Consider the following 54,883-nt stretch of genomic DNA (forward strand, 5'->3'; position numbering starts at 1 on the left):
AAATACCAAATTATATCGCCAGAGAGGAATCAAGGAAAGAAGAACGATACCTAGTATAAAAATGAGAAAGATTTGCTTTTTTATTATCCTATTTTCATTGGTTGCTGTGCAGCCATCACTCTCCAAAGTTAGCCACCCCAAGAAAAACACTTTAAGTGGATATTTGAGAGATAATTCTACGCACGCTCCGATAGCAAATGCACGGGTTCGATTATCCAATTCTAATGCTTATAGCAAGACCGGTGCGGATGGAAAGTTTGAAATTTCGGTAAATGTTGAGTCTTCTTCGGATTTTTTAGATACACTGGTGATTGATCATGCGTTATATTGGGAAAAGAGGATTGTACTCCGCTCTTTTGCCTTAGCCAATCAAAACATTTTATTGAGTGCTAAAAAGCAACGGCTCATCGTCACTTCAGATATTGGCGGCACCGATCCGGATGATGAACAATCTATGGTGCATCTTCTGGTATCGTCAAATCAAATTGACATTGAAGGAATCATCTGTGGATTGGCTTGGTTAGAAGGTAAACTGGGCATTGACGTACTTAACTCAATTATCGATGCTTATGGAAGAGTGCTTCCAAACCTAAAAGCTCATGCAGATGGTTACCCAAGTGGCGCGTACTTTAAATCTATCGCCAAAACAGGGCAGGCAAAGGCACTGATGGCGGGTGTTGGTGAGGGTAAGGACAGTCCGGGCTCCGAATTGATCATCGCTGCTGCGGATAAAGATGATCCCCGACCTATTTGGTTAAACGCCTGGGGAGGTGCTAATACCATCGCTCAAGCCCTTTGGAAGGTGAAAAACACCCGTACGCCAGATGAGGTCAACAAATTTGTACACAAAATAAGAATATATGATGTTTTAGGACAGGATGACGCAGGAGCTTGGATAACTAAAACTTTCCCCAATCTTATTTATATCCGAAACAAAGCTATTTATGGTTGGGGTCCATCTGATGAATGGGTTAAAAATAGTGTACGGTCGAAAGGTGTGCTTGGGGCTAAATATCCAAATCGGATTTGGGCTACGGAAGGAGATTCTCCAGCGTTTATGCACCTCATTTCAAACGGACTTCATGATGCTAATCAAATAGACCAAGGCGGTTGGGGAGGAAGATTTGATCTGGCCAAAGTGAGCAACATTAGAGGGATGGACTTTGTTGCTAAAAGCGGTGCTGATGAGCCAAAATATGATCCTTATTTTATGTTTACCAATGCAAGCGAAGGGGCAGAAGCCATTAATAGATGGAAACAACAAATATGGAATGACTTTTCTGCCAGAATGCTGTGGAGTGTCACAGATTCTTACAACAAAGCAAATCACCACCCTCTGGCCTGTGTAAATGGCGACTGTACCATGCAAGTTATTCAACTTTATGCAAAAGCAAATTCAACAATTAGGTTAAATGCTAGTAAATCTAGTGATCCCGATGGCAACAGTTTAAAATATAACTGGTTTTTTTATCAGGAACCGAGTTCTTACAAGGACGCAATTTATGTTGCTAATAGCCAATCCGAAATTGCGGAAGTTGTTGTACCTCCAAACGCAAAAGGAAAAACCATTCATATCATTTTAGGACTTTCTGATGATGGAGAGCCAAGTTTAACCAGGTACAGGCGTATCGTTATCAATGTGGAATAATATGCTTTTATCTGTAGAAATAAAAAAACAATGAAATATCTATTTATCCCCGTTATTGTTGCTGGTTTCTTTTTAAGTGGACAAACTACGGCGCAAGAAAAGCTTTATCCAAACATGTTTCCTTTAGAAGATGTGCAGTTACTAAACGGACCCTTTAAACATGCGCGGGATTTAAACCTAAAAACACTTTTGCAATATGATACGGACCGTTTGTTGGCGCCTTATCTAAAAGAAGCAGGCTTAAAGCCTAAAGCGGAGAGCTACAAAAACTGGGAAGGCTTAGACGGGCATATAGCTGGGCATTATTTATCTGCTTTGGCCATGAATTACGCCGCCACCAAAGATGAGGAATGCAAACGGCGGATAGGCTATATGATTGCCGAGCTAAAAGAAGCGCAGGAAGCAAATACCAGTGTATACCCTGCATGGGGGAAAGGATACGTAGGCGGTGTGCCTAATAGCGCTCAAATATGGTCCGCCCTAAAAAAAGGCGATTTTGGGCCTTACCGTGGCGCGTGGGTGCCTTGGTACAATGTGCATAAAATGTACGCCGGTTTGCGCGATGCATGGTTATACGCCGGTAACGCGGATGCTAAAGATATTTTCTTGAAATTTTGCGATTGGGGTATTGATTTAACCTCCGCTTTTTCAGAAGAGCAAATGCAACGCATGCTTGATACCGAGTACGGCGGGATGAACGAGGTTTACGCAGATGCCTACCAAATAACCGGCAACCAAAAATACATGCTCGCGGCTAAAAGGTTCTCGCACCAGATGTTGTTAAATCCACTTTCAAAAGGTGTAGATAATTTAGATAACAAGCACGCCAACACGCAAGTGCCAAAAGCCGTAGGCTTTGAGCGCATCGGAGAATTAAGTGGCGACCAGCAATATAAAAACGCAGGCAGCTTCTTTTGGGAAACGGTAACCAAAAACAGAACCTTAGCCTTTGGGGGCAATAGCCGTAGAGAGTTTTTCCCGAGCGTTACCTCAAGTATTGATTTTGTTAATGATGTGGAGGGGCCAGAAACCTGTAATACCTACAACATGCTCAAACTTACGCAAGATTTGTTTCGCGTAAACCCTGATGCAAAATATATCGACTTTTATGAAAAGGCGATGTACAATCATATCCTATCAACGCAACATCCGCAACACGGCGGATACGTGTACTTTACGCCAGCCCGCCCCCGTCATTACAGAGTGTACTCTGCGCCTAATGAAGCCATGTGGTGCTGCGTAGGAAGCGGTATGGAAAACCACGGAAAATACGAGGACTTAATTTATACCCACCGTCATGATTCGCTATACGTTAACCTGTTTGTTGCCTCGGAACTAAACTGGAAACAAAAAGCAATCACATTAAAGCAACAAACTGTTTTTCCAGAAGAAGAACAAACAAGGCTAACGGTAACCGGGGGCAAATCCAACTTCACCATGATGATTAGGTACCCAAATTGGGTAAAAAGCGGGGCTATGCAGGTTTTAGTTAACGGCAAGCAGGTCCTTATTCAGCAACAGCCATCATCTTACATCGCAATTAACAGAACCTGGAAAAAAGGAGATGTGGTTGATGTAAAACTACCAATGCGTACTACTATTGAGCGTATGCCAAACGTTGCCGAGTATGCGGCAATTATGCACGGTCCTATTTTGCTGGGAGCTAAAACAGGGGATGAGCCACTTAGAGGTTTGATTGCCGATGATAGCCGTTGGGGACACATAGCAGGCGGAAAAAAACTACCGGTAGATCAAGCGCCGATTATAATTGACGATGAAATTGCAAGCATTTCGAACCGTATAATTCCGGTAGAAGGCAAGCCGATGACCTTTAAATTCGTGAACGAAAAAATCATCAATCCCGAAAAAAGCTTAGTGCTTGAACCTTTCTATAAAATACACGACTCCAGGTATATGATGTATTGGATGACTTTGAACAGCCAACAATATGTTTCTTACTTGGATTCGGTGGCATCATTAGAAAAAGAGAAACTGGCCTTACAAAACCGCACTATTGATTTTGTAGCACCCGGAGAGCAACAGCCAGAGGTGGACCACGCCATGCAACAACAAAATTCGCGAGGCGCAAGTGCGCACGATGCCTTTTTTAGGGAAGCAAATAACGGGGGCTATTTCAGCTACCAAATGGCAACAAACTCGCAAACCGGACTTGCTTTATTTGTAAAATATTGGGGCGCAGAGTGGGGAAACAGAGACTTTGACATTTATATAGACGACCAAAAGCTTGCTTCAGTAAAAAATACCGGAAGGTGGAATCTATCTGCATTCCAGACCGAAGAATATAAAATTCCGGATGATATGGTTAAAGGGAAGAAGAATATCCGCGTAAAGTTTCAGGCTTTGCCTGGCAATACCGCCGGCGCTATTTATTATATCAGGCTACTTAAAAATTGAATTTAATGATGCGTTTTCTTTTGGATACACCAACAAATCGAACCTATTGTTCCTAAGCATTTTTGCAATAAACCGCTGGTATTTGCGCCAGTTTAAAACTTAAAAACGATGAATAAAATAAATATAGTTAAGAATTATCTGTTTGCATTTCTTCTGTTAATGAACTGCGCTCTGCAAGCGCAGGTTGCGAAGGTAGCAAGCCCGGATAAAAATTTGGATGTGGCTATCTGGCTAAACAATGGAGCCATTACTTATACAGTAAATTATAAAGGGAAAGCAATCCTCGAAAACTCTCCCTTAGGATTAACTACAAACGAGGCAGATTTTACCGAAGGCATGAACTTTATCAGCAGCAATAGCTCTCAACTAAGTAAAACCTACAGCCAGCAAAAAATTAAAAAATCGGAAGTAAAATATGAGGCAAACAAGCTTACCTGTGTGTTTGAAAACCCTAAAAAATATAAAATAAGCGTGGTTTTCCAGCTTAGCAACAACGATATCGCGTTTAGGTACGAGATTCCTGCAATGGGCGAACGCATGTCTTGCGTAATACAAAAAGAGGCCACAGGTTACAAGTTTCCGAATAAAACAACAACTTTTCTTTCCGGGATGATGTCGCCAATGACAGGTTTCGCCAGAACCGCACCAAGCTATGAAAGCGACTATCAGGCGGATAGGCCGCTAAAAAGCGCAACCAGATCTGGCGGAGGTTATGTTTTTCCGGCTCTTTTTAAAATTGGTGAAGATGGCTGGGCATTGCTATCAGAAACTGGCGTAAACAGCCAGTTTTGCGCATCCCACCTTAGTGAATATTCAGATAAAGGCATTTATACCATCGAATATCCGGATATAAGGCAAAACAATGGTTTTGGAAGCAGCGGCGCCGCCATTTCTTTACCGGGCTTAACGCCTTGGAGAACAATTACGGTAGGAGATAAACTTGATCCTATTGTAGAAACAACCGTCCCTTTTGATGTTGTTGAGCCACTTTATGAGCCATCTAAAGATTATCAGTTTGGCCGTTCTACCTGGAGCTGGATTGTATGGCAGGATAACAGCATGAACTACGAAGATCAGGTAAAATATATTGATTTGGCAGCTTCGTTAAAGTACGAATACATTTTAATTGATGCGCTTTGGGATAAAAACATAGGGAAAGAGCGCATGGCTACCTTAATCAACTATGCAAAATCAAAAGGTGTAGGCGTGTTTCTATGGTACAACTCTAACGGTGCCTTTAACGATGCACCCCAAGGGCCAAGAAATAAAATGAGTACCGCTATTGAGCGAAAAAAAGAAATGAGCTGGTTGAAAGATGTGGGTGTAAAAGGTTTAAAGGTCGATTTTTTTGGAGGCGACAAACAGGAAACCATGCGCTTGTACGAAGACATCCTTTCCGATGCAAACGATTACGGTTTGATGGTTGTTTTTCACGGAGCTACTTTGCCGCGGGGATGGGAGCGCATGTATCCTAACTTTGTGGGCAGCGAAGCAGTAGTAGCATCGGAAATGCTGATTTTTTCGCAGCATGTTAGAGAGATAGAAGCTTACAATGCAACCATGCATCCTTTTATCCGAAACACGGTGGCAAGCATGGAGTTTGGAGGGGTACTGTTAAACAAGTACTTAACCAAAAGCAATACCGATAGAAATAAGCGCTTAACCACAGACGTTTTTCAGCTGGCAACCGCCATACTTTACCAAAGTCCGGTTCAAATGTTCGGGCTTACCCCAAACAACCTAACAGATGTGCCAGCGTTTGAAATTGATTTTATGAAACAAGTGCCAACCACCTGGGACGAGACTGTATTGATAGACGGATACCCGGGCAAGTACGTGGTTTTAGCCCGCAGGCATGGCAAGCAATGGTATGTAGCCGGGGCTAATGCTACCAAAGAGGCAATCAAACTCAAACTTCAACTTCCAATGCTAGGCGGAAAAACAACCGCTTTATATAATGATGATACCCACAAAGCGCCCTTTACAGAATCTGTTAAAATTAGCAAAGCCGGTAAAATTAATATAGAGATACAGCCAAGCGGCGGATTTGTTCTGGTTCAAAAAGATTAAATAAATAGGTCTCTAGGACGGTATAAACTTATACATCATCATGAGCAAGTTTTTCTTTAAACCCACATTCATCTTTTTCATGCTGATAACAGCAGTTAGCGCTAATGCACAAAACCCGATTGTGCAAACCTTGTACACCGCGGACCCCGCGCCTATGGTGTTTAACGATACGCTTTTTATTTATACCAGCCATGATGAAGATGATGCGCCTTCAAACGGCTACCTCATGCGCGACTACCGCTTATTCACCACTACAGACATGGTAAATTTTACGGATCATGGTTCCCCCTTGCGAACCGGAGATATTACCTGGTCCGTTATGGATGCAAGTGCAGCCCAATGCATAGAAAAGGACGGAAAATTCTACTGGTATTTTTCCAGCATGAACAAAGATGTTCCAGGTGTTTCTGTGGGAGTGGCAGTGGCAAACACACCTTACGGTCCGTTTAAAGATGCACTGGGTAAAGCATTAGTTACCAATAACATGACTAATTACGCCAAACATTCTTGGGATGATTTGGATCCGTCGGTTTTCATAGATGATGATGGGCAAGCGTACCTGTTTTGGGGAAATGGCGCCTGCTATTGGGCTAAGCTTAACCAAGATATGATTTCCCTGGATGGAGAAATTCAGCATCTGGATATCAAAGACCTAAAAGCCTTTGCCGGACGGTTTACAGAGGCTCCGTGGATTTATAAACGCAATAAGTTGTATTATTTGGTATATGCGGCTCAGTTTCCAGAAAATATCAGCTATTCAACAGCGAAAAAAATAACAGGTCCTTGGAAGGCGGGCGGCGTTGTAATGCCTACCCAAAAAGGAAGCAATACAAACCACGCAGGGATTATTGATTATAAGGGGAATTCCTACTTTTTTTATCATAACGATGCTTTGCCTGGCGGGCATAGCTACAACCGTTCAATAGCTGTAGAACAATTTGAATACAAGAAAGACGGCAGTTTGCCCACTTTGAATATGACAGACGGAATTGTGAAAGCTGTCGGAACACTAGATCCTTATAAACGGGTAGAAGCAGAAACAATAGCTTTTTCAAAAGGTGTGAAGGCAGAAGAAAACAAAGCCAGAGGTGTTTTTATTACCGCTATACACAACGGAGATTATATAAAACTGCGCGACGTAAATTTTGGTAACCAAAGCCCTCAACAGTTCTCGGCAACGGTTTCTAGCAGGTATAACGGAGGCACCATTGAAATTTATGCGGATGAGCTGAAAGGAAAACCTATAGGCACTTTAAAAGTGCCATACACCGGAGAATGGGAGAACTGGAAAGAAATAACTACGCCGGTAGAAGCAATTACAGGTGTGCATGATATTTATTTTGTGTTTAGGGGGAAAGAGCCACAGCTACTATTCAACTTTGATTACTGGCGCTTTTTAAAATAAGATAATCTATAAATGCTATGAATTTTAAAATAAGAGGTTTAGCAACCCTATTGTGCTTAGCAAGCAGCAACTTTTTGTTTGCCCAAAATCCAATCGTGCAAACCAATTACACCGCAGACCCCGCGCCTATGGTGCACAACGGCAAACTATTTTTATATACCAGCCATGACGAAGATAATTCCACCTGGTTTGTGATGAATGATTGGAAGCTTTATACCACCGAGGACATGGTGAACTGGACAAGCCATGGCGCAATAGCATCCTATAAAATTTTTGACTGGGCCAAAGGCGATGCTTGGGCAATACAAGTGGTAGAGCGGAACGGGAAATTTTTCCTTTACGCCCCGGTTACTTCAAAAGAAAACAACCGTCCCGCAATCGGCGTTGCGGTTGCTGATAGTCCTTATGGTCCTTTCATTGATCCGCTCGGAAAACCGCTGGTGCAGATGAGTTTTGGCGATATCGATCCAACAGCTTTTATAGATGATGACGGGCAGGCCTATTTATATTGGGGCAATCCATTGCTCAAATACGCAAAACTGAATGAAGACATGATTTCCATCTCCGGAGAGCCACAGCTGGTTCCCATGACCGAAGCCTCTTTCGGAAAAAGAGATGGCAACCCAGAAAGGCCAACGCTTTACGAAGAGGGACCTTGGCTTTACAAACGCAATAATTTGTACTATTTGCTTTGGCCCGGAGGCCCATTGCCCGAGCACATTGGCTACTCAACCAGTAAAAGCCCGCTAGGTCCTTGGAAATACGAGGGAACTTTAATGCCTCAAGAAGGAGGAAGCTTTACCAACCATCCCGGTTTAGTGGATTATAAAGGGAAAACCTACTTTTTTTACCATAACGGCGCATTGCCGGGCGGGGGCGGGTTTAACCGGTCTGTTGCAGTAGAAGAGGCCCAATTTAACAAAGACGGCACCTTAAAACCAATGAAAATGACAGAGGGGATTAAAAAGGGCTTAGGTACCGTTAATCCATACATCATTAACCAAGCGGAAACCATCGCATGGTCAAAAGATGTGAAAGAATATCAAAACAAAGAAGTTGGCGTATTTATAACCGCAAAGAAAAACGGCGCCTTTACAAAAGTCAAAAATGTTGATTTTGGACAAAGCGGGCCTTCTCAATTTTTCGCACGTGTAGGAACCACCCATAACACGCCAATCACTATGGAAATTTATTTAGACAACCCGGATGGGCAACCGATAGCTACGGTAAAAATACCCCGAACAGGCGGAAACGACAGATGGAGCCTGGTATCGGCGAGCTTGCCAAAACTCAATGGAGTTCATGATCTGTACTTTGTATATAAAGGAAAAGTAGAGACCGATTTAATGTATTTTGATTACTGGAGATTTAGCAAGTGAAACTAAAAAAAATTAAGAAGTAGATGATGAAAAAGACTTATAAATGGCAAATGGCCTTATTAGCTACGGTATTAGCAAATGTGTGTTTCGCACAAAATCCAATTATCCAAACCAAATATACGGCGGACCCTGCACCAATGGTTTATCACGACACCGTGTTTTTATACACCACCCATGATGAGGACGATGCCAAAGGTTTTAAAATGCTCGATTGGTTGCTTTATACCTCTACAGATATGGTAAACTGGACAGACCGCGGTGTTGTGGCTTCTTTGAAAGATTTTAGCTGGGCAAAGCAAGATAACGGAGCATGGGCTATTCAAACCATTGAGCGCGACGGAAAATTTTATATGTACTGCCCCATGCACGGGGGCGGTATAGGTGTTTTAGTGGCCGATAATCCCTACGGGCCGTTTAAGGACCCATTAAATAAAAGACTGATAGACTCTGACCATATATGGAATGATATTGACCCATCTCCTTTTATAGATGATGACGGCCAAGCTTATTTGTACTGGGGAAATCCTGATTTATACTGTGTAAAACTAAACAAGGACATGATTTCTTACTCAGGGGAAATCATAAAAATGGAGAGCAAGCCTAAAAATTATCAAGAAGGTCCATGGGTTTGGAAACGCAATGGGCATTATTACTTGGCCTACGCATCTACCTGTTGCCCAGAAGGGATTGGTTATGCCATGAGCAATTCTCCCCTTGGCCCATGGGAGTATAAAGGGATGATTATGGACGCTACACCAAAATCAAGAGGCAACCATCCGGGTATTATTGATTATAAAGGAAAATCTTATGCCTTCGGATTGAACTACGATTTGTTGAAAAGAATCACCCAAGAGCATTCGGAAAGACGGTCTGTATCGGTGGGCGAGATGACTTACAACGCCGATGGTACCATTAATACACTTCCGTACTGGGATCCAAAAGGAGTGGCGCAAATTTCTTCGCTCAACCCTTACCAACGTGTAGAAGCTGAAACCATTTCTTGGTCCGAAGGGCTAAAAACCAATAAGGATAAAGCTACCGGGATGTATGTTACCAATATCAATAACAATGATTATTTAAAAGTGAGCGGTGTTGATTTTGGCAAAGGAGCTAAGAAATTTGAAGCGAGTGTGGCAAACGTTAAAGACGGTGCAAAAATAGAAATACGCATTGATTCTTTAAACGGGCCAATTATCACCACTTGCCAACTAAAGCCAGTCGGCAATTTAGGGCAGTGGAACATTAGCTCATCTAAACTTACAAAGGTTAAAAAGGTGCATGATGTGTACCTCATTTTTAAAGGCGGCGAAGCTAACCTGTTTGATTTTGACTGGTGGAAACTGGATAAATAAGATTTTTAAGATTAGATGGGAGCAACAAGGGATAAACTTTATAATATTTCTGGAGAAATGTATTTCAAATCCGTGTACAAAAACTATGTTTTGATTGGGCTTTTATTAATCCTAAGTCAAACCGGTCTCATGGCGCAAAAGTTAAACATCCAATCGCCAAACAAAAAAATAAAAGTGGCTCTTCTTAAAGAGCAAACAGGCGCCGATAAATGGTTTTTGCGGGTGTATTATGGAGATACAGAAAAAAAAGAAGAAGTAATTCCGCGTATAGACTTAGGCTTATCACGCAGTGACCAGGATTTTGCCGACCAATTAAAATTTATAAAAGCCGGAAATCCGGTATTGGTTACCGAAAATTATAGCGCTATACATGGGAAAAAATCCATCAATACAAATGCCGCTAATGAGGTGGTGGTGTCTTTCCAAAATCCATCAAAAAGCAAGTTAAATATCATCATCAGAGCTTATAACGACGGTGTGGCCTTTAGGTACCAGTTTCCGGAAAGCGGAGGCAATTTTGTGGTTAAAGACGAGTTAACCGCCTACACAGTGCCACCGCAAAACAAGCGCTGGCTACAAAAATGGAACCCTGCTAATGAAGGGCTGTACACCGCCATGGAGGGCGCAAAAAATACAGTCCACCAAGAATGGTGCTACCCGGCACTTTTCAATTCCGAAACAGAAAAATCGTGGTTTCTGCTGCACGAAGCAGGCTTAGATGAAACTTATTGCGGAACCAAATTAAGCGACGCTCTAGACACCACAAAATACAAGCTCACTTTCCCTAACCCTCAAGACGGTGCCGGCCAAGGCGAGGTGTTGCCAAAAATAACGCTTCCTTGGAAATCTCCTTGGCGTGTTATCGTTATGGGCAGTTTGGCAGATATCGTATCATCAACACTGGTAGATGATGTTTCTCCCCCATCTGCCATAACAGACACCAGCTGGATTAAACCTGGCGCCGTATCTTGGAATTATTGGTCAAACAACCACGGTACAAAAGATTTTAAGGTGGTTACAGATTTTGCCGATTTGGCCGCGCGCATGGATTGGCCTTACACCCTGCTGGATTGGGAGTGGGATGCAATGGGCAACGGCGGAAACCTGGAAGATGCTGCAAAGTATATCTTGGCAAAGGGAGTAAAGCCTTTACTGTGGTATAACTCCGGCGGTAAGCACACGTATGTTCCCGCTACACCAAAAGACCGGATGCTTACACATGAAAACCGGGTACAAGAATTTACAAAACTGAAGAAAATGGGTTTTGTAGGCGTTAAAATTGATTTTTTTGAAAGCGAAAAGCAGGATATGATCAAGTACTATCTGGATATCTTGAAAGACGCGGCAGACTTTGAGATGATGGTATATTTTCACGGCTGTATAGTACCAAGAGGTTGGACCAAAACTTATCCAAACCTGATGACCTACGAGGCGGTACGCGGTGCCGAGTGGTACAACAACGGACCCGAGCTTACGGCCACAGCTCCGTCTCATAACGCTACATTACCCTTTACCCGTAATGTGGTAGGCGCAATGGATTATACACCCGTAACTTTTACCAACTCGCAATACCCCCATACCACATCATACGGGCACGAGCTGGCGCTAAGCGTCTTGTTCGAATCGGGTTTGCAGCATTTTGCAGATCGGCCCAGCGGATACGATGAGTTGCCAGATGCTCCAAAATCATTTTTAAAAACGGTCCCTGTTTCTTGGGATGATACGAAGCTATTAGACGGATATCCCGGAAAAGAGGTGATCATCGCAAGGCGAAAGGGCAGCGCCTGGTACATTGGCGGCATAAATGGAGAAAGCCGCACAGAAAAAACCAAGAAAATATCGCTTAGCTTTTTACCACAGGGCACAAAATATAAGCTTTTGCTAATAGCAGACGGACCGCATGATAAAGCTTTTTTTACCCGAAGATTGTTGGTGGACAGCGCCAGCACGGTCGACGTAAGGCTTTTAAGACGTGGAGGCTTTGCCGCTTCACTTATACCCCTTGAAAATTAGATTTTGGTAAACATGATGAAGAAATTATACCACCTAATCCTGGCACTTGTCATCTTGCCCACGCTGGTAAGCGCTCAAGTTTACAAATCATCAGTATTAGAAAAAAACAAGCTAAAAATACAGCTGGATGAAGGCATCCTATACATCATCCCCTTAACCGAGCAAGCGATCAGAATCCGCTGGGAGAAAAATGATATGAGGGAAGATAAGGAATTTGTTTTAGTGAATAATGCCCCAATTCCGGCGTTTAAAACAACCGAAAGTGCTTCGGCAGTTACCTTAGAAACCAATAAAATCATCCTTAACTTTAATAAGCAAACCAGCGCAATTGATTTTACAGACCGCAGCGGAAATATTATTTTAAGTGAGAAACCGGGTAGCAGGAAACTCACAAGCAATACCGTGCAGGGCCAACCTTGTTTTGTGGCAGAGCAGGGCTTTAATTCGCCCGCAGATGAACATTTGTTTGGTCTGGGACAATTTCAAGACGGTATTTTCGATATCCGTAATTTAAGCAGAAAACTCATCCAAGTAAACACTCAAATAGCTGTTCCGTTTTTGTACTCTAGCAAAGGTTACGGCATTCTGTGGCACCAATATGGGCTTACCTACTTCAACCCCACCACTCAGCCAGTTAATTTAGAAAAAGTAAATACCGCCTCGGAAGAAAGCTTGGTGGAAGTAACCACCACATCGGGCACCCAAAAAATTTCGCAACAACAGGCGCTTTATACCGGTAAATTTAGTGTTGCCGCAGACGGCGAATACAGTTTCTTGCTCGATTTAGGGAATATGGACAGCCGTCATTTGCTTACTATTGATGGCGTTCCGTTTATAGATCAAAGCAATTTATGGCTGCCGCCGGCAGTAGGGAAGCTCATCAAATTAAAAGCTGGCGAACATACCGTCCAGATTGTTTGCGCAACAAGAAATATCCCCAAACTATCCTATAAAAAAACGGCCAACGAAACGGTATTTCAGTCGCCAAATGCTAAATCTTTAGACTATGTAGTTTTCTTTGGGGATAATGCGGATGAGGTTATCGCTAATTATCGGAACCTTTCGGGCAAAGTTCCTATGTTGCCTTTATGGGCATACGGATTTTGGCAATGCCGAGAAAGATACACCTCTGGTGATCATCTGGTAAATACCGTGGCAGAGTTTAGGCGAAGGAAGTTGCCGGTAGATGTGATTGTTCAAGACTGGCAATACTGGGGCAAGTACGGCTGGGGCGTTCCAAAGTTTGATGAAACCCATTATCCCGAGCCAGAGAAGTTCATCAAAAAAATACATGATTTAAACGCGCACTTCTCTATATCCGTATGGGAGAATTTGGATAAAAAGTCCGAGATCGCAAAAGCTTATCTAAACAAAAATCTTTTTATAAAAGATAGCCCTTGGATTGATATTTATAATCCCGAAACGCAAAAAGTGCATTGGGAAGCTTTAAACAAAAACCTATTTAGTTACGGTGTTGATTCGTGGTGGATGGACGCAACCGAGCCCGAAAACGATGCGCTGGCCGGTAAAGAAACCTATTTTGGTTTAGGCGAATTTTACCGTTTAACCTATCCTTTATTTGTAAGCAAAGCGGTTTATGATGGGCAAAGGACCACAAATCCGCAAAAGCGTGTAACTATACTTACGCGGTCGGCATTTTTGGGCCAGCAACGTTACGGCACCATAAATTGGTCCGGAGATATCGGTTGGGATTGGGACGCTTTCCAAAGGCAAATTGTTACTGGGCTCAACTACGCTTTAACTGGTATGCCCTACTGGACCACAGATATAGGTGGCTTCTTCCGTCCTGGAAATAGCCAATACACCGATGAGAAATATCACGAAATTCTGACCCGTTGGTTTCAGTGGGGGACGTTTAACACCATTTTCCGTATGCACGGCTATCAAACAGAAACCGAACCTTGGAAATACGGTACAAACGTAGAAAGCAATATGCGTAAAATGCTGAATTTGCGCTACCGCTTAATGCCCTACATTTACGCAGAAGCATGGCAGATCCATAAAAATAACGCCACCATGATGCGTCCTTTAGTTATGGACTTCCAAAATGATGAAGTAGCGGTTAGCCAGCCCTTTGAGTATATGTTTGGCAAATCATTTTTGGTAGCACCCGTAGCTAAACCGGGCCTTGCAGCACTGCCGGTTTATTTGCCAAAAAGCGAAGGCTGGTTTAACTTTTGGACCGGGGCGTATTTTAACGGCGGGCAAACGCTAAATACCGCAGCTCCGCTAGATGAAATACCCTTATTTGTAAAAGCAGGGTCCATCATCCCCATGGGGAAAGTGGCGCAATCTACCGCTCAATTAGCTCGAGATACTATAGAAATACGCGTTTATGCCGGCGCTGATGCCTCTTTTGATTTGTACGAAGACGAGGGAGACAGTTATAACTACGAGAAAGGAGAATATAGCCTGATAAACTTTAAATGGGACCAGAAAAAGCAGTCCTTAACTATCGGAGCTGTACAAGGTGGCTATCCAAATGCGCTAAAAAACCGGGTATTTAATATCGTAAAATTCGCCGGAAAAGCAACAGCAACCACCAAAATAACAGACATAAAGGCGATAGCGTACAGTGGCAAGCGCACAACGGTAAAACTTTAACAAAATAAATAACTAAAGATGAAAATTTTTAAAATCATGATCTTAGGCTTCCTCGCGGGGTCATTTTCAGCAAAGGCCCAAAATTATACCAATGTGCCTAACGGATTACAGCTAAGCACAAAAGATATGCTGGTAAAAATCCAGTTTTACGGCCCCGAGGTGGTGCGCATTGTGAAATATCCTTTAGGGAAAACCTTTAACAAAGAAAGTCTTTCGGTAATACAAACGCCAGTAAAAACAAGCTTCAGCACCGCGCAAAACGGCAACCAGCTCACGCTAAAAACTAAACAACTTACCGTAGCTGTTTCTTTAACATCGGGCAAGGTAAGTTTCTCGGCTCCAAACAATACCCAGCTATTGGCAGAGAAAGAACAAGGAGCATCTTTTACTCCGTTTGATGATGCAGGCAATAAAACGTTTACCGTGCGGCAAACATTTGTGCTAGATAAAGACGAAGCCATTTACGGATTAGGCCAGCAGCAACACGGTAAAATGGTGCAGCGCAACCTCAGCTTAAACATGGTGCAAGGAAATACAGACGATTATGTGCCATTTTTTCAATCTATTAAAGGCTACGGGCTGTTTTGGGACAACTACTCGCCAACACAGTTTAAAGATAACCAAGAAGGTACTTTCTTTAGTTCTGATGTAGGCGACGGCATAGACTACTATTTTATGTACGGCAAAAATGCCGATGGCGTAATTGCAAAAATGCGGGAACTCACAGGCCAAGTACCCATGTTTCCTTTGTGGACCTACGGTTTTTTCCAAAGTAAAGAACGCTATAAAAGTCAGGATGAGTTGGTGGGCGTAGTAGAAAAGTACCGCGATTTAAATGTGCCTTTAGACGGGATTATACAAGACTGGCAATATTGGGGCAACAACTATCTATGGAACGCTATGGAATTTTTGAATGTCGAATTTCCAGATCCAAAGAGGATGGTAAACGAAATTCATCAGCTTAATGCGCACGCATTAATTTCTATTTGGAGTTCTTTTGGCCCAAAAACTAAGCAATACCATGATCTGGACAGTATAAATGCGCTGTTCAACTTTAACACTTGGCCTCAGTCCGGTTCAGAAAAATGGCCACCAAACCGTGATTATCCATCTGGTGTGAGGGTTTATGATGCCTATAACCCTAAAGCCAGGGATATTTATTGGAATTACCTTGATAAAGGCCTCCGTTCCGTGGGGATTGATGGTTGGTGGATGGACTCGACAGAACCCGATCACTTGGATTTTAAACCTTCTGATCTCGACAACCAAACTTTTTTAGGTTCTTTCAGAAAAGTGCGTAATGCCTACCCTTTAATGACGGTGGGCGGCGTTTACAAACACCAGCGCGAGCTTGATAATGCAAAACGCGTTTTTATCTTAACAAGGTCGGCCTTTGCGGGCCAGCAACGTTACGGCGCAAATACCTGGTCCGGCGATGTTACCGCTTCATGGGCAGCATTGAGAAACCAAATTTCAGCGGGCCTCAATTTTTCGCTTACCGGAATCCCATATTGGAACAGCGATATCGGTGGGTTCTTCTTAAACAACTTTAAACGGAAATTGGATGATCCAGAATACAGGGAATTATATGTACGATGGTTGCAATTCGGCACTTTTTGCCCAATGATGCGCTCTCATGGTGCGGATGCGCCTCGCGAAATTTACCAGTTTGGCAAAAAAGGCGACCGCGCCTATGACGCTATCGAGAAGTACATCAACCTTAGATATACCTTGCTCCCTTACATTTATTCCACCTCTTGGGATGTAACCGCCAACCAATCCAGCATGATGCGAGCGCTAATGATGGATTTTCCGGCCGATAAAAATGTGTTGGACATAAACGATGAGTATATGTTCGGAAAATCAATCTTGGTAAGCCCCGTTACAAGCGCTATGTACACCCAAGTATCGGGATCGGGAGCAAACACGGTAAAAAAAGAAGATTTTAGCGAGCTTAAAGCCAAAGAAACCTACCTGCCCGCTGGCACAGCTTGGTTTGATTTCTGGACCGGCGAAAAACTAGAAGGAGGCGCCAAAACCTCTAAAGAAACACCGCTAGACATGTTGCCTCTTTATGTAAAAGCAGGCTCAATTATGCCTTTAGGGCCGCGCGTGCAGTATGCCACAGAGAAAAAATGGGACAGTTTAGAAATACGTATCTACCCGGGCGCAAACGGGAACTTTGTGTTATACGAAGATGAAAACGACAATTATAATTACGAAAAAGGCGCGTACAGCACCATCTCTTTCAGTTGGGATGATCTAAAACATACCCTAACAGTGCATGATAGGAAAGGATTTTTTAAGGGGATGCTCGATAGCAGAAAGTTCAATATCGTATTAGTATCAGGCGCTGATACATCCGGCACAGGCACAAAAAAAGAAATACAGATAAACTATACAGGCAAAAAGAAATCAGTTAAGTTCTAAATATTTTATATGAAAAATACCATTGTTAGCACCCTCGCACTTTTTGCGGCAGCATTAACTGCGCAGGCACAAAATCCAATTATCAGCCACATTTTTACCGCTGATCCTTCGCCACTGGTTTATAAAGACACCTTGTTTTTATACACCGGGCACGACGTAGCCACCACCTCGGATACGAATTACAAAATGGCCGACTGGCACGTATTCTCTACCACAGATATGGCAACCTGGAAGGACCACGGTGCACCACTTTCGCCCGCTAGCTTTTCTTGGGCAACCGGCGATGCATACGCCGCGCAATGTGTGGAGCGTAACGGAAAATTTTACTGGTACGTTTCTACCTTTCATAAATCCGACAGCATAAGCAAAGGCGGCGCGGCAATAGGCGTTGCAGTTTCTGACAGTCCTACCGGTCCATTTAAAGATGCCATTGGCAAAGCGTTAATTGTTAATGAGATGACCACAGACAACAAACACGCCTGGGATGATATTGACCCCACCGTTTTTGTTGACGATGATGGCCAGGCTTACCTGTTTTGGGGCAATGGCAGTTGCAAATCTGTAAAGCTGAAAGAAAACATGGTAGAGCTGGACGGGCCTATTTCTACCTTTAAGCCAAAAGGCTTTATAGAAGGCCCTTGGGTTTATAAAAGAAACTCGCTGTACTATCTAGTTTACGCAGGCGCCGGTACAAAGCCAGAAATGATTGAATATTGTACGGCTAAAAACATCAACGGACCTTGGGAGTACCGTGGCATTATCCAAGAAAATGTGCCAAACAGTTTTACTACCCATCCCGGGATTATCGACTATAAAGGGAAATCTTATTTCTTCTACCATAATGGCAGCCTGCCCACAGGCGGAAGCTACCGCCGTTCTGTATGCGTAGATGAAATGCACTACAATGCCGATGGCACTATCCAAAAAATTGTACAAACAAAAGAGGGCGTTGCGCCAATTAAATAAATGATGAAAAAGATAAAATATACCCTAATGTTAACAGGAGGGCTGTTAGCAGGCTTTGTTTGTGAAGTAAACGCGCAAGATACACAGAAGGCGCACAACCCGATTATTTATGCCGACGTGCCAGACATGGCGATGATTAGAGTTGGCGATACGTACTACATGAGCAGCACCACCATGCACATGGCACCGGGCGTACCTATCATGAAATCCAAAGATTTAAGCAATTGGAAACTGGTGAGTTACGCTTATGATACTTTAGCCAACGTGGATGCTATGAACCTAACCGACGGAAAAGGAACCTACGGGCGGGGCTCTTGGGCAAGCAGTTTGCGTTACCACAACAACACTTTTTATGTTTCCACCTTTGCACAAACCACTGGACAAACCTATATCTATAGCACTAAAGATATCGAAAACGGGCCTTGGAAAAGGGTAACGTTTAAACCAAGCTTTCATGATCATTCGCTGTTCTTCGACGATGACGGAAAGGTTTATATGCTTTATGGCGGTGGCAAACTTACTTTGGTAGAATTAAATGCCGATTTATCGGGAGTAAAACAAGGAGGTTTAAACCGCGTAGTTATAGAGAACGCTACCGCACCAAGCCAGATAAACGGCAAGCAGGGAGGCTTACCCGCAGAAGGTTCCCAGCTATTTAAGGTAAACGGCAAATATTACCTGTTTAACATCTCGTGGCCACCTAACAGTATGCGTACGGTAATTGTACATCGCGCAGATAAAATCACGGGTCCTTGGGAAGGCAAGGTGGTTTTACAAGATTTGGGCGTAGCACAGGGCGGACTGATAGACCAGCCAGACGGAACCTGGTATGCCTATCTTTTTAGAGATAATGGAGCGGTAGGCCGTATCCCTTATTTGGTTCCGGTAAAGTGGGAGGACGGCTGGCCGGTATTGGGAGTAAATGGAAAAGTACCTCAATATTTAGATTTACCTGCCAATAAAAGCTTAATTCCGGGGATAGTAAACTCAGACGATTTTTCGCGCAAAAAAACCGATGCAGATTTACCGCTGGTATGGCAATGGAACCACAATCCAGACAATAGTTTATGGTCCGTTAAAGCCCGGAAGGGATACCTAAGGTTAAAAACCGGTGCCGTCACAAACGATTTCCTGTTGGCCCGCAACTCGCTTACGCAACGCACTATTGGGCCTGTAAGCAGCGGAACAACATCAATTGACGTATCCAATATGAAAGATGGCGATTTTGCAGGTTTGGGGCTGCTTCAAAAAAATTACGGCTTAGTAGGCGTTAAAGTAAACGGCGGCACAAAAAACATTGTGATGGTAAATGCAAGTACAGGAAACCCAGAGCAGGTGAGCGAAATTCCACTGCAACAAAAGACCATTTTTTTTAAAGCCACGTGCGACTTTAGGGACCGGAAAGATACTGCCGATTTCTACTACAGTTTAGACGGCAAAAACTGGGAAAAAATAGGAACACCGTTAAAAATGGCCTACACCATCCCACAGTTTATCGGTTACCGTTTTACCCTGTTCAATTTCGCAACAAAAGCTGCGGGAGGATTTGCAGACTTCGACTTTTTCCAAATTTCTGATAAAATAGAAAACCCAGATAAATAGATACAAAATGGAATTTCTAAAGTTTAAAAACATTAAAAGTTTAGCGGTAGCCTTGTTTATGGCAGGCATAACATCGCAAGCTTTAGCTCAAAACCCCATCATCCATAACCAGTTTACGGCAGATCCATCTGCCCGCGTTTTTGGCGATAAGGTGTACCTTTTTCCGTCTCATGATATTTTAGCCAACAAAGAAAGAGGACGTATAGACTGGTTTTGTATGGAAGATTACCATGTGTTTTCCTCTAGCAATTTAACAGATTGGGAAGACCACGGCGTAATTGTAACCCAAAACAAGGTGCCTTGGGTAAAACCCGATAGTTATAGCATGTGGGCACCCGATTGTATCGAGCGTAATGGCAAATATTATTTCTACTTTCCGTCCACACCAAAAGACAGCACATTAGGCAGAGGATTTAAGATTGGTGTAGCTGTGGCAGATAGGCCAGAAGGGCCTTATATACCCGAGGCTTTGCCTATAAAAAACGTGAACGGTATTGACCCGAATGTTTTTATTGATAATGACGGCCAAGCCTATTTATATTGGTCCGCAGGAAACATATACGGCGCAAAATTGAACGAAAACATGCTAGAGCTTGCTTCGGACCCGGTTATTTTGCAAGATTTACCCACTAAAGGTTTAAAAGAAGGACCTTATTTGTTTGAAAGAGGAGGGATTTACTACCTAACCTATCCACACGTAGAAAATAAAACAGAAAGGCTCGAATACGCTATCTCGGATAATCCGCTTGGGCCGTTTAAGTTTAAGGGTGTAATTATGGACGAAACGCCCGGATGTTGGACAAACCATCATTCTATTCTGCCATTTAAAAATCAGTGGTATTTGTTTTACCATGCCAATGATTTTTCTCCAGCTTTTGATAAAGCCCGTTCGGCGAGGATAGATAGCCTGTTTTTTAACGCTGATGGAACCATACAAAAAGTGATACCTACCTTGCGCGGAGTTGGGCTCACAAAAGCCACAGACAAAATACAGATCGACCGTTATAGCCAAATTAGCGAATCTGGCGCTTCGGTAGCTTTTTTAGATACCGCAGATAAGTTTAATGGCTGGAAAACAGTGCTTAGCAAACCAAACGCTTGGGTAAAGTACAACAGCGTTGATTTTGGGAGCGGGAACTTTAAAAACGTGGTCGCACGTGTATCCGCTTCAAAAGCCAGCGATTTACAGATACTGCTGAATAAAGGTACTAGGCCTATAGTCATTAAAATACCTGCCACATCCGGTGCTTTCCAAACCATTAAGGTGCCTGTTGCTGTTAATGCCAGCGGAATACATCATATAACAGTGAAAGCGATAGGGGCAAATGCGGTAGATGTGGATTGGATAAGGTTTGAGTAACATTCTAATTTTCCAAATTGAACATTAATGCTATTTAATTGAGAAAAAGTGACGTTTGAAATTTATAGGCTCACTTATATTTGAAGCTGATTTATCCCCCTCGGATATCGTTATATAATTGGTTGTAAAGAGAATCCCCCAATCCCACGGCGCGGGTTCTCTTTCTTTTTTTTGATAAGCACTTTAAAAACTTCCTCAAATTAGCCTAGGGATATCCGTAAAAAAACGCAAAATCAATTACTATTTTTCGCCCCCTTTTCCATAACCCTGATTCATAGCTTCTTCAAGACTTCTTCGGAAAAGCAGCTGTTTTTGGCTTCCGTTACCTAATGATGCACGGGCCAACTATGGATGAATGTAAAAGAATAATCCCTATAAGGTCGCTATAAACACGCTATAAGCTCCCTATAAGCTCGCTTAATTGCTATGAATTTTAAAGGTGATTTTTTATTTTAGGCTTAGTTTAGAGCAATTTAGCAAAATTTCTGTTGATGCCAAAAGATAAACAAACCCCTATAAGCAAAGATTCCGTTTATGTAAATAGCCGTACTTATGGCGAACACTGGCGGGCAAAAAGAGGGAGTAAAACTCCTGCAAGTTTAAACGCCAGCTTGCAAAAAAGTGCTTTGGATATGCAAGAAGCCAATAAAGTGGCCCTTTTGATAAAAAGCCGTCTAGATCCCTTTAGATATAATTTTATGGGAGGTCTTATTTGGCAAAAGCTGGTCAAAGAGTTTAAAAGACAGGCTAAAGAAGAAAAAGCCTTCCACACCGAAAACTTTGACGGAATGGATATATGGAATTTGTATCCGCTAAGCCGTTTCCGGGCTTATATCAGCTGCCAATGCCAAACAGGTCCGCTTGGGCTAGCTGTAACCATTCACCTTAACAGACATCCAGATTTTAAAAGGAGTTTTGTAGATAGCTACCGTATTAGCATGTTGGCGATATTTCCAGATTTTGAGAAAATGGAGGCGCACGACGAGGGCTGTATCTCGGATCCTGTTTTCTTAAAAGAGGCCCTGGCGCCGCTATTGTTCCATTTTCCGGTTCCCCAAGAGGCCAAACACTACCTGTTGGTGCTAAAGATAGAGGGTGCCGAAAAAGGAAAGCCGAACAACAATTACACGATCAAAGCCATGCAATTTATCCGTGGCGGAAAAATATCTTAAAGACACTCTGGTAAGCCGATAGCTTCACTCTGCTACCGCCAAAATTTTCATCAGGTCAATGAGGCATCTTTGTATTTTCTTTCAGGATAATCTACAATTTATCAGCGGTTTAGCAACGTTTTGCTTCGCGATGAAAAGAGAACCGTCTCAATAGCCGGTGCTCCTTTCTAAAACGCCGTGGTTTTCTAAAATTTAACCACTTCCCAATAAACTTTTTTTGGTTCCAAGTTGGTGTCAAATAACAATGGATAGTTTTTTCTGCCACGCATATCTAACCAAGTATAGCGGTCAGACACGTTCCAGAACGTTACGCTGGAAACTTCTTTTTTATACTTTCTCAGCACATCAAAAATCATTTTATATTTTTCAATTTGCTTTTCTTCCATCTCGGGCGTAAATGGGGAGGTTGCTGCACCACCTTGGTTGCGTCCAATTTGTCCGCCTTGCCTTCCGGCGTAAACGGAAACGTCGAGTTCTGTTATATGTACCTGCAAACCTAGTGAGGAGAACATTTGTATTGATTTTTCAAGTTCTTCTCTGCTGGGGTTGTTAATGGACCAATGGCCTTGCAGGCCCACCCCGTGGATAGGAACGCCCCGGTCTTTAAGTGATTTCACCAGTTTATAGATCTTATCCCGCTTTGCCGGAATTTCAGTGTTATAATCATTGTAAAATAAAAGTGCTTTTGGATCCGCTTCGTGAGCGTATTCAAACGCTTTAACAATAAAATCTTCACCGGTAATCTGGCTCCATTTGCTTTTGCGTAAAAACAAGCTGTCATCGGCAATTACCTCGTTAACCACGTCCCAAGCATATATTTTTCCTTTGTAGCGGCCCGCTACTGTATAAATATGGTCTTTAAGTCTTTTTAGCAACAGGTCTTTGCTCACCTCATTTCCCAATGAATCTTTAAACATCCATTGCGGTGCCTGGGTATGCCAGCACAAGGTGTGTCCCCTTACCGCTATCTTGTTTTTTTCGGCGAAATCTACAATGGCATCTGCATCGCGCCAGAAATAGCGGTTTTCTTCAGGATGTACAGATACCATCTTCATCGCATTTTCTGCCGTGATGCTATTGTAGTTTTGTTTAATCAGCTGAACGGTTTTTTCATCTTTCAAATCTCTGGGGGTTACCGCAACACCCATTTTAAAATATCCTTTATAGTAATCCTTTAAGCCTTTTTGCGCAAAAGCCGCGGAAAATGCACTTACTAAAATGGTAAGCGCCAGCACGAGGTTACGGCAAACAGGCGCCAAAAATTTAAGTCCGTTCATATTTTAAAATCTAAGTCACAAAAATAACCGAGGTGAAGCTTGTTTATATTCACTATTCGCCGCAAAATGAAACGAGTTGTTCAAAAAAGAACCAATTTCGAACAATTGTGCTATCATTCTGAACATCTCCTGCCTATGCCTTGCTATCTATAAGCTAAATTCGCTACACTTATAAACCTTAACTCTTTTTAGTAGTGATTACAAACCAAACCTGTAAAATGCGTAAGCAAAGTATCGGAACACCAACTTTGTTTAGCATATCCCTGTTGCTTCTTATTTTTTTTAGCTGCGCACCTATCTTCGCACAAAAAAAATCTGATCCTGTTTTTAGCAACTTCGTGTATCAAGGGAATGATGCCGTTTACAACGAGCATCCGCTAAAAGCCGATGAATTTTATAGTCCTATTCTGCAAGGATGTTATCCCGATCCCAGCATCGTCAGAAAAAATAACGATTACTACCTGGTGTGTTCGTCTTTTGCGATGTTTCCGGGAGTGCCCATCTTCAAATCCAATGATTTAGTGAACTGGAAACAGATTGGGCATGTTTTAGACAGGCCTTCTCAGTTAAAAGTAGAAAACTCGGGCATCAGCGCCGGGGTTTATGCGCCGGCGATTGCATATAATAAACAAAACGATATGTTTTACATGATAACCACGCAAATTGCGGGCGGCATGGGAAACATTGTGGTTAAAACAACCGATCCGGAAAAAGGATGGAGCGAGCCCTACAAACTTAACTTTGGCGGAATTGACCCCTCGCTGTTCTTTGACGATAACGGAAAGGCCTATGTAGTGCACAATGATGCGCCAGATGCCGGAAAAGAGCTGTATAACGGACACAGGGTAATTAAAATTTGGGAATATGATGTGCAGAAGGACCAGGTTATAGCAGGCAGCGATAAAATAATTGTGAACGGCGGTGTTGACATCTCAAAAAAGCCGATTTGGATTGAGGCACCACATATTTATAAGAGAAATGGCCTGTATTACCTGATGTGTGCCGAGGGCGGAACAGGCGATAACCACAGCGAAGTGATTTTTGTGAGCGAAGATGTTAAAGGACCCTACATCCCGGCAAACAATAACCCAATTTTAAGTCAGCGCCATTTGCCGGCTCAACGCAAGAATAAAGTGGATTGGGCAGGCCATGCCGATTTGGTAGAAGGGCCAGACGGTAAACACTATGGCGTATTTTTAGGAATTAGGCCTAACGAAGAAAACAGGGTAAATATAGGCAGGGAAACGTTTATTTTACCCGTTGATTGGAGCGGGAAATTCCCCGTGTTTGAAAACGGTTTAATCCCTTTAGAAGTAAAGCTGAAAACGCCTGCCGGTGTAGAGAATAAAACCGGAAAAGACGGTTTTATGCCTAACGGCAACTTTACATTTAATGATAATTTTAAAAGTGCGAAATTGGACGACCGTTGGGTGGCCTTGCGCGGTCCTAGAGAAGCCTTTGCTAGGCCTACAAAGAATGGCTTGGAGATAAAAGCTTTTGGTACCAATATTAAAGATGCTAAACCCGTTTCTGCATTACTTCATAGGCAGCAACACAATGCTTTTTCGGCAAAGGTTACGCTAAAGTTTAACCCGCTAACAAGTAAAGATTTTGCTGGAATAACTTGTTTGCAAAGTGAAAGTTTTAACTACATTTTCGGCATTACGAAAAAGGAGAACAAAACCTATTTGCTGTTGGTGCGCACCGAGAAAGGCATCTCTAAAGTTCTTGAGTCGAAAGAAATTACGGCCGGTAGCCCAATTACGTTGCAAGTTGCTGCGGATGGCGACAATTATCAATTTAGTTATGCGCAAAACGGAACCAGTTACCAAACCATGGGTGGCATTGTTTCCGGAGACATCTTATCAACAAACGTTGCGGGCGGATTTACCGGTGCGCTGGTTGGGCTATATGCCTCATCTGGTAGTGCTATTGATTTTTAATTTTTTGGTGCTTGTCGGCTTTAATAGGGCCAATGTGTTTGGATGAGGGAAATACATCACAATTGGTACTTAATGCTTATAAATCATTGTTTAAGTTTTAAAGTTCTGTTTACCTTTAGGGCAAACGCGTAAAGCTTTTTTCAGGGATGCTATTTAAAAAAACGAGGATACTTCTTATATTCTTTTTGCTGTGCACAAGCGCTTTGGGCACAAATGCGCAAGATCAGAAACTGCATTTCGTAAACCTAAGTACACGTGATGGTTTGTCTTCTAACACCGTAACCGGGATATTAAAGGACAGCTATGGTTACATGTGGTTTGCTACCGATGATGGCTTAAACCGTTACGACGGCCAAGTTTTTACTACCTATAGGCACAATAGCAAGGATGTTCAAAGTATCATGTCTAATGATGTCATTTCTATTTACGAAGATAAAAGAGGGCTTATTTGGGTGGTTACCGGGTTGGGGCTAGTTTCTTACGATAGAGCCACAAATTCTTTTATAGCTTACCCCTCTAGCGCCAAAAGCGGAATTACGTCGGTAGCAAGCGACAGCAAGGGCTTAATTTGGGTGGCCGCCTACGATGGTCTCTCCACTTTAAATCCTCAAACTAAACAACTTGTACCCTTAAAAATTTCGGATGAATTAAGCAGGCGAATTCTGACAAAGCCCCTCGGTGGCCTCTTTATCGACTCTAGGAATAGGATATGGCTGTTCTCTTCCACGGGTTTATATGAGTATAAGCCCAGCATCGGAAAAATTGTTACTGTTTTACCCTTACATCAAAAAAACGCTGGTTCAGAAGTTTTAGTTTCGGCAGTTTTCGAGGATCAAAAAGGTATCTTATGGATTGGCACCAACCAAGGTCTGTTTGCGATGGATGCAAATGGAGAAATAGTCTATCGGTTTAACGCCGGGAGTTCCAACAAAAATTTAAGCAGCAATTTAATTTACACCATAGCAGGTGATAAAAACGGCGATTTGTGGGTAGGTACAGAAGAAGGTTTAGATATTATTAATGCTGCCACAAAAGAAGTTACACAAATCAAAAGAACCAATAGAAACGCTTACGGCCTAAAGGGCAAAGCGGTTAAACAAATATTTATCGACAAGGAGGGGCTTTATTGGGTGGCTACATTCCGTAGCGGTGTAAATAAATATGATAGAAACCTAGCTTTCTTTAATTGGATCCAAAGCGATGAAAATGATCCTTTTGGATTAAGTACCCCGGTAGTAACCTCATTTGTGCAAAAAAATAAAGACCAAGTTTATATCGGGACAGATGGTGGAGGCTTAAGTTTATTTGATGTAAAAGCAGGCACTTTCCGTTCCGTAAAAATCAGGAGCGAAGCCGAAAAAAATAAGCTGTCGATATTGGCAATGGAAAGGGTAGGCGGTGAAATTTGGATTGGAACCTATCTGTATGGCATCTATATTCTGAATCCGGACAACAATACCGTAAAACAGTTAAAAAAAGGATCAAATGATGGCGATTTAAGTGATAATAATATTTTTTGCCTCAAAGCAGACAGCCGGGGTAATGTATGGATTGGCACCAACGGGCAGGGTATTGACTGTTACAATTTAAACACAAAAAAAGTAACAACCTATAACAGAAATCTCCCGGGGAAACAGTTTGTAGATATCAACGGTTTTGTACGTACCATAGCCGAAGATAGCAATGGAAATATTTGGGTGGGTACAAACGGCTCGGGGGTGGTGGTGTATAACCATGTAAAAGGAGTTTTTGAGAAGCCAGACCTATCTAGCCGAAACTTTAAGAACGACAACGTTACCAATATTTTTTGCGCGCAAAACGGCGTTATTTATATAGGCACCTTGGGCAATGGTTTGTTAGTTTTTAATCCCGAGAACAATACCCTAGCCAATTATAACGAACAGCAGGGCTTTGCAAACGGGGTGATTTATAAGATTTTACAAGATAAATTGGGCAAAATATGGTGCACCACCAATAAAGGGATCAGTAGTTTTGACCCCGAGACAAAAAAAATCAAAAACTACTACTATGACAATGGCATTCAGCGTAGCCCCTTTGTTATGGGTGCGGGATTAAAAACAGAAAAGGGAACAATTTTTTTCGGCGGAACAGACGGTATAAATTTTTTTAATCCAGAGCTATTATATGTAAACAAAAACGTGCCCTCCGTAGTTTTTACTGATTTAAAAATAGGAGGCCAAACCGTAGAACCGTCTAAAGATGGGCCTATACATCAGGATATTTCCATAGCAAAAGATATTTATCTAGATTACAAGCAAAATTTCTCTTTAAGTTTTGTAGCCTTAAATTACACGTCTCCGCAAGAAAACCGGTATTTATATAAGCTAGAAAAATTTGATAAAGAATGGGTTGCAGGTGGCAACATCGGAAACGCGGTTTACACCAATTTAGACCCCGGAGATTACGTTTTAAAAGTAAAATCAATTAGCGATTCGGGCGCCTGGGCCTCCAAAGAAATCAAGATAAACATCCACGTATCTCCACCATTTTGGCTAAGCTATTATGCCTATTTTATTTACTTGCTGTTTATCCTGGGCATTTTATACGTCATCCGTTATTTCGGCATCCAAAAACTGAAAACCAAATTCGCAATTGAACAAGAACGCCTCAATGCACAGCGGTTAATTGCCGAAGAAAGGCGGGAGGCAGAACGTAAACACGAGTTTGATCAGATAAAGATTAAATTTTTGACCAATATAAGCCATGAGTTCCGCACACCAATTTCATTAATTATTGGGCCTATAGAGCGCTTGTTGCAGATAGAGACCGTATCAGACAAGCATAATCAGCTTAAAATGGTACGCAGAAATGCGCGCCGTTTACTCAATTTGGTAAATCAGCTCCTAGATTTCCGGAATATTAAACTAAAAGAGCAGAAGCTGAATTTAACTAAGGCAGATTTTGTAGCTTTTATGAAAGACGTGGCCGATTCTTTTAGCGATTTGGCGGATAGAAGGCACGTGACTTTCCAGTTCAAATCCGAACTCAAAAATTATTTCGCCCAATTTGATCAAGAAAAACTGGAGCGCGTTTTTTTCAATATTTTATCAAATGCCTTCAAGTTTACGGCAGCAAATGGGTCGGTTCTGCTCGAGATACGCGCATCCCATAATCTTTCTGGTGTAATTGTTACCGTAGCCGATGACGGTGTGGGTATGGATGAGGCTACCATAGATAAAGTATTCGACAGGTTTTTTACCGATGATACACATGCCTCTGTACTCAACCAAGGAACCGGCATAGGCCTCTCCATCGCCAAAGAATTTGTACAGCTACACCAAGGAAATATTGAAGTATCAAGTATCCCGGGCAAGGGTACCGAGTTTAGTGTTTTACTGCCTTTTGAGCAACTGAGTACCACTACGGAAGAAATCGAAAACGCCAATTTTAGTCCCGAGTTTGCCGCGCAGGAAAACGATTTGCCGAAAACCGCAGACGAAAACAAGCCTCTAATTGTGGTTGTAGAAGATAATGCAGATTTCAGAGACTATTTATCGTTCAACCTACGCAACAATTATAATGTGGTAACCGCCGTTGACGGTGAAGACGGGTGGAAAAAAATTCTTTCATCGCATCCTGCTTTAGTCATCAGCGATATAAATATGCCTCACCTTACGGGAACACAGCTTTGCGAGAAAATCAAAACGGATAAAAGAACCCAACATATACCTACGCTTTTATTAACCGCCTTAAATGAAGAGGAAGACCACTTAGAAGGGCTTAACAAAGGTGCCGATGATTACATGTCTAAACCATTTAACCTGGAGATTTTAAATGCGAAGATCCGGAACCTGCTGCTTTTGAATCAACGGCTGAAGCTAACCTACAGTAAGCGCATAAATGTTGATGCACCTCAGATGGCATTTGAGTCGGAAAATGAAAAGCTACTGAATAAGGTTTTGCTGTATATAGAAAGCAACCTAACCAACTCTCGGCTTTCTGTAGAAGATCTTAGCAAACATGTAGGTATGAGCCGTGGCTCTTTATATTCCAAAATACTGGAGCTAACAGGCGAAAGTCCGGTAAACTACATCAGGTCCATAAAATTGGCCAAAGCAGCTGTGATGTTAGAAAAAAGCGAACTTAACGTTTCGCAAATCAGTTACGAGGTGGGTTTTGCGGCACCTAATTACTTTGCCAGGGCCTTTAAACTGAAATACAATATGCTCCCCTCAGAGTATGCTGCTGCGCACAGAAATCAGGCGCAAGCCTAACTTATCGGAGTTTTTGCAATCCATTGCGCCATTACCGATTGGGGTTTTATTGTAGTATAGGCAATCGGATGTCTTTTTTAAAAATAGCTTTGTTAAAAAAGCGTCCTGCTATAAAAAATGTTGAATTTTTTGGACTAAAATAGCTTTTCTAGCTATGTTCAGGGCACTTTTAAACAATCAGCGCACATATTTAAACATCAGTGCTATCGGCCAAAACCCTTAGCGCTTACATTTGGTTAACAATGTTCGTGATTTTCCAAGCATCACGGCATAGTTATAACCAAAACCAAATTAAATGAGATGACCAGTTAAAAAAAGCCTTGGGCAACATAGTGCCCGCAAACCAATTTATCAAACTATAAAACCCAATTAATATGAAGAAAAAAAAGTATGCTCATTTGTGTAGGCACAAACTTTTAGATAGGATTTATCACTCAGATCTAGATCCTCTTTTAAATTCCAAAAAACAAACCAAGTATATAATTGACATGAACATTTTATAGGTATTTATGATGAAAAAAAACATTACGTTATGTTTATTTGGGTTGCCACGGTCACTTCATTGGAGGAACTGTTTGGCGATCGCCATATTCTTTATAGCGCTCAGTCCAGTTTTTGTGAAGTCGGCGTATGCGCAACAAAGCAAAACGGTGAGCGGAACCGTGTATGATGAGAAACGCATCCCCTTGATGGGAGTCAACATTACTATTAAGGGACAAAGTGGGGGCACGCAAACCGGTGTTGACGGTAAGTTTAGCATACAAGTGCCTTCTAACAGCGCAACCTTAGTATTTTATTTTGTTGGTATGGTGCGGCAAGAAATAGATGTTACCGGTAAAACCAATTTATCCGTTGTGCTTAAAGACGACGTAGGCCAATTAAATGAAGTTGTAGTTGTTGGATACGGTACACAAAAAAGAGAGAGTGTGGTGGCGGCTATAGCACAAACTTCGGGCAAAGTCTTGGAACGTGCGGGTGGTGTGTCTAGTATTGGAGCAGCGTTAACGGGTAACGTTCCTGGCGTGGTAACTACCGCCAGTACAGGTATGCCAGGAGAGGAGGATCCGCAAATTTTTATTCGTGGCCGTAGTACCTGGAATAACACAGCACCATTAATATTAGTAGATGGAGTTGAACGACCGATGACCAGCGTAGATATCGGGTCTGTGGAGTCTATTTCTATTTTAAAAGACGCCTCTGCAACAGCAGTATTCGGTGTGCGAGGTGCAAACGGGGTAATCTTAATTACAACTAAACGCGGTAAAGAAGGTCAGGCTTCTATTCGAGCTACTGTTAACAATGCTTTTAAAGTGCCGTCTAGATTACCAGGCAAAATGGATTCTTACGATGCCTTGCGAGTTAAAAATCAGGTAATTGAATATGAGCTTGCGCTTAGACCAGAAAGTTGGGCTGATTACCTTCCGCAAGCTATCATCGATAAATATCGTTTTCCGGCAGACTTAGCGGAATCTGAAAGATATCCTAACGTGGATTGGGATAGTTATTTGTTTAAAGACTATGCAACCTCACAAAATGCCAATCTTAATATTTCTGGAGGTACAGAGAAAGTAAAATACTTTGCAAGTGCAGATTACTTGAACGAAGGAGATTTGTTTAGAACCTTTGAAAATGGCCGTGGATACCAACCAGGTTATGGGTTCAACCGCTTAAATATGAGAAGTAATCTTGATTTTAAGCTGTCTAAAACTACTTCACTTGCTGCAAATGTTTCTGGGTCAAGAGGTGTTAAAAAGATGCCTTGGGGCGCAAATAGTGGTGATTATAACTATTGGATTTCTGCATATTCTACTGCTCCGGATGTTTTTATTCCGAAGTATTCTGACGGAACATGGGGTTATTTTGCACCTAACGTTCAAAAAGGTTTAAATTCTGCATCAAACCTTGCGTTTAGCGGGATAGATTATACCACTACAAACCGTATCACTACGGACTTTGCTTTAGATCAGGATTTGAAAGTTTTACTTAACGGATTAAAGTTTAAGGGGACAATTGCACTTGATAATACTTTTGTAGAAGGCGGCCGTGGGATAAATGATTTGTATAACGGTTTTCAAGCTAAATGGATAGATCCAGAGACAGGAGCTACTACCTACCGGGAAGCTTATGACGGTACAAACCGTTTTGACTATCAAAATAGTATCAACTGGGCTACTGCCAGCGGTTCTGTACAGAATTGGTCAACCTATCGCCGTCTGTTTTACCAAGCGCAGTTAAATTACACCAAAACTATTGCAGAAAAACACAACTTTACAGTAATGGGCCTGTTTAACCGTAACCAATTTGCTACAGGAAGCCAAATTCCAAATAATCGTGAAGACTGGGTTTTTAGAACCACTTATAATTTCAACCATAAATATATGGTAGAGTATAACGGCTCTTATAACGGTTCCGCTAAGTTTGCTCCGGAGAATCGATTTGCTTTCTTTTCTTCTGGAGGTATCGGTTGGATGTTATCCGAAGAGAAATTTATGAAGTCTCTAACCTTCCTAGAGATGTTAAAAATAAGAGCATCTTACGGTGAAATTGGCGACGATAGTGGGGGCGGACGCTGGCTTTATTTAACACAGTGGGCTTACGGTGGCCAGTCTAAAATGGGCGTTACAGGCGTAGATTCTGAATTGAGCCCTTATACTTGGTATAAAGAGAATACTTTAGGTAACCCTGACATTAAGTGGGAAAAAGTAAAGAAGGCTAATTTAGGTGTTGATTTTAGTTTCTTCCGAGGCGTCTTGTCTGGTAAAATTGATTTCTTTAAAGATCAGCGAAGAGATATTTTATTGACAGGTGACAGGCGAGCTATCCCATCTTATTTTGGAGCGCAAGCACCAACTGCTAACATAGGTAGTGTAGAAAATAAAGGTTACGAGTTAGAATTAGCTTTTGATAAAAACGTAACTAGCAACGCCAGGCTATGGGGAAATATCAATTACACCAATTCAAAAGATAAAGTGCTTAACGCAGATGATCCAACCTTGCTTCCGGAATACCAGAAACGAGCAGGCAAGCAAATCGGTCAAACTTACTCTTATGTAAGCGCTGGTTTCTACAATACCTGGGATCAGTTGTATGCTAGTACAGTTACTGATAATGGTGATTTACAGAAGTTGCCTGGTAATTATAATCTACTTGATTATAATGCCGATGGTATCATCGATTCAAAAGATAATATCCCGTTTGCATTTCCTTCGGTGCCTCAACATACATTTAACGCTACAGTTGGGATCGATTGGAAAGGATTTACAGCGTTTGTACAAGTATATGGGGTAAATAATGTTACTAGACAAGTGGTATTCAACAGCTTGTCTGGCCAAAACCATTTGGTTTACGATCAAGGTTCTTTCTGGTCTAAAGACAACACTAACCCAGATACCCCTTTGCCTCGTTGGCTTTCTACACCTAGTAGCTATAATGATGCAAACAGATCTATGTATGACGGATCTTATATTCGTTTAAAGAACGCCGAGATAGCCTACACTTTCCGTAAAGAAAATAGTTTTGTAAAGAAGATTGGCATTGAAAGCCTACGACTTTTTGTGAACGGAAACAACCTTGCTGTTTGGACTAAAATGCCTGACGATAGAGAATCGAATTTTGCAGGAACAGGTTGGGCATCTCAAGGTGCTTATCCTACTGTTAAACGCTTTAACTTAGGTACTAACATTATTTTCTAAATAAATTTTTATGAAACAGTATATAAAAATTATCATAACATGCTTTGTTGTCTGGACAAGCATAGGCCTATCTTCTTGTGAAAAATACTTGGATAAAGAAGACAGCACAAATATCTCTGAGAAAGAAGCATTTAAAAACTTTACTAATTTTCAGGGATTTACAGAGGAGCTATACAACTGCATAGTTAACTTTACCAATAACTATTGGACCAATTCATTTAATTGGGGCGAGGATGAGATTACATCAACCGCGGGCAACTTCCATTTTATCCATAAAATAGACGATGGAAACTTCTGGGGCTGGCAAGCTGGATTTGATGGCTGGGGTTCTGGGTGGATGGATAAAAATAATTTCTCTACAGCCAACGGAAGATTTAACAAAGATCTTTGGCATGCGGCCTGGTACGGCATTCGTAAAGCAAACATAGGACTTGCGAATATGGATTTGATGACCGACGCAACCCAAGAAGAAAAGAACTTGATAAAAGGTCAGTTATTATTTTTCAGAGGGTGGTTTCATTTTAGATTAATCCAATATTTTGGAGGTTTACCTTATATAGATTTTGTAATACCTGCCGGTGGCGAGATCCGTTTGGAACGTCTTCACTATAACGAATGCGCAGATAAAGCAGCCGCAGATTTTAGAGCTGCAGCCGATTTACTACCTATAAACTGGGATAATACAGCTCCAGGGAAAAGAACATTAGGTAAAAATGGCCTGCGTATTAATAAGATTATGGCTTTGGGCTATTTGGGTAAAAATTATCTATGGGCAGGCAGTCCGTTAATGAATTATGAATCTACCGGCAGTAAAACCTATAATGTAGACTATTGCAAAAAAGCGGCAGATGCCTTTGGCGAATTATTATCTCTTACAGAAGGAGGAACAACCCAATACAGCTTAGTGAGTCTTGCTGATTATTACAAGAACTTTTATACTACTGGAGAAGGATGGGCTCTTCCGGGAGCAACAGAAGCTATTTTCAGGGGACCTTACTCGTCTGCAAATGATTCAAACTGGGGAACCAGTAAGCAATATACGCCACTAATTATATCTGAAGGAGACCTCAAGTTTGTACCAACCGCAAATTATGTGGATTACTACGGTATGGCAAACGGCCTTCCTATACCAGATATTACGAAAGCTGATCCTGAGTCGGGATACGATCCTAAATTTCCATGGAGAGGCCGCGATGCTCGTTTTTATAACGATATCATGTTTGATGGATTGAAAGTAGTTAAAGGCGCGATTCCGGATCCGGCTGAACAACCTAATCGTTTTGCCAATCTATATACTGGTGGTAGTTATAGAGACCTAAATACCGGAAGCCGCACAGGATATGTGTTACGCAAATTTGTTCCGCTTACTACAAATAAATACGATCATGGGTACGATTGGGGTTATAGCCTTAATATTTATGTTCCATATATGCGTTTGGCAGACATTTACCTAATGTATGCCGAGGCAGCTGCAGTGGGTTATGGCGGGGCAACTGGAGCAACTGGCAAATCACCTAATTTTAGCAAAACAGCAGTTGAGGCTATCAACGTAATCAGAGACAGAGCCACAGTAGAACATGTAAATGCAAAATTTACTAGCTCTATTGATTTGTTTTTGAGCGAAGTGAGAAGAGAAAGAGCGGTAGAACTTGCTTTTGAAGGACATCGATTCAATGATTTAAGAAGATGGCGTTTATTAATAGAAAAGCCTTACACTTTAAAAAAATCAGTAGAATTTGATCGTACAGGCACATTTGATGAGGAAGACGCTACAAATAACGAAGTAGCCAACCTACGTGAAGTGGTAATTCTGGAGAGAAAGTTCAGCGAGAAACACTATTGGTTACCACTAAAAAATGTGGATGTTAATATGTACGCGGAGTTTGCACAAAATCCGGGATGGTAATAGCTGGTTAAATATTTAAAAGAGACCAAAATGAAGCAAATAAAAATAGGAATAGCGTTTTGCCTTACCCTCGCAACGGGATTGTCTGGATTAAATTCGGCAAAGGCGGCTTTAAATATAAATAGTAAATTAAGTAGTCAGATAACAAGCAGAGCTACAGACTTAAAAACCAATCAAATAGACTCAATACCAACAACCGGCACAAAAGATTCGCTTGTACAGGTAGCATTTAGGAAAATTGCCCAGAAAGATTTGCTTGGAGGCGTTTCAGTGTTAGATGTGGATGGATTGATGGAAAAGAACTATGAGACCTACAGTTTAGAAAACCTGGAAGCTTTAATTCCAGGTTTTCACGGAAATATTTGGGGTAACAACAGTTACTTAGTTTTAGTAGATGGGGTGCCTAGAGATGCTAACAACGTAATGCCTAGTGAAATTGACCAAATCACAGTTTTAAAAGGCGTAGGTGCGGTAGCGCTGTATGGAAGTAACGCTGCAAAAGGCGTGGTGTACATCACTACAAAAAGAGGAGGCAATTATGCTCAAAAGGTAAATGTAAGAGGTAATGCGGGTGTTTTTGTGCCTAAATCATACCCAGAGTATTTAGGGTCTGCTGAATATATGACCTTGTACAATGAGGCTAGAGCAAATGATGGTTTGGCTCCGCTATACTCTAACGATGATATCTACAATTCGGGCTCCGGATCCAATCCATTTAGGTATCCAAATATAGATTTCTATTCCTCTGATTATCTAAAGTCCACTTATAATCGGTACGATATTACCACAGAAATATCGGGAGGAAGTAATAAAGCTCAATATTACACCAATTTGGGTTTTAACTCAAATGGCTCATTGCTAGATTTTGGTGAAGCAACCAAGAGCCGAGGAGCGGACAGATTCAATCTTCGCGGAAATATTGACATGAAATTGAACAGAATTATCAAGTTAAATGTAGATGTTTCAGCCAGTTTCTATACCGCTAAAGGTGTTAATGCCAATTATTTCGGAAGTGCAGCAACTGTTCGACCGAATAGATTTTCCCCTTTAATACCAATTAGTATGATAGAGGAAAGCGACGATCCTTCAATGGTTTACGTAAACAATAGTAATCACATTATTGATGGAAAGTACTTACTAGGAGGGACGCAATTAGATCAAACGAATGTTTTTGCTACCATCTATGGAGGTGGTTCCAATAAAAACATCAACCGCCAGTTTCAATTTAATACGGGTATTGATTTTGACTTAAACGGAATAACTCCAGGATTAGCATTTAAAACAAGCTTAGCTATAGATTATCTGACTTCGTTTACACAGTCATTTAATAACAATTATGCTGTTTATCAGGCACAATGGAATAATTATGCCGGGTTTGACCAGATTAGTGGCTTAACAAAGTTCGGAGATGATTCTAAGTCAGGAAACGAAAATATCAGTAATAGTTATTATCGCCAGGCATCAGCCCTTTCCGGACAGTTTGATTATAACAGAACTTTCAACAAACGGCATAATGTCTCAGCAATATTATTAGGGTACGGCTACCAAATTGGAGAGTCGGGCGTTTATTATAAAACAAACAACTCTAATTTAGGTTTGCAGGTTGGGTATAACTATGATCACAAATATTATGCAGATTTTAGTAGCGCCTATGCTTATTCTACAAAACTTCCAGAAGGAAACCGCGGAGGAATTTCACCTACATTGAGTTTGGGTTGGAGAATTAGCCAAGAAGATTTCATGAAGGATGTTTCAGTTATAGATAACCTTAAATTAACTGCCTCTGCCGGAATCTTGAATACAGATCTTGAAATTGAAAACCACTATTTATATCAAGGCTATTATACCTATAATGATGCCGCATGGTACAGCTGGAACGACGGACAGCTAGTGCATAGTTTCGATAGACGGAGAGGTAATAACTATAATATGTCTTTCCCACAAAGACGAGAAATAAATTTTGGCATCGAAGGTTCATTACTAAAAAGCTTAATTACGTTTAGCGGAAACGTATTCTTTAGTGAAATGAAGGGTAAAGTTGTACAACCAAATTCAATTTATCCGAACTACTTTTATACAGGATGGCCGGTATATTCCGATATTCCTTACGTAAACTACGATAGCGACAAGCGCCAAGGGTACGATTTTAATTTAAATTTTAATAAAAAATTAGGTGCTGTAGCTTGGACATTGGGCTTTAACGGAACTTATTACGAAACAGAAGCTGATATTAGAGTTGGAGATTCACAGTATGAGTTTGCGTATCAGAACAGATCTGGAAGACCTCTAGACGCTATTTTTGGATTACAAAGCGACGGATTGTTTATGGATCAGCCGGAAATTGATAACTCTCCAAGCCAATCTGCAATAGCCTCAGGGGGCGGTGTAAAACCAGGAGACATCAAATATATAGACCAGAACGAAGACGGGATTATTGATTCCAGAGACGAGGTTTACTTAGGACGTGGTGGCCGGTACGGATCTCCGTTTACATTAGGTATTAACCTTACTGCAAAATGGAAAAACTTTACATTTTACGCTTTAGGAGCCGGACGTATGGGAGCTAAAGCTATGAAAAACAGTAATTACTTCTGGGTTGATGGGGAAGACAAGTATTCTGTAGTTGTGCGTGACCGTTGGACAGAAGACACTAAAACTACGGCTACTTTTCCAAGGTTAACAGCAGCCAATAGCGATAATAATTACTATAGTTCAGATTTTTGGATGTACAGTACAGATAGGTTCGATTTAGCAAAAGTTCAAATCTCTTATCAACTTCCTAAAGCTTTATTAGGCAAAAGCTTTATCAAAGATTTAGGCGTATATGTAAACGGCTTTAACCTGTTAACCGTAGCTAAAGAAAAAGATATTTTAGAACTTAACGTCGGCTCTGCTCCGCAAAACAGATTTTATAATCTGGGCGTAAAAGCAATGTTTTAGTGACGTTCAATAAATCAAATTTTAATTTTCAAAGCATGAAAAAAATAATATTAATCTGTTTATCCGCAGTGGTTTTGTTTTGTGGCTGTGACGATATGTTTGAGCCGCCTTTACAAAACAACCTCGATTTAGAAAATGCCTACAATAATGCAAGTTATGCACAGGGTTTGTTATTAAACGGCTATACTAGGCTCCCGACAAATTCTTACTCTTTTAATGACGTAGCAACAGATGATGCTGTTACTAATGATAAGAGTAGCGGTTTTCTTAAAATGGCTACCGGCCAATGGACTTCGATGAATAATCCTGTTGATCAGTGGCGCAATAGCCGTTCTGCTATTCAATATCTAAACCAGTTTTTAACAGTATCAGACAGTGTGAAATGGGCTGTAGATCCGGTTATCAAAAGGATGTTTAATGATAGAATGAAAGGTGAAGCATACGGTTTGCGAGCTTTATTTATGTTTTATTTGTTACAAAGTCATGGAGGTATAGGAACCGATGGTACCCTGCTGGGTGTACCTATTTTATTGAAAAACGAGTTGGTAACTTCTGATTTTAATCAGCCGCGAGCTACGTTTGAGGCTTGTATTCAGCAGTTGTACGATGATTTAGCTGCAGCCGAAGAATTGTTGCCGTTGGATTACTCAGATACTTCTCCTGTACCTGCTAAGTATGCGGGAGTTAGTGGAAGCGACTATCATCGGGTTTTTGGGCTGAGCTTTGTTGGACGTATGACCGGTAGAATAGCAAAAGGTATTCGGGTAAGAGCATCTTTACTTGCTGCAAGCCCGGCCTTCAACCCATCAAAAGATGCGGCTAAATGGAAAAAAGCTGCTGACGATGCCGCTACCGTTATTGATTTGCGAGGAGGTCTAGTTAATTTAACTAGCAAAGATCTTGTTTTTTATAATAAAGATGGTGGTGTTGACGGTTTAGGTGCAGGGGTTAATCCTCCCGATATCTTATGGAGAGGTAACATAGGTCAAAGTAACGATTTAGAGAAAAATAATTTTCCACCAACGCTAAACGGTAGTGGCAGAGTAAATCCTACCCAAAACTTGGTAGATGCTTTTCCAATGGCTAACGGTTACCCTATTACCGACGGCAACAGCAACTACGATAAAAATAACCCGTACGTTGGTCGCGATCCACGGTTAAACCTTTACATTTTGATAAATGGAGCTACTGCGGGTACTGCAAATACCGCAATTAATACTTCCGCCGATGGAACTACTAACGATGGATTAAACAAAGTAGAAACTTCTACAAGAACCGGATATTATTTGAAAAAGTTGTTAAGGCAGGATGTGAATCTAAATCCGTCTTCAACAACTACTCAAAAGCATTTTACGCCACATATTAGATATACAGAGATTTACCTGACTTATGCCGAAGCTGCTAATGAGGCTTGGGGGCCATTAGGAACCGGTGGCCATACGTATTCGGCTTATGATGTAATTAAAGCCATCAGAAAAAGAGCAGGTATCGGAGGAGGTACTAGTGACCCTTACCTAGAGTCGATCAAGAACGATAAAGATGCCATGAGAACCTTAATCAGAAACGAAAGAAGATTAGAGTTATGCTTTGAAGGTTTCCGTTTTTGGGATCTGCGTAGATGGGATGCTAGCCTGACTGAAACTGCAAAAGGCGTAAGCATTTCTGCGGGAAATTATACTATTATCAATGTGGAGAATAGAAGCTATCAGGATTATATGATTTACGGCCCTATCCCTTATAGCGAAACCTTAAAATATAATAGTCTTATCCAAAATCAAGGATGGCAATAAATGGGAGAATTAAATACAATAGACTAAAACAAAAAGAAATGAAAAAAATATTATTGATGCTCCTAGCAGCCTCCATTTGCTTAAGTTCTTGCAAGAACGGGAAATGGGAATTTGATGATTTTGAGTTTCAGGCGGTTTATTTCGCCTACCAAACTCCGGTACGAACCATCACACTTGGTGAGGATGTTTTTGACACCTCGCTTGATAATGCACATAAATGCCAGATAATGGCTACAATGGGCGGGGTGTATACAAATAAGAAAGATGTTACAATAGGTATCCAAGTGGATAATTCCCTCGTGGCAAATAAAGCTTTTAATACTGGCGGAGATATAGTTGCTATGCCAGCAAATTATTACACGTTAGCGTCTGACAAGATTGTAATCCCTAAAGGTGCAATTGTAGGTGGCGTTGAGGTACAGTTAACAGACGCTTTTTTTGCCGATCCATTGGCTCTCAAGAGAAATTATGTTATTCCGTTAAAAATGATTAACGTAAACAATGCCGACTCTTTATTGGCTGGTAAGGATTATACACTTTATGCCTTAAAATATATCAACACCTGGGCCGGAAATTATTTGCGTAGAGGTAAAGATGTAATTGTTGGTAAAGCAGGGCATACTGCTTTAAGCAAAACAATTGTTAGGCATAAACAATATGTAGAAAGTGACGAAGTAGTGTCGGTAGTAACCAATGCCTTAACTAAATCTGAATTTACAGCAGTATTTAAGGATGAAAATAACCAGAACATCAACTGCAAGTTGCTTTTAAGTTTTGATGATGCTGGTAACTGTACAATTACAAGTACGGATAACAGTTTTACAGCAAGCGGAACGGGAAAATTTGTTAAAAAGGGAGAAAAGAAAAGCTGGGGCGACAAAGACAGGGATGCTTTGTATCTGGACTACAAGATAGATTTGGCAAATATGAACGTAAGTTCAACTGATACTTTGGTTATGCGTGACCGCGGTGTAACCATGGACACTTTTACCGCGGTGAGCAAATAATTTTTAAGCTTAAAAATTAAAGGATATGAAAAATTTTTATAAGCTAACCTTAGGCGTTAGCATCACGATGCTGATGGCTTCCTGTGTTAAACATGAGGTTTTAGATTTTCATGTAGATAAGCCAGTAAGCTTTGAAAATCAGGAACAGATAGATGCCTACCAGCCTCTGAAAACATATTTGAGTAAACAAGCAAATCCAGATTTTAAATTTGGGGCTGCCGTTTCTTTGTCGGATTATGTGAATAAAGGCGTCATGTACCGTTTGGTAAACAGCAATTTCGAAGAAATTGTACTCGGTTACGAGATGAAGCACGGCGCCGTAGTTAAAGACGACGGTAAAATAGATTTGGACAATGTAAAAGAGTTGCTAAAAACAGCCTCAGACGCAGGTATATCGGTTTATGGCCACACGCTTTGCTGGCATGCTAACCAAAATGCCAAGTATCTGAACGGTTTGATTGCACCTATAATAATTCCGGGGACGGCCCAACCTACTTGGGATGTGGTGACCAAAGCAGATTTTGAGACAGATAACAACTCCAATTATGAATCAAATAGTAATGCCCAGCTTTCATTTACCGCAGTGGGCGGGGGGGCTAACGGACAAGGCCGGGCTTTAAAAATAACCAATGACGCTGTTAGGACAAATGATTGGGATGCACAATTTTTTATAAAATTTAGCCCGGTAGTGAAAGTAGGAGAGCAATACGAATTTAGTATGGATGTAAAAGCAGATGCTCCTGCTAATTTTGGTACCCAAGCCCATACCGTTCCTTACAGTTATAAGTTTTATGATTTCTTTGGAAGTATCTCGGCCACTACCTCATGGACAAAGTATACCAAAGTCATCACGGTTACTAGTGACATGGCCGAGTGCGGCGCTATAGCTTTTAACTTAGGTAAAAATGCCACTACTTATTATTTTGACAACGTTACCTTGAAAAAGTATAACGAAAAAGGTAGCGGAAACGGTGGCTACGCTTATTTCTTTACCAACCCAACTGCTACCGACTTTTACAAAGCCCAAGTCGCTTATGGGTTAACGCCAGTACTGGAAAACAATAAAGAATACACACTTAAGTTTGTTGCCAAAGGAAGTGTTGAAGGAAACATTAGAGCAGAGATTCAATCTACCTCAGATTATTCTTCTAATGGCTTTGGAACCATTGCGCTTACCAAAGGCTGGAAAGAATATGAGTTTAAAACAACGGCCTCCAAGGCCGACCGTAATGCTTTGGTGATAAGTTTTGGTGATTATGTTGGTACCGTAACTATTGACAATGTAAAGCTAATGGCTTCCGACGGCAATGTCAACCTAATTGCTAACAGTGACTTTGAAAATAATGCAGACGGTTGGGGCGGATGGGGAAATAACTCAACCCGTGGACGTACAGCGCAAGGAGAAGGATATGGAGGTGCACAAGACCAAATTATCGAAAAAACCCCGGCAGAAAAGAAAACCATTATTACCGAGGCGCTTACCAAATTTATTTCTAGTATGGTAGATACCTGCAAAAGCTATGTTAAAGCATGGGATGTGGTAAACGAACCAATGGATGACGGTAGCCCATACAACCTTAAAACCGGCGTAGGCAAAACAAACATGTCCAGCGATGAGTTCTATTGGCAAGACTACTTAGGCAAAGACTATGCGGTGGAAGCCTTTAAATTAGCCAGACAGCACGGAAACACAGGCGACCTACTTTTTATAAACGATTATAACCTAGAGTATAGCATGGATAAATGCAAAGGCTTGATAGATTATGTTAAATATATAGAAAGCAAAGGTGCAAAGGTAGATGGTATTGGTACCCAGATGCATATTTCTACTACCTCTGATAAGCAGAAAATAGCAGAGATGTTCACTCTGCTTGCAGCTACAGGTAAAAAAATCAAGGTATCAGAACTGGATATGGGTATCGGCGATAAAAAGAAAACTGCCCAGGCCACCGCAGAGGATTACCAAGCGCAGGCCGATATGTACAAATACGTTATTGATAAGTATTTTGAGATTATCCCTGCAAACCAACGTTACGGTATTACCATTTGGAGTCCTACAGACAGCCCAGACAATTCAAGCTGGAGAGCCGGAGAACCGATAGGTTTGTGGACCTTGGGCAATTATACACGTAAACCGGCCTATGTTGGCGTTGCGGAAGCTTTAAAAGGAAAATAGCTGAGTTTTGTTGGTTTAATTTAGCAGATATCGGGGGCAATTGCTCCCGATACTTTACTTAATAGATGATTATTTGTTGATATACAAATGGACTACATTTCCCGAAATATGAGTAGGAGATATTAGATTTCCGCAACTCACAAAATCTAAAACCCATGAAATTAAGCGTGCGACTGTTAAGCGCATTGTTTGTACTAATTTTTACTCTACCCTCTAGATCACAGACAATAAGTGATAGCCTTTTTGTAGCCCATGCAACAAATTATACCGTCAATAATTACTTAAACCAATTAAAAAGCGAAGCGCCGATATACGACGGCCAAAAATATCTCCCTGATTTAAGATTGGACGAAAACGGGCATACCCTGTTTCTCAGCAATCAGTACACCAAAGGCTCGGTTGTTTATGATGGACATCTTTTTAACAATGTGGATATGGAGTACGATTTGGTGCATGACCAGTTAGTGCTTTTAAACTACGATAGGGTTAGCGGAATAGTACTTAAACAAGCCCATGTTGACTCGTTTTATCTGCACGGGCATAGCTTTGTTCATATCAGACCTGCTGATATAAAAGCGAAAGAAATACGTCCGGGATATTTTGAGCTTTTATATAACGGCAAGGTTGATTTATTGGCCAAAAGAATAAAAACAATAAGCGAAACCACTACCCAATACAAAGTTAAACGGACTGTTGAGCAACAGGATTTTTATTATGTGCATAAAGACAGCAGTTATATCCGCATACGGAACAAAAAAGATTTGTTCAGCGTGTTTGGCGATACGCATACGTCAAAAGAAAGCCAGCAGTATCTTAAAAGCCAGCATATAAATTTTAGGAAAGATAAGGAAAAAGCAATGCTCGCCTTATTGAAATGGCATGATTCAAAGATGTAATATAATGAAGATTAAGCTATTTCTACTGGTATTTGTTTTTTTAACGGCATTGCGGGGAAGTGCGCAAGAGCGTACCAAGTATTTAAATCTGCACCTCAATAACCAGCCGTTAATGCAATTGGTAAAACAGATTGAATTGCAAACGGGTTATCGTATCTATTATGAAACGGCAGCGTTTGATAGCCTTAAGGTAAACATTAGTGCCGAAAATATGCCGGTAGAAAAAGTTTTTGATCAGGTTTTTACCGGGACAGATTTTTATTATTCTATTTTTAAGAACGCAGTTTTTCTTACGAAGGGCAAGAAAATTTTAACACACCTCCCATCGCAGTTTACCGGTAAAAAAGAAGAAATTGTAAAAGAGAATGAACAGCTGGTAGCAGATCTTTCCACAAAAAAAGTTTCTGTTCCTGCCACGCTTGAAAATAAATTATACACCATTGGCCGCTCAACAAATTCTACCAAGGCCACAGCTACCATCGCCGGAAACGTCAGAAATTCTGAAACAGGAGAGCCAATTCCGGGGGTATATGTTTTTATTGATAATCCCCGTTTGGGCGTAGTTACAGACGCTTTCGGCTTTTATTCTCTTACGCTGCCAAAAGGGAAACATAAGCTCAATGTCAGAAGTGTTGGTTTAAAAGATACTCACCGTCAGATTTTATTGCAGAACGACGGTAAATTGGATATCAACGTGGCAGAGGAGCCTTTTGCATTAAAGGAAGTAGTAATTACTACAGATAAAAGTTCAAATATCCGCCAAACGCAGATGGGGATAGAAAAACTGGACATTAAAACCATTAAACAAGTGCCCACGGTTTTTGGCGAAGCCGATGTGCTGAGGGTGGTGCTTACCCTTCCGGGCGTTAAATCTGTAGGGGAATCAAGCACAGGCTTTAACGTTAGAGGCGGTTCGGTAGATCAAAACCTTATCCTTTTTAACGATGCCACTATTTACAACCCATCGCATTTTTTCGGCTTCTTTTCGGCATTTAATTCCGAAGTGATTAAAGATGTACAACTGTATAAAAGCAGTATACCGGCGAAGTTTGGTGGCCGGCTTTCTTCGGTGCTCGAACTTAACGGTCGCGAGGGAAATAAAAAACAGTTTAGCGGTACGGCGGGCATAGGTTTAATTACCAGCAAACTGAATATAGAAGGGCCTTTAATTAAAGACAAAACATCGTTTATACTGGCCGGAAGAACTACTTACTCTAACTGGATTATGGATGTTTTGCCAAAGAGTACCGGTTATCAGGGTGCAAAGGCCAGCTTTTATGATCTTAATTTAAACCTTAGCCATCAGCAGAATGAGAAAAATAGTTTTTATGCTACTGGGTATTTCAGTAATGATAAATCTAACCTGGCAACAGACACCACTTTCCAGTATAGCAACAGAAACATAGCCTTGCGGTGGAAACATACATTCAACAACAAAATTTACGGCATTTTATCTGCCGGACATGACTATTACAGCTACAATAATTACAGCAACTATAAAGACGATGTAGATTATAGGCTTAAGTTTGACATAGCCCAGAGCAACTTAAAAGCGAATTTTAGCTATTACCCCAACGTTAAATGGAATATAGATTTTGGCGCAAGCACTATTTATTACAAAAACAGCCCGGGTTCGCTTGAACCTTATAGCAACAAATCTTTGGTAATTGCCGATGTGTTACCGAAAGAACAGGCATTAGAAAGTGCTGTTTTTGCCGAGCAACGTTATGATTTAACAGATGCCATTACGTTGAACGCAGGTCTGCGCTATTCGTTCTACAGCTATTTAGGGCCTGCTGATGTAAACTTTTATGCGTCCGGTTTTGAGAAAAACGATGCTAATATCGTTTCGGTAGAATCTTACGGGAACGGCAAACCGATAAAAACATATCATGCGCCAGAGTTCCGTTTGGGTGCCAGATTTGCGCTTAGCCCTGATTTTTCTGTAAAAGCCGGCTACAATACCCAAAGGCAGTATATCCACATGTTGTCTAATACCACATCCGTTTCGCCAACAGATGTGTGGAAGTTGAGCGATTTAAATATTGCTCCGCAAGAGGGTAGTCAAATTTCTTTAGGCTTATATAAAAACTTTAAATCCAATACCATAGAAACATCTTTGGAAGGGTATTTTAAAAAAATCAACAACTTTTTAGATTATAAAAGCGGGGCAGTTTTAATCTTGAACCATAAAATTGAACAGGATGTACTGCCCACCGTTGGCAAAGCGTACGGGCTTGAATTTATGGTGAAAAAGCTCTCGGGGAAACTTAACGGTTGGGTAAGCTACACCTATTCGCGCACCTTTTTAAAAACAGAAGATGTTGCCGGGGGCAATTCTATTAACGGAGGCCAATATTACCCTGCCAATTATGATAAGCCACATGATTTTACGTTGATAGGCAACTACCGGTTTTCGCACCGGGTGAGTTTTTCGCTAAACCTAACTTACAGTACAGGCCGGCCAATTACGCTTCCGGTAGGTAAATATTATTACGAGGGAGGCCAAAGGTTGCTTTATTCTGATAGGAACCAATACCGCATCCCAGATTATTTTAGGTCAGATATTTCGCTCAATGTTTTAGGGAACCACAAAAAAGCCCAGTTGATGCACAATTCCTGGACATTTGGCATATACAATCTTACCGGGAGAAAAAATGTGTTTTCTACCTTTTTTGCTAGCGAAAACAAAATAATTAACGGTTACCAGCTATCGATTTTCGGTACGGCAATACCTTTTATAAGCTATAATATCCGTTTCAGATGAAAACATTGAAACATCTTATACCCGTAGTTTGTCTGCTGGCTTTTTTTGCCTGCAAAGATGCTTTTACGCCCGAAGTTGAGGCCAAGTACAAAAACTTACTGGTAGTAGAAGGCTTTATAAACATTGGCGAAGAAACCACCATCAGGCTTAGCCGCACTGCCGATCTGCAAGACTGGCAAAGCATTATACCAGAAAAAAATGCGGAAGTAAGAATAGAAGGAGACCAAGGCGCATTGGTGCAAGGAACCACAGACAATAACGGGAGGTGCGTGTTACAGACCCAAAATCTGAAACTTACCGAACATTACCGCTTAAAGCTAACAGACGCGAAAGGTAAAATTTATGAAACCGATTATCTGGAGACCAAAGCGGCGCCGGAGATAGACAGCGTAAATTATAAGTTGGAAGGCGAAGGTTTCCGGATATATGTAAATACACATGACCAGGCAAATAAAACAAGATACTATAAATGGGATTATGACGAAACCTGGGAAATCCGGTCGGATCTTAAATCATATTTCGAGTACAAAAACGGACAGGTAGTTAACAGAGACCCAAATTTGAATATTACCTATTGCTGGCGGAATGAACGGTCTGCCCGCATCCTGTTGGGCTCTACAGAGCGTCTTTCGGAAGACAGGTTAACAGAAATGCCCATAAATTTTGTAAAGGGAAATGCGGAAAAAGTGGCTTTTACTTATAGCATATTGGTAAAACAATACGGTTTAACCCAACAGGCCTATCAATATCTACGTAACATCAAGAAAAATACCGAACAGATAGGCGGTATTTTTGACTCGCAACCGTCTGAACTTAAAGGAAATGTTTACTGCGTTTCTGATCCGCAAGAACAGGTACTGGGCTGGATTAGCGCTGGTAGCATGACCAAAAAAAGATTGTTTATTACCGATAAAGATAAGCCAATAGGCCGAAATTGGCTTTATATCCGAGACTGCCAAGCTTTCAACATCACTAAAGATAGTTTAGATTATTATATGAACGGCAACAATGGGATTGTAGACAATATTGGAGACCGCTGGTTAAATATTATAGGCTATGTTATAGGTGACAATAACTGTATAGATTGCCGTTTGCGAGGCTCAAACATTAAACCCGATTACTGGCCAAATTAAGGAGTTAAATGAAGGCTACACCAATAATTATGTTTCTTTTTGCTTTGCTGTTTTGTGCGTGTAAAGATGCGTTTACGCCACAGGTGGATGCAAAGTATAAAAACCTGTTGGTAGTAGAAGGTTTTATCAGTATCGGCACAAGTACTACCATTAAGCTTAGCCGTACCGGTGATTTGCAAGACTGGCAGGTAACCGTCCCCGAAAAAAACGCGGAAGTTACCATAACGGGAAATAAAGGAACGCTTTTAAACGGCTTTTCGGGCGAAGACGGACAGTGCGTTTTAAATACCGAAAACCTTAGTTTAGAAGAAAACTATATGCTTAGCATTAAGCTTGCCGACGGAAAAACTTACCAAACAGCATATTTAGACGGGAAAGCAAGCCCCAAGATAGACAGCCTTAATTTTGCGGTAGAGAGCAAGGGATTTCAGGTGTATATCCATACCCACGATAATTCTGGAAATACCCGCTATTATAAGTGGGACTATCAGGAAACATGGGAAATCAGGTCGCCATTTCCCTCATCGGTTGAATATAAAAACGGCAAAGTGGTAACACGCGATCCCAACATTAATATTCAATACTGTTGGAGCACTTCCAAATCATCACATATATTGTTGGAAACAACAGAACGGCTTACAGAAGATAAGGTTACGTTTTTTCCGCTTATCCATATTATAGGCAACTCTGTAAAGGTAGCCTATATGTACAGCATTTTAGTAAACCAATATGGCTTGACGCCAGAAGCCTACCAATACCTGGTAAATATGAGGAAAAATACAGAGCAAATTGGAAGCATATTCGACTCGCAGCCTTCTGAACTTCAAGGGAATATTGTTTGTACGTCAAATCCCGGAGAACAGGTAATAGGTTGGGTTAGTGCCGGCACAGTATCGCAAAAGAGATTGTTCATCAGCTATAAAGACAAACCCGCCGCCAGCTATGATTGGGTTTACCGGCAATCCTGTGAAGCTTTCATCTCCTCGCAAGACAGCCTTTTATATTATTTAGGCGGTAATAAGTTAATTATCGATGAACAGCTGAGGGACGGAAAGGTCAAATATTCCATGAGTTCGAGAGAATGCATCGATTGCCGGTTAAGAGGCTCAAACATCAAACCCGATTATTGGCCAAATTAAAGATCATCAATGAAAAATATAATTGCATTTTTTCTTTTGATAAACGCATTAGTTTTAAATGATGCCCATGCCCAGCAAACAAGTGCCGGTAAGTTAAGGGGCAGTTTTGATAAATATCTTGAACATAATTTTCAGGAGAAAATATATATGCATACCGATAAGGATGCCTACTTGGCCGGAGAAATTATCTGGTTTAAAATATACAATGTTGAGGCCTATACCAACCGACCTGTTGAGGTGAGCAAAGTGGCTTACGTGGAGCTATTGGATAGCCAAAATAAAGCGGTATTGCAGGCCAAAGTAAAACTGCAGGACGGGCAGGGGAGTGGCACATTGTATGCGCCTGTAAATTTACCGTCGGGGAGTTACATTCTGCGGAGTTATACCAGCTGGATGAAAAACGCTGATGCGGCGTATTACTTTCATAAAAGCCTGGATATATACAACACACTGAAAGAGGAACCTTTAGAACCGCATACAAAAGCAGGATCTTTTGCCCTTCGGTTTTTCCCTGAGGGAGGTAATTTGGTTTCGGGCTTAACAAGTAAAGTTGCGTTTAAAGCGGTTGATGAAAACGGAAACAATTTTCCGTTTAAAGCCATAGTTCTTAACAGCGCCAATGATACTGTGGCTAGTTTTAGCTCCACAAAAACAGGAATCGGGAGCTTTGAGTTTACGCCAAACAGCAAGCAAACTTATAAAGCAATTGTAAAGCCTTTAGCGGCCAGCGCCTTTACGGTTCTGTTGCCCCAAATTTTTGAGAACGGAGCGGTTATGTCGCTCAAAAATGATGGCTCCAATATTTCTGTGTCGCTACAAAATAAGTTGCAACAGCAGGGCATGTTTACGCTGTTTGTACATTCGGGCCATAAAACAGTTTTTGTAAAAACGGTAGGAGCGCAAGGCCCGGAAAGCAGCTTTACCGTTCCTTTAGATTCTTTGGGCGCCGGCATATCTCATTTTACGCTGTTTGGGCCTAACGGAAATGCACTTTGCGAACGCCTCTTCTTTAAAAAACCTACAAACTTATTAAACATCAACCTGCGGACTAATCAACCAAATTACACTCCCCGGGAAAAAGTGCGATTGCATATTGAACAGAAAAATAGCATAGGCTTGCCGGCCGGGTCTAAATTTTCGGTCAGCGTTTATAAAGCCGATACGGTTGCCAATTATGAAGATATTGTTACCAGTTTATGGCTAACTTCAGAACTAAAAGGAAAAATAAAAAACGCCAGTTGGTATCTCAGCGAAGCTTCTGCCGAGGATATAGACAAGCTGATGCTTACACACGGTTGGCGGCGTTTTAAATGGGAGGATGTTTTACAAGAAAAAGAACATCAGCCTAAATATCTGCCCGAAGTTGACGGGCATATTGTAAGCGGAAGGCTTAGCAGCACATTAAGCAATGTATCTGTTGCCAACCGCATGGCCTTTCTTTCTGTGCCTGGGCGCAACTATCGCTTTTATACCTCGTCATCCAACAGCAATGGCGAAATTAATTTCTATACCAGAGATTTTTATGGCGGCAACGAAGTGATAGCGCAAACAGATTTCCGTACCGATAGCCTGTTGCATATTGAAATAAATTCGCCTTACTCCAGCCTGTTTGCTAGTGGTATTGACGGAGTTTTTAATTATAGCCCCAATCAGCACAGCTTGTTGCAGAGAAGTGTAGCTACGCAGGTAAACAACATCTATTTTTCTAAATATCTCAACAAAGAAACTGCCAGACAGGCAGATACCTCATTCTTTTACAGCAAGCCCGATAAGATTTACAAGCTAGACGATTATGTTCGCTTTACCACCATGGAAGAGGTTTTAAGAGAATACGTGCCCGAAGTGATGGTATCGCAGCGGAAAAAGAATTACCAGCTTACGGTTTTTGATACTAAGCTTAATGCATTTCACAATGGGGCTCCTTTTGCCTTGTTAGATGGTGTCCCGATATTTGACGACGGGAATACCGTTATTGCCACAGACCCCAGAAAGTTGCAACGGATAGAGATTGTAGACGGGAGCTATTTGTACGGGAGAAACAGTTTTTCGGGGATTTTAAGTTTGCATAGCTATAAAGGTGATATGGCAGGCTATCAGCTACCAAAAACGGCGTTGGTGATAGATTACGATGGCCTTCAAAAAGAACGACAGTTTTACTCGCCGATGTACAACGGTGATACCGCCAACCGCACCCATATGCCCGATTACAGGACAACTTTATTTTGGGAGCCACACCGCCAGATTGGTAAAAACGGGGAAACAGAACTGGAATTTTATACTTCTGATTTAGAAGGTGCTTACGTGATAAATGTGCAGGCTCTTTCAGAAAACGGGGAAGCAGGAAGTGCGATAGCTTCTTTTAAAATTTTAAAAGAACAATAACCAACAATGATAAACAGTAAACAAATTCAATACTTAAAAGCCCAATAAAATGAAAAGAAACCTATACTTGTTTTTTGCGTTTATTTTAGTTTTTATAGCCTGTAAAAAAGAAGAAAAAGCTAAAAAAGACAGTGCTGCTATATTTTCGGTCAAAGCTATTACGATTCCGGTTCAAGCTGGAAAAGCAGAATTTACCATCAAATGGTCTTATGCAGAGTGGGAGATATCAACAGATCCGACCGGCTTTATTAGCGGATTTACTTATTTAAAAGGCGGTAGTTCTGATCATAGCAGCACTACCAAGGTCAATTTCAATTATTTGGCCAACAACACCATTGTAGAGAGAAAACAGGATATTATACTTACCAATAAAACTACCGGCGCTAAAACTACGCTCACTGTAACGCAAGAAGCGCCTATGCCGGTAAAAGTTTCTATAGATTCAAGTATAGAATATCAGGAGATTGACGGTTTTGGTTTCTCCTCGGCCTGGTGCGGTACCCTTAGTGCGGCCAAAAACAATTCACTTTATAATACCTTGGGGTTTTCCTTGCTCAGGATACGTGTGGACCAGAATAAGAATAACTGGGGAGAGGAGATTGCAAATTCAGCGGCAGCACACGCGGCCGGTGCAAAAGTACTCGGGTCTGAATGGTCTCCGCCCGTAGCTTGGAACAGTAATGGAAAAAGTACCGGGGGTTATTTGCTCCCTCAATATTATGCGGATTATGCCAATTATCTAAAGGAGGCTGCAAATACCATCAAGCTTGATTACGTATCGTTCCAAAATGAACCGGATATGGGCGCTATTGATCCTAGCGGGGTAGTTTCCTGGACCGAGAGCCAGATGCGCACATTTTTAATAGATCACTCGGCTACTATCGGGAAACCTATTGTGTATGCCGAGTCATTTAGTTTTAACGATGCTTATACAGACCCTGCGCTTAACGATGCATCTGTGGCTAGCAAGATCGCTATTATAGGCGGGCACTTATATGGCGGTGGATTATACACGCATCAGAATGCTTTAGATAAAAGGAAAAAGATATGGCAAACAGAACATTACGTGGCAAACAGCCGTGATAATATCAACAATGCATTAATCCAAGCTAAAGAAATGCAAGACTGTATGAACCACCAGATGAGCGCTTATTTTTACTGGTGGGTTAATGATAATGATGCTTCTGTAAACCTGGTAAACCAAAGCGGTGCGATATATAAAGCAGGTTATGTTGCGGGGCAGTTTGCAAAGTGGATAACTCCGGGGAAAGTTCGTATAGCGGCTAGCTACAATCCAAGTCCTGATACGTATGTTACCGCCTATGCTAAAGGCGGAATTGTTGTGGTTGCGGTAAATAATGGTGACACTCCGGTAAGTCATTTGTTCTCTTTTTCTAATGTATCTGGCTTAAGTACTATGGAAGTTAACAGAACATCTGCAACTGAGGATATGGACTATAAAGGAACTGTTAAATTATCTAATAATGCTTTTTCTTATACACTTCCTGCTAAAAGCGTAACTACTTTTCATCAGTATTAATTGTTTTTACCATGTTTTCATCAAAAAGAAAAAATACGCTTAACGGCAAATACCTAAATACAAAGAGTGCTCTACTTAATCAATAAAGTAACAATAATATTAACCCATTTAAAGATGAGAAGAACCATAGCCTTATTAACGGCTCTGTTTATATTTTTTATTGCCTGTAAAAAAAAGGATGATGTAGTAAAAGACTCAAGCATTGGCTTTAATGTGTCAGAAATTACCGTTCCAAGCACTGCCGGAACAGGCGAACTTACCATAAAATGGTCTTATACAGAATGGGAACTTTCTACGTCTTCAGGAGGTTTTTTGTCAGGATTTACCTATTTGAAAGGCGGAAACGAAAACCAAAGTAACAGTACCAGAATTAGCTTTAAATACACTGCAAACAATAAAGCTACGGCTAGGACACAGGAGATAACCGTTACCAACAAAAAAACGGGCGCTAAAACTACATTAAACGTAAAACAAGCTGCCCCGGCACCTATAGAACTCAGCTTTGACCCAAGTATCACCTATCAGGCGGTTACCGGTTTTGGTGGGATGAACAATGTTTGGGCAGCGCCACAGCTCAGCACCGCCGAGGTGGAAAAGATGTATTCAAAAGATGGTCTCGGCTATAACATGATGCGGATTATGATTTATCCCAACAAAGCAGATTGGGGCCGTGATGTGGCTACAACCCTAAAGGCACAATCTTTAGGCGCAAGAATTTTAGCATCTCCATGGACACCGCCCTCTGCAATGAAAAGCAGCAATAGCAACCTTCACGGCTACCTTCTGCCAGAAAAATATGCCGACTATGTACAGCACCTTAATGATTTTATTGCCTTTATGAAAGATAAGGGCATCACCATAGAGGCTGTTTCTATTCAAAACGAGCCGGATTGGAGTCCAGAATACGACGGTTGCGAATGGTCGCCGACGCAAATACTTGATTTTATAAAAAACTACGCCGGAGGCATCAACGCCAAAGTGCTTGCTGCAGAAGCGGTCAACTTTAAGAAAATGTACACGGACCCTGTGCTTAACGATCCGGTGGCGGTAAACAACTTAGATATTGCCGGTGGCCACTTGTATGGCGGCGGCTTGCAAGACTATCCTTTGGCGCGGCAAAAAGGCAAAGAAATTTGGATGACAGAGCACCTCTTAAACGAGGTGAACGACGGAATGGGCTGGGCGCAAGCCTTAGTTCTCGCCAAAGAACTGAATGATTGCATGGAGAATAACTTTAACGCTTACTTCTGGTGGTACTTAAAAAGATCGTACAGCATGTTGGGCGATGGAGATAAAGGCACCACCATGGGCCAAACGCTAAAGAGGGGCTACGTGCTTTCTCATTACGCTAAATATGCAACCGGCCGTACCAGGGTACAAATTGGGAAAGTTGCAAATAACAGCGAAATTAGCGTCACCGCATATAAAGGCCAGGATGATATGACGATGGTTTTTGTCAATAGTGGCGCTACAACCGTTCCTGCTTTAAATATCAACCTGCCGCTAAGCGTTAAAAGTGCAAATGCAGTAATTACCTCAGAAACATTAGATATGGCCGAGCATAGCGTAGCACTCAATGCAGAGAAAACTGCACTAACTTTGAGCCTGCCGGCCAAATCAATT

30 protein-coding genes (1 of these 30 cut by a window edge) are annotated in these 54,883 nt (G+C 41.4%); 29 read left to right on the forward strand and 1 reads right to left on the reverse strand.

The window, feature by feature from the left end; all coding sequences use genetic code 11:
* The 14 genes from BCY91_RS15480 to BCY91_RS15545 form a co-directional block, all read left to right on the forward strand.
* Positions 1–54, forward strand: partial view of a glycosyl hydrolase family 8 gene (locus tag BCY91_RS15480; protein WP_120182942.1) — the 3' end only. It extends 1,203 nt beyond the left edge of the window; 54 of the gene's 1,257 nt are visible here — the last part of the coding sequence; the start codon falls outside the window, past its left edge; its stop codon occupies positions 52–54.
* Between the two features lie 7 nt (positions 55–61).
* The gene (locus tag BCY91_RS15485) at positions 62–1,648 is read left to right on the forward strand and encodes a nucleoside hydrolase-like domain-containing protein (protein ID WP_120182943.1); all 1,587 of its coding nucleotides are present in this window, start codon (positions 62–64) and stop codon (positions 1,646–1,648) included.
* Positions 1,649–1,678: 30 nt separating this feature from the next.
* Positions 1,679–4,063 carry a glycoside hydrolase family 127 protein gene (locus tag BCY91_RS15490; protein ID WP_120182944.1) on the forward strand — a complete coding sequence of 795 codons (2,385 nt, stop codon included), beginning with the start codon at positions 1,679–1,681 and terminating at the stop codon, positions 4,061–4,063.
* A 108-nt stretch (positions 4,064–4,171) separates the two neighbouring features.
* A complete protein-coding gene (locus tag BCY91_RS15495; RefSeq protein WP_220699489.1) occupies positions 4,172–6,133 on the forward strand; it encodes a glycoside hydrolase family 97 protein in 1,962 nt (653 codons plus the stop codon).
* A gap of 40 nt (positions 6,134–6,173) precedes the next feature.
* Positions 6,174–7,538 (forward strand): glycoside hydrolase family 43 protein, encoded by a 1,365-nt coding sequence (locus BCY91_RS15500; RefSeq protein ID WP_220699490.1) that lies wholly within the window; start codon positions 6,174–6,176, stop codon positions 7,536–7,538.
* A 17-nt stretch (positions 7,539–7,555) separates the two neighbouring features.
* Complete coding sequence (locus tag BCY91_RS15505; RefSeq protein WP_120182946.1) at positions 7,556–8,917, forward strand: glycoside hydrolase family 43 protein; 1,362 nt, start codon at positions 7,556–7,558, stop codon at positions 8,915–8,917.
* Between the two features lie 23 nt (positions 8,918–8,940).
* On the forward strand, positions 8,941–10,269 hold the full coding sequence (locus tag BCY91_RS15510) for a glycoside hydrolase family 43 protein (RefSeq protein WP_245989177.1): 1,329 nt from the start codon (positions 8,941–8,943) through the stop codon (positions 10,267–10,269).
* Positions 10,270–10,284: 15 nt separating this feature from the next.
* The gene (locus BCY91_RS15515; RefSeq protein WP_245989178.1) at positions 10,285–12,282 is read left to right on the forward strand and encodes a glycoside hydrolase family 97 protein; all 1,998 of its coding nucleotides are present in this window, start codon (positions 10,285–10,287) and stop codon (positions 12,280–12,282) included.
* Positions 12,283–12,294: 12 nt separating this feature from the next.
* Positions 12,295–14,907: a glycoside hydrolase family 31 protein gene (locus BCY91_RS15520; protein WP_245989183.1), complete on the forward strand. Its 2,613-nt coding sequence runs from the start codon at positions 12,295–12,297 to the stop codon at positions 14,905–14,907.
* A gap of 18 nt (positions 14,908–14,925) precedes the next feature.
* Entirely contained in the window at positions 14,926–17,337 is a 2,412-nt protein-coding gene (locus tag BCY91_RS15525; protein WP_120182948.1) for a TIM-barrel domain-containing protein, read from the forward strand.
* Between the two features lie 9 nt (positions 17,338–17,346).
* Positions 17,347–18,303 (forward strand): glycoside hydrolase family 43 protein, encoded by a 957-nt coding sequence (locus tag BCY91_RS15530; protein WP_120182949.1) that lies wholly within the window; start codon positions 17,347–17,349, stop codon positions 18,301–18,303.
* A complete protein-coding gene (locus BCY91_RS15535; RefSeq protein ID WP_245989185.1) occupies positions 18,304–19,905 on the forward strand; it encodes a glycoside hydrolase family 43 protein in 1,602 nt (533 codons plus the stop codon).
* A 7-nt stretch (positions 19,906–19,912) separates the two neighbouring features.
* Positions 19,913–21,265, forward strand: a complete 1,353-nt coding sequence (locus tag BCY91_RS15540) for a family 43 glycosylhydrolase (protein WP_182995409.1) — start codon at positions 19,913–19,915, stop codon at positions 21,263–21,265.
* A gap of 491 nt (positions 21,266–21,756) precedes the next feature.
* A complete protein-coding gene (locus BCY91_RS15545) occupies positions 21,757–22,437 on the forward strand; it encodes a hypothetical protein (RefSeq protein WP_120182950.1) in 681 nt (226 codons plus the stop codon).
* 185 nt (positions 22,438–22,622) lie between these two features.
* Here the strand turns inward: BCY91_RS15545 and BCY91_RS15550 are convergent, their stop codons facing one another.
* Positions 22,623–23,714: an endo-1,4-beta-xylanase gene (locus tag BCY91_RS15550; RefSeq protein WP_120182951.1), complete on the reverse strand. Its 1,092-nt coding sequence runs from the start codon at positions 23,712–23,714 to the stop codon at positions 22,623–22,625.
* A 218-nt stretch (positions 23,715–23,932) separates the two neighbouring features.
* Between BCY91_RS15550 and BCY91_RS15555 the strand changes: the two genes are divergently transcribed.
* From BCY91_RS15555 to BCY91_RS15625, 15 genes are all read left to right on the forward strand, one after another.
* Entirely contained in the window at positions 23,933–25,657 is a 1,725-nt protein-coding gene (locus BCY91_RS15555; RefSeq protein WP_120182952.1) for a glycoside hydrolase family 43 protein, read from the forward strand.
* A 185-nt stretch (positions 25,658–25,842) separates the two neighbouring features.
* Positions 25,843–29,892 carry a hybrid sensor histidine kinase/response regulator transcription factor gene (locus tag BCY91_RS15560; RefSeq protein ID WP_182995410.1) on the forward strand — a complete coding sequence of 1,350 codons (4,050 nt, stop codon included), beginning with the start codon at positions 25,843–25,845 and terminating at the stop codon, positions 29,890–29,892.
* 509 nt (positions 29,893–30,401) lie between these two features.
* Positions 30,402–33,584, forward strand: a complete 3,183-nt coding sequence (locus BCY91_RS15565) for a SusC/RagA family TonB-linked outer membrane protein (RefSeq protein ID WP_245989187.1) — start codon at positions 30,402–30,404, stop codon at positions 33,582–33,584.
* A gap of 10 nt (positions 33,585–33,594) precedes the next feature.
* A complete protein-coding gene (locus tag BCY91_RS15570; protein WP_120182955.1) occupies positions 33,595–35,490 on the forward strand; it encodes a RagB/SusD family nutrient uptake outer membrane protein in 1,896 nt (631 codons plus the stop codon).
* Between the two features lie 30 nt (positions 35,491–35,520).
* The gene (locus tag BCY91_RS15575) at positions 35,521–38,430 is read left to right on the forward strand and encodes a SusC/RagA family TonB-linked outer membrane protein (protein WP_120182956.1); all 2,910 of its coding nucleotides are present in this window, start codon (positions 35,521–35,523) and stop codon (positions 38,428–38,430) included.
* Positions 38,431–38,465: 35 nt separating this feature from the next.
* Positions 38,466–40,220: a RagB/SusD family nutrient uptake outer membrane protein gene (locus BCY91_RS15580; protein ID WP_120182957.1), complete on the forward strand. Its 1,755-nt coding sequence runs from the start codon at positions 38,466–38,468 to the stop codon at positions 40,218–40,220.
* Positions 40,221–40,258: 38 nt separating this feature from the next.
* Complete coding sequence (locus BCY91_RS15585; protein WP_120182987.1) at positions 40,259–41,227, forward strand: DUF5627 domain-containing protein; 969 nt, start codon at positions 40,259–40,261, stop codon at positions 41,225–41,227.
* A 25-nt stretch (positions 41,228–41,252) separates the two neighbouring features.
* A complete protein-coding gene (locus tag BCY91_RS15590) occupies positions 41,253–43,403 on the forward strand; it encodes an endo-1,4-beta-xylanase (protein ID WP_120182958.1) in 2,151 nt (716 codons plus the stop codon).
* A gap of 155 nt (positions 43,404–43,558) precedes the next feature.
* On the forward strand, positions 43,559–44,299 hold the full coding sequence (locus BCY91_RS15595) for a hypothetical protein (RefSeq protein ID WP_120182959.1): 741 nt from the start codon (positions 43,559–43,561) through the stop codon (positions 44,297–44,299).
* A 4-nt stretch (positions 44,300–44,303) separates the two neighbouring features.
* Positions 44,304–47,066, forward strand: coding sequence for a TonB-dependent receptor (locus tag BCY91_RS15600; RefSeq protein ID WP_182995411.1), 2,763 nt, complete (start codon positions 44,304–44,306; stop codon positions 47,064–47,066).
* Positions 47,063–48,199, forward strand: a complete 1,137-nt coding sequence (locus BCY91_RS15605; RefSeq protein WP_120182960.1) for a DUF4249 domain-containing protein — start codon at positions 47,063–47,065, stop codon at positions 48,197–48,199. The genes BCY91_RS15600 and BCY91_RS15605 overlap by 4 nt, the downstream gene beginning before the upstream one ends.
* 8 nt (positions 48,200–48,207) lie before the next feature.
* The gene (locus BCY91_RS15610; protein WP_120182961.1) at positions 48,208–49,338 is read left to right on the forward strand and encodes a DUF4249 domain-containing protein; all 1,131 of its coding nucleotides are present in this window, start codon (positions 48,208–48,210) and stop codon (positions 49,336–49,338) included.
* Positions 49,339–49,347: 9 nt separating this feature from the next.
* Positions 49,348–51,720 (forward strand): Plug domain-containing protein, encoded by a 2,373-nt coding sequence (locus tag BCY91_RS15615; protein ID WP_120182962.1) that lies wholly within the window; start codon positions 49,348–49,350, stop codon positions 51,718–51,720.
* Between the two features lie 49 nt (positions 51,721–51,769).
* Positions 51,770–53,260 carry a hypothetical protein gene (locus tag BCY91_RS15620; RefSeq protein ID WP_120182963.1) on the forward strand — a complete coding sequence of 497 codons (1,491 nt, stop codon included), beginning with the start codon at positions 51,770–51,772 and terminating at the stop codon, positions 53,258–53,260.
* Between the two features lie 114 nt (positions 53,261–53,374).
* Positions 53,375–54,883 (forward strand): hypothetical protein (locus BCY91_RS15625; RefSeq protein WP_120182964.1); only part of this gene is annotated, 1,509 nt, incomplete at its 3' end.

Origin of the sequence: Pelobium manganitolerans, from assembly GCF_003609575.1 — a bacterium.
Classification (GTDB): Bacteria; Bacteroidota; Bacteroidia; order Sphingobacteriales; family Sphingobacteriaceae; genus Pseudopedobacter; species Pseudopedobacter manganitolerans.

What these genes read in the sequence shown, in the direction of transcription:
- BCY91_RS15525 (WP_120182948.1), top strand. Translation starts at nt 14,926, where the DNA reads ATGAAAATTTTTAAAATCATGATCTTAGGCTTCCTCGCGGGGTCATTT.
- BCY91_RS15500 (WP_220699490.1), top strand. Translation starts at nt 6,174, where the DNA reads ATGAGCAAGTTTTTCTTTAAACCCACATTCATCTTTTTCATGCTGATA.
- BCY91_RS15490 (WP_120182944.1), top strand. Translation starts at nt 1,679, where the DNA reads ATGAAATATCTATTTATCCCCGTTATTGTTGCTGGTTTCTTTTTAAGT.
- BCY91_RS15550 (WP_120182951.1), bottom strand. Translation starts at nt 23,714, where the DNA reads ATGAACGGACTTAAATTTTTGGCGCCTGTTTGCCGTAACCTCGTGCTG.
- BCY91_RS15535 (WP_245989185.1), top strand. Translation starts at nt 18,304, where the DNA reads ATGATGAAAAAGATAAAATATACCCTAATGTTAACAGGAGGGCTGTTA.
- BCY91_RS15570 (WP_120182955.1), top strand. Translation starts at nt 33,595, where the DNA reads ATGAAACAGTATATAAAAATTATCATAACATGCTTTGTTGTCTGGACA.
- BCY91_RS15555 (WP_120182952.1), top strand. Translation starts at nt 23,933, where the DNA reads ATGCGTAAGCAAAGTATCGGAACACCAACTTTGTTTAGCATATCCCTG.
- BCY91_RS15615 (WP_120182962.1), top strand. Translation starts at nt 49,348, where the DNA reads ATGAAAAATATAATTGCATTTTTTCTTTTGATAAACGCATTAGTTTTA.
- BCY91_RS15510 (WP_245989177.1), top strand. Translation starts at nt 8,941, where the DNA reads ATGATGAAAAAGACTTATAAATGGCAAATGGCCTTATTAGCTACGGTA.
- BCY91_RS15565 (WP_245989187.1), top strand. Translation starts at nt 30,402, where the DNA reads ATGATGAAAAAAAACATTACGTTATGTTTATTTGGGTTGCCACGGTCA.
- BCY91_RS15600 (WP_182995411.1), top strand. Translation starts at nt 44,304, where the DNA reads ATGAAGATTAAGCTATTTCTACTGGTATTTGTTTTTTTAACGGCATTG.
- BCY91_RS15580 (WP_120182957.1), top strand. Translation starts at nt 38,466, where the DNA reads ATGAAAAAAATAATATTAATCTGTTTATCCGCAGTGGTTTTGTTTTGT.
- BCY91_RS15585 (WP_120182987.1), top strand. Translation starts at nt 40,259, where the DNA reads ATGAAAAAAATATTATTGATGCTCCTAGCAGCCTCCATTTGCTTAAGT.
- BCY91_RS15620 (WP_120182963.1), top strand. Translation starts at nt 51,770, where the DNA reads ATGAAAAGAAACCTATACTTGTTTTTTGCGTTTATTTTAGTTTTTATA.
- BCY91_RS15485 (WP_120182943.1), top strand. Translation starts at nt 62, where the DNA reads ATGAGAAAGATTTGCTTTTTTATTATCCTATTTTCATTGGTTGCTGTG.
- BCY91_RS15515 (WP_245989178.1), top strand. Translation starts at nt 10,285, where the DNA reads ATGGGAGCAACAAGGGATAAACTTTATAATATTTCTGGAGAAATGTAT.
- BCY91_RS15595 (WP_120182959.1), top strand. Translation starts at nt 43,559, where the DNA reads ATGAAATTAAGCGTGCGACTGTTAAGCGCATTGTTTGTACTAATTTTT.
- BCY91_RS15545 (WP_120182950.1), top strand. Translation starts at nt 21,757, where the DNA reads ATGCCAAAAGATAAACAAACCCCTATAAGCAAAGATTCCGTTTATGTA.
- BCY91_RS15540 (WP_182995409.1), top strand. Translation starts at nt 19,913, where the DNA reads ATGGAATTTCTAAAGTTTAAAAACATTAAAAGTTTAGCGGTAGCCTTG.
- BCY91_RS15605 (WP_120182960.1), top strand. Translation starts at nt 47,063, where the DNA reads ATGAAAACATTGAAACATCTTATACCCGTAGTTTGTCTGCTGGCTTTT.
- BCY91_RS15590 (WP_120182958.1), top strand. Translation starts at nt 41,253, where the DNA reads ATGAAAAATTTTTATAAGCTAACCTTAGGCGTTAGCATCACGATGCTG.
- BCY91_RS15495 (WP_220699489.1), top strand. Translation starts at nt 4,172, where the DNA reads ATGAATAAAATAAATATAGTTAAGAATTATCTGTTTGCATTTCTTCTG.
- BCY91_RS15575 (WP_120182956.1), top strand. Translation starts at nt 35,521, where the DNA reads ATGAAGCAAATAAAAATAGGAATAGCGTTTTGCCTTACCCTCGCAACG.
- BCY91_RS15505 (WP_120182946.1), top strand. Translation starts at nt 7,556, where the DNA reads ATGAATTTTAAAATAAGAGGTTTAGCAACCCTATTGTGCTTAGCAAGC.
- BCY91_RS15520 (WP_245989183.1), top strand. Translation starts at nt 12,295, where the DNA reads ATGATGAAGAAATTATACCACCTAATCCTGGCACTTGTCATCTTGCCC.
- BCY91_RS15530 (WP_120182949.1), top strand. Translation starts at nt 17,347, where the DNA reads ATGAAAAATACCATTGTTAGCACCCTCGCACTTTTTGCGGCAGCATTA.
- BCY91_RS15610 (WP_120182961.1), top strand. Translation starts at nt 48,208, where the DNA reads ATGAAGGCTACACCAATAATTATGTTTCTTTTTGCTTTGCTGTTTTGT.